39 protein-coding genes and 2 pseudogenes are annotated in these 54,969 nt (G+C 44.2%); 23 read left to right on the top strand and 18 right to left on the bottom strand.

Translation table 11 applies throughout. The annotated features are described in order from the left end of the window. The 6 genes and pseudogenes from C7Y66_RS09760 to C7Y66_RS09735 all read right to left on the bottom strand — a co-directional run. Window positions 1–492: pseudogene (locus C7Y66_RS09760) on the bottom strand (trans-splicing intein-formed DNA polymerase III subunit alpha C-terminal partner DnaE-C); the annotation flags it as partial. Beyond that, window positions 485–1,264 (bottom strand): LAGLIDADG family homing endonuclease, encoded by a 780-nt coding sequence (locus tag C7Y66_RS09755; RefSeq protein ID WP_106545423.1) that lies wholly within the window; start codon window positions 1,262–1,264, stop codon window positions 485–487. The gene C7Y66_RS09755 and the pseudogene C7Y66_RS09760, both read right to left, overlap by 8 nt. A 1-nt stretch (window position 1,265) precedes the next feature. Then, on the bottom strand, window positions 1,266–3,905 hold the full coding sequence (locus tag C7Y66_RS09750; protein ID WP_106545422.1) for a DNA polymerase III subunit alpha: 2,640 nt from the start codon (window positions 3,903–3,905) through the stop codon (window positions 1,266–1,268). Between the two features lie 100 nt (window positions 3,906–4,005). Next, window positions 4,006–4,668: a Uma2 family endonuclease gene (locus C7Y66_RS09745; RefSeq protein WP_106545421.1), complete on the bottom strand. Its 663-nt coding sequence runs from the start codon at window positions 4,666–4,668 to the stop codon at window positions 4,006–4,008. A 16-nt stretch (window positions 4,669–4,684) separates the two neighbouring features. Then, window positions 4,685–5,608, bottom strand: a complete 924-nt coding sequence (locus tag C7Y66_RS09740; protein WP_106545420.1) for an alpha/beta hydrolase — start codon at window positions 5,606–5,608, stop codon at window positions 4,685–4,687. A gap of 12 nt (window positions 5,609–5,620) precedes the next feature. Continuing rightward, window positions 5,621–7,678 (bottom strand): serine/threonine-protein kinase, encoded by a 2,058-nt coding sequence (locus tag C7Y66_RS09735; protein WP_106545419.1) that lies wholly within the window; start codon window positions 7,676–7,678, stop codon window positions 5,621–5,623. A 330-nt stretch (window positions 7,679–8,008) separates the two neighbouring features. Here C7Y66_RS09735 and C7Y66_RS09730 point away from each other — a divergent pair, with 330 nt between their 5' ends. Next, a complete protein-coding gene (locus tag C7Y66_RS09730) occupies window positions 8,009–8,218 on the top strand; it encodes a hypothetical protein (protein ID WP_106545418.1) in 210 nt (69 codons plus the stop codon). 108 nt (window positions 8,219–8,326) lie between these two features. On the opposite strand, the gene C7Y66_RS31730 is transcribed toward C7Y66_RS09730, so the two are convergent. Together C7Y66_RS31730 and C7Y66_RS09720 are read right to left on the bottom strand one after the other, a co-directional pair. Continuing rightward, window positions 8,327–8,509 (bottom strand): hypothetical protein, encoded by a 183-nt coding sequence (locus C7Y66_RS31730; RefSeq protein WP_041462642.1) that lies wholly within the window; start codon window positions 8,507–8,509, stop codon window positions 8,327–8,329. A gap of 147 nt (window positions 8,510–8,656) precedes the next feature. Further along, complete coding sequence (locus C7Y66_RS09720; RefSeq protein WP_106545417.1) at window positions 8,657–10,477, bottom strand: alpha/beta hydrolase; 1,821 nt, start codon at window positions 10,475–10,477, stop codon at window positions 8,657–8,659. 370 nt (window positions 10,478–10,847) lie between these two features. Here C7Y66_RS09720 and C7Y66_RS09710 point away from each other — a divergent pair, with 370 nt between their 5' ends. Continuing rightward, window positions 10,848–12,179: a hypothetical protein gene (locus C7Y66_RS09710; protein ID WP_106545416.1), complete on the top strand. Its 1,332-nt coding sequence runs from the start codon at window positions 10,848–10,850 to the stop codon at window positions 12,177–12,179. A 111-nt stretch (window positions 12,180–12,290) separates the two neighbouring features. On the opposite strand, the gene C7Y66_RS09705 is transcribed toward C7Y66_RS09710, so the two are convergent. Beyond that, window positions 12,291–14,423 (bottom strand): NAD(P)/FAD-dependent oxidoreductase, encoded by a 2,133-nt coding sequence (locus C7Y66_RS09705; protein ID WP_106545415.1) that lies wholly within the window; start codon window positions 14,421–14,423, stop codon window positions 12,291–12,293. A gap of 164 nt (window positions 14,424–14,587) precedes the next feature. Here C7Y66_RS09705 and C7Y66_RS09700 point away from each other — a divergent pair, with 164 nt between their 5' ends. Further along, entirely contained in the window at window positions 14,588–14,821 is a 234-nt protein-coding gene (locus tag C7Y66_RS09700; protein WP_015157184.1) for a hypothetical protein, read from the top strand. 11 nt (window positions 14,822–14,832) lie between these two features. On the opposite strand, the gene C7Y66_RS09695 is transcribed toward C7Y66_RS09700, so the two are convergent. Continuing rightward, complete coding sequence (locus C7Y66_RS09695) at window positions 14,833–16,566, bottom strand: iron uptake porin (RefSeq protein ID WP_106545414.1); 1,734 nt, start codon at window positions 16,564–16,566, stop codon at window positions 14,833–14,835. A 388-nt stretch (window positions 16,567–16,954) separates the two neighbouring features. Here C7Y66_RS09695 and C7Y66_RS09690 point away from each other — a divergent pair, with 388 nt between their 5' ends. The 3 genes from C7Y66_RS09690 (at window position 16,955) to C7Y66_RS09680 (ending at window position 21,385) form a co-directional block, all read left to right on the top strand. Beyond that, window positions 16,955–18,460 (top strand): SLC13 family permease, encoded by a 1,506-nt coding sequence (locus C7Y66_RS09690; protein ID WP_106545413.1) that lies wholly within the window; start codon window positions 16,955–16,957, stop codon window positions 18,458–18,460. A 170-nt stretch (window positions 18,461–18,630) separates the two neighbouring features. Continuing rightward, window positions 18,631–20,109 (top strand): ATP-binding protein, encoded by a 1,479-nt coding sequence (locus C7Y66_RS09685; RefSeq protein WP_106545412.1) that lies wholly within the window; start codon window positions 18,631–18,633, stop codon window positions 20,107–20,109. A 112-nt stretch (window positions 20,110–20,221) separates the two neighbouring features. Then, a complete protein-coding gene (locus tag C7Y66_RS09680; RefSeq protein WP_106545411.1) occupies window positions 20,222–21,385 on the top strand; it encodes a glycerate kinase in 1,164 nt (387 codons plus the stop codon). A gap of 71 nt (window positions 21,386–21,456) precedes the next feature. Here C7Y66_RS09680 and C7Y66_RS09675 read toward each other — a convergent pair. Both C7Y66_RS09675 and C7Y66_RS09670 read right to left on the bottom strand, forming a co-directional pair. After that, a pseudogene (locus C7Y66_RS09675) lies at window positions 21,457–21,666 on the bottom strand (hypothetical protein); the annotation flags it as partial. A gap of 433 nt (window positions 21,667–22,099) precedes the next feature. Next, complete coding sequence (locus C7Y66_RS09670; protein WP_106545410.1) at window positions 22,100–22,357, bottom strand: hypothetical protein; 258 nt, start codon at window positions 22,355–22,357, stop codon at window positions 22,100–22,102. Between the two features lie 229 nt (window positions 22,358–22,586). Between C7Y66_RS09670 and C7Y66_RS09665 the strand changes: the two genes are divergently transcribed. Further along, window positions 22,587–23,195, top strand: a complete 609-nt coding sequence (locus C7Y66_RS09665; RefSeq protein WP_106545409.1) for a DUF3318 domain-containing protein — start codon at window positions 22,587–22,589, stop codon at window positions 23,193–23,195. A gap of 354 nt (window positions 23,196–23,549) precedes the next feature. Next, complete coding sequence (gene cofH, locus C7Y66_RS09660) at window positions 23,550–24,686, top strand: 7,8-didemethyl-8-hydroxy-5-deazariboflavin synthase subunit CofH (protein ID WP_106545408.1); 1,137 nt, start codon at window positions 23,550–23,552, stop codon at window positions 24,684–24,686. Between the two features lie 40 nt (window positions 24,687–24,726). Here cofH and ppk2 read toward each other — a convergent pair whose 3' ends face one another. Continuing rightward, complete coding sequence (gene ppk2 / locus C7Y66_RS09655; RefSeq protein WP_106545407.1) at window positions 24,727–25,578, bottom strand: polyphosphate kinase 2; 852 nt, start codon at window positions 25,576–25,578, stop codon at window positions 24,727–24,729. Between the two features lie 121 nt (window positions 25,579–25,699). Between ppk2 and C7Y66_RS09650 the strand changes: the two genes are divergently transcribed. The 5 genes from C7Y66_RS09650 (at window position 25,700) to C7Y66_RS09630 (ending at window position 31,051) form a co-directional block, all read left to right on the top strand. Further along, a complete protein-coding gene (locus C7Y66_RS09650; protein WP_106545406.1) occupies window positions 25,700–26,206 on the top strand; it encodes a hypothetical protein in 507 nt (168 codons plus the stop codon). 142 nt (window positions 26,207–26,348) lie between these two features. Further along, the gene (locus tag C7Y66_RS09645; RefSeq protein ID WP_015153989.1) at window positions 26,349–26,648 is read left to right on the top strand and encodes a DUF6464 family protein; all 300 of its coding nucleotides are present in this window, start codon (window positions 26,349–26,351) and stop codon (window positions 26,646–26,648) included. Window positions 26,649–26,702: 54 nt separating this feature from the next. After that, window positions 26,703–28,520: a hypothetical protein gene (locus C7Y66_RS09640; RefSeq protein ID WP_015153988.1), complete on the top strand. Its 1,818-nt coding sequence runs from the start codon at window positions 26,703–26,705 to the stop codon at window positions 28,518–28,520. Between the two features lie 193 nt (window positions 28,521–28,713). Then, window positions 28,714–29,820 carry a HEAT repeat domain-containing protein gene (locus C7Y66_RS09635; RefSeq protein WP_106545404.1) on the top strand — a complete coding sequence of 369 codons (1,107 nt, stop codon included), beginning with the start codon at window positions 28,714–28,716 and terminating at the stop codon, window positions 29,818–29,820. Window positions 29,821–30,190: 370 nt separating this feature from the next. After that, entirely contained in the window at window positions 30,191–31,051 is an 861-nt protein-coding gene (locus C7Y66_RS09630) for a class I SAM-dependent methyltransferase (RefSeq protein ID WP_015153986.1), read from the top strand. A 50-nt stretch (window positions 31,052–31,101) separates the two neighbouring features. Here the strand turns inward: C7Y66_RS09630 and aroA are convergent, their stop codons facing one another. From aroA to C7Y66_RS09615, 3 genes are all read right to left on the bottom strand, one after another. Then, complete coding sequence (gene aroA / locus C7Y66_RS09625; RefSeq protein WP_106545403.1) at window positions 31,102–32,448, bottom strand: 3-phosphoshikimate 1-carboxyvinyltransferase; 1,347 nt, start codon at window positions 32,446–32,448, stop codon at window positions 31,102–31,104. A gap of 227 nt (window positions 32,449–32,675) precedes the next feature. Beyond that, window positions 32,676–36,935 (bottom strand): non-ribosomal peptide synthetase, encoded by a 4,260-nt coding sequence (locus C7Y66_RS09620; RefSeq protein WP_106545402.1) that lies wholly within the window; start codon window positions 36,933–36,935, stop codon window positions 32,676–32,678. Between the two features lie 101 nt (window positions 36,936–37,036). Next, the gene (locus C7Y66_RS09615) at window positions 37,037–41,692 is read right to left on the bottom strand and encodes a MupA/Atu3671 family FMN-dependent luciferase-like monooxygenase (protein WP_106545401.1); all 4,656 of its coding nucleotides are present in this window, start codon (window positions 41,690–41,692) and stop codon (window positions 37,037–37,039) included. 718 nt (window positions 41,693–42,410) lie between these two features. Here C7Y66_RS09615 and C7Y66_RS09610 point away from each other — a divergent pair. Beyond that, window positions 42,411–43,487 (top strand): DUF362 domain-containing protein, encoded by a 1,077-nt coding sequence (locus C7Y66_RS09610; protein WP_106545400.1) that lies wholly within the window; start codon window positions 42,411–42,413, stop codon window positions 43,485–43,487. Between the two features lie 69 nt (window positions 43,488–43,556). Then, window positions 43,557–46,322 carry a condensation domain-containing protein gene (locus C7Y66_RS09605; RefSeq protein ID WP_106545399.1) on the top strand — a complete coding sequence of 922 codons (2,766 nt, stop codon included), beginning with the start codon at window positions 43,557–43,559 and terminating at the stop codon, window positions 46,320–46,322. A 2-nt stretch (window positions 46,323–46,324) separates the two neighbouring features. Here the strand turns inward: C7Y66_RS09605 and C7Y66_RS32375 are convergent, their stop codons facing one another. Further along, complete coding sequence (locus C7Y66_RS32375; RefSeq protein WP_158631849.1) at window positions 46,325–46,477, bottom strand: hypothetical protein; 153 nt, start codon at window positions 46,475–46,477, stop codon at window positions 46,325–46,327. A 129-nt stretch (window positions 46,478–46,606) separates the two neighbouring features. Between C7Y66_RS32375 and cbiM the strand changes: the two genes are divergently transcribed. The 8 genes from cbiM to C7Y66_RS09560 all read left to right on the top strand — a co-directional run bounded on the left by cbiM (window position 46,607) and on the right by C7Y66_RS09560 (window position 53,525). Next, entirely contained in the window at window positions 46,607–47,359 is a 753-nt protein-coding gene (gene cbiM, locus C7Y66_RS09595) for a cobalt transporter CbiM (protein ID WP_106166413.1), read from the top strand. Window positions 47,360–47,446: 87 nt separating this feature from the next. Continuing rightward, complete coding sequence (locus C7Y66_RS09590) at window positions 47,447–47,797, top strand: PDGLE domain-containing protein (protein WP_015153979.1); 351 nt, start codon at window positions 47,447–47,449, stop codon at window positions 47,795–47,797. A gap of 119 nt (window positions 47,798–47,916) precedes the next feature. After that, complete coding sequence (cbiQ, locus tag C7Y66_RS09585) at window positions 47,917–48,699, top strand: cobalt ECF transporter T component CbiQ (protein WP_106545398.1); 783 nt, start codon at window positions 47,917–47,919, stop codon at window positions 48,697–48,699. Between the two features lie 93 nt (window positions 48,700–48,792). Beyond that, complete coding sequence (locus C7Y66_RS09580; RefSeq protein WP_106545397.1) at window positions 48,793–49,569, top strand: energy-coupling factor ABC transporter ATP-binding protein; 777 nt, start codon at window positions 48,793–48,795, stop codon at window positions 49,567–49,569. A 161-nt stretch (window positions 49,570–49,730) separates the two neighbouring features. Continuing rightward, window positions 49,731–50,735, top strand: a complete 1,005-nt coding sequence (locus C7Y66_RS09575) for a multicopper oxidase domain-containing protein (RefSeq protein WP_106545396.1) — start codon at window positions 49,731–49,733, stop codon at window positions 50,733–50,735. A gap of 71 nt (window positions 50,736–50,806) precedes the next feature. Further along, entirely contained in the window at window positions 50,807–51,913 is a 1,107-nt protein-coding gene (locus C7Y66_RS09570) for a helix-hairpin-helix domain-containing protein (RefSeq protein ID WP_106545395.1), read from the top strand. Window positions 51,914–52,019: 106 nt separating this feature from the next. Next, window positions 52,020–52,466 carry a bacterioferritin gene (locus C7Y66_RS09565; RefSeq protein WP_015153974.1) on the top strand — a complete coding sequence of 149 codons (447 nt, stop codon included), beginning with the start codon at window positions 52,020–52,022 and terminating at the stop codon, window positions 52,464–52,466. 108 nt (window positions 52,467–52,574) lie between these two features. Further along, window positions 52,575–53,525 carry an FTR1 family protein gene (locus C7Y66_RS09560; RefSeq protein ID WP_106545394.1) on the top strand — a complete coding sequence of 317 codons (951 nt, stop codon included), beginning with the start codon at window positions 52,575–52,577 and terminating at the stop codon, window positions 53,523–53,525. Between the two features lie 43 nt (window positions 53,526–53,568). On the opposite strand, the gene C7Y66_RS09555 is transcribed toward C7Y66_RS09560, so the two are convergent. Further along, on the bottom strand, window positions 53,569–54,801 hold the full coding sequence (locus C7Y66_RS09555) for a glycosyltransferase (protein ID WP_233222605.1): 1,233 nt from the start codon (window positions 54,799–54,801) through the stop codon (window positions 53,569–53,571). Window positions 54,802–54,969 lie beyond the last annotated feature (168 nt).

Below are 54,969 nucleotides of genomic sequence, written 5' to 3'. Positions count from 1 at the left end.
ATAAATGAGTGGTTCAATTGTTCGACGGGTGACAGCACGTAAATCAACGCGATCGCAAAAATCAGCTAGAGATTTAAATTCTCCGTCCGAACGCGCTTTTAAAATCGAGGCGATCGCTTCTCCGCCTAACCCTTTAACTGCTGAGAGTCCAAATAAAATATTATTTTCTATTGGTGTAAAATCTACACCAGAGCGATTGATATCTGGTGGTTCGATTTGAATATTCATGTTCAAACAGGTAGCAATATATTTTTGTACCTGTTCTGTTTTGTCGCTATTAGCTGTTAATAGCGCCGCCATGTATTCTACAGGAAAATTCGCCTTGAGATATGCAGTTTGATAAGTGACGTAGCCGTAAGCTGTGGAATGGGATTTATTGAAGCAATTTGAAGCAACTAATCCATTTTTTAAAACAAATTTATGATCTCGTTCAACCCCAATATCATATACTGGCTGAATTCCTAACGATTTACGACTAATTATCTTAACCACGTCTATAACTCCCAAGAATTTGCTCAATTTTCTGCTTTTTACGGCTTAGTCCTAATAATGGATTTTGATATACGAAGTTATAAAATGCTTGAATATTCTGACGACTGTAAATTCTCCAATCATAAGCTTTTCCTGAGACATGTTCTTCTACAACACCCATATCTAAAAGTCTAGCCAGCTCACTTGTGAACTCGAAAGAACCTACAATACAAACAAGTCCGCCACTTCTTCCCTCGTTTACATAAGCACAGCCATCTCCATCAAAATATCCCAATACATAAGAAGCTAAATATTCTGATTCAGGAAAATAGTAAGCACCAGAAAACATTCTCCCAGTTACCACACTATAGTTGCACAAAGCAGTAGCTATTTTTCGTGAAGAAAAGTTGATTCGATAGTGAGGAGCGTAGCCTTGAGGTTTAATAATTCTAATATTTCCAGAGTATAATAGTTCTCGACTAAGTAGCTCTGTCAGTTCGCGATCGATTGACTCAAAAGCAATATAGTTAGTTTTGGTAACACAACCATCTGCTGCTATCAAGCCTAACAAGTATGCTTTAACTTGAGTATCAATTACATCGAAGTACCCTTCATTCAAAGTGTAGCGATTTCGACGCTTAGTATTAATATCCGCTTCTTTAAGAACTCTAGCAACGGCTCTTTCACTTACACCAAGATAATTAGGAATGTTTCTGCACTCTATTCCTGCAACAAAAGCATCTATTATTTGTTGTTTATGTTGTAAATTTAATTGCCGATAGCTCACTAACATTTTACAGATTTTGGATTGACTTAACTTGTTTTAGATCTAACTCTTGTTCAAAAATCTCATCAATTGGTAACATTTTTCCCTCAAATGTCATAAACTTATGATCTTTGGTTGCCCTAATAATTGAACCATCTTCTAAACAATATTCAAATACTTCTTGTTGTCCTCGATTATGCCATTGAGCAATTGGTTGAGTATAGATAAAACCATTATTATCGACACTGTAAACTGTACATTCGATACGTTCTTCTACAATTTTACCTATAGGTATTGCTCCATATTCAACAGTTAAAATTTCAGTATCGTAGCTGAGACAATACTCCGCGAACTTCATCATCTTCTCAAATAACTCTTCAGCTATTTGCTTTTTCACTCCATTTCTTGCTGCACCATCAACAAAAATTTCTCTTTGTTTCTGCATCTCTGAGGTTTTCTTTTTCCCCATTGCGCGTCTTAACAAATCTGCTTGTCCGAGGGAATATCCGGCTAAATCTTGAGCAATTTTCATAATTTGCTCTTGATACACCATAATTCCATAGGTTTCTTGCAAGATTGGTTCTAATATGGGATGCTCGTTTTCAATTGCTTCTTTACCGTGTTTGCGATTAATAAATTTTGGAATTAACCCAGCATCTAATGGTCCTGGTCGATATAAAGCTAGCACAGAAGAAATATCTTCGATACAAGAAGGTTTTAAATCTCGAACAATCTGACGCATTCCCGAAGATTCTAGCTGAAATACTCCTTCTAACGCGCCTGCTTCTAGCAGCTTATAAGCTTTTTCTACATCTTCAGGAATTTTATCAGTTTCACCTTTAGCTAAAATTTTCTGTACTTTTCTTTCATTTGCCGTAACTTCATACGGATCGACTTTTATTTGGCGATATTGTTCGATCAGTTGAATAGACTTTTGAATTAAAGTCAAATTCTTTAATCCTAAAAAGTCCATTTTCAACAATCCCATTGCTTCGATGTCTTCCATAAAATATTGGGTAATGACATCGCCTTCTTTATTCCTTTGTAACGGGACGATTTCATCTAACGGATCGGATGAAATCACAACTCCGGCTGCATGAACGCCATAAGTTTTGTTCGTTCCTTCAATTCGCATCGCCATATCAATCCAGCGGCGAACGTGGGGTTCGTTGTCGTATCTATCCTTAAACTCTTGTTCAGGTGTTTCGTCAGAAATCATCACCGCCAGTTTAGTTGGCTTACCCCGCACCACAGGGATTAATTTCGCCATTTTGTCTGATTCGGCGTAGGGAATATCTAAGACTCGCGCCACATCTTTTAAAACAGCCTTGGATGTGAGGCGGTTAAATGTAATAATTTGCGCGACTCGATCTTCACCATATCTCCGCGTCACATATTCAATCACTTCATCGCGTTTTTCGATGCAGAAATCGGTATCAATATCAGGCATTGACTTTCGTTCTGGATTCAAAAATCGCTCGAATAACAAGCCATGATGTACCGGATCGATGTTAGTAATTTGTAGGCAATAAGCAACCAAAGAACCAGCAGCGGAACCGCGTCCTGGTCCTACAGGGATGTCGTTATCTCTAGCGTATTTAATGTAATCCCAAACGACTAAAAAGTAAGTTGAAAATCCCATTTTTTGAAGCATTTTCAACTCATATTCCAGTCTTTCCTTATAGACTGGTTCGATTTGATTGCGAGATTTACGATTGAGGCGTTCTAATAATCCTTCCCAAGCAACTTCTTCTACATAAGTATCGGCTGTATGTCCGGCAGGAACGGGATAGTTAGGCAGTCGCGGTTCGCCTAAAATGTGGTATGGTTCGACTTTTTCGGCAACTTCTAAAGTTGTGGCGATCGCCTCTTGGATAATATCGTCTGGTAAATGATCGCGAAATAACTGCGCCATCTCCTCAGCAGATTTCAAATACTCCGTCCCGCTGTAGCGCATCCGATTATCTTCAGAAATTAGCTTACCAGTTTGAATGCATAATAATGCATCGTGAGCATCTACATCAAAACAGGAAATATAATGGGAATCGTTTGTGGCGACAAATTTAATATCTAATTCTTTAGCTATCTTAATAATTTCTACATTTACAGTTCTATCTTCAGGAGAACCGTGATCTTGAATTTCTAAATAATAATCCTCACCAAAAACATCTTTATACCACTTAGCAATTTCTCGCGCCACATCCGGTTTACCTTGTAAAATTGCTTGAGGAATTTCTCCACCTAAACAAGCACTAGTAACAATTAAGCCTTCGTGGTACTGTTGTAACAGCTCCTTATTGACACAAGGACGAGCAAATATCCCTTTACCTTGAAATCCTTTCAGGTGAGAAATCGACGTAAGTTTAACTAAATTCTTGTAGCCTTTAGTATTTTTTGCTAAGACAACTTGATGGTATTTTCTAACTCGGCGGCGTTCTTTATTTCCAATATCGCCGTTGATGACATACATTTCATTGCCAATAATTGGCTTAATATTTTTACTACGACAAACTTTAATTAATTCGATCGCCCCATACATGACACCGTGATCGGTAAGCGCGATCGCAGGCATACCCAATTCTATCGCCCGATCTACCAGTTGCGGCAGCTGGCTTGCACCGTCGAGTAGGCTGTAATCGCTATGGATGTGTAGACCGACGAAAGACATAGAAGCATCCCACAGTGGCTATGACAGAAGTATAGGATACCAATTTTAGGCACGTTAGGGTACGTCTATTGCATTCTCCGAGGCAGAATTTAACACATTGTTAATTGTTTGGAAGAGTTCTCGTAAATTCTATAACCCATCTCCGAAAAGCCTTAATTGCCACATTTCTTCCCTCTACTCTACTCTGAGTTACATACTGAGGGATCGCTGTTAAAATTGGCAAATTAGGAAAAATTTGACTTTGTTCTGTAGTAATATACTGCCGATCTTGTAATAAGTAAATTTTGAGCGATCGCCCATCATAAATCCACAATTCGGGAACACCTAAAGCTGCATAACTATTCTTTTTAATCTCCGAATCGCTGGTAAGATCGATTTCAATTGCTAAATCTGGTGGAGGATCGAAATTCAGATCGATCCTCTCCTTGCCGCGAATTGCTGCTTCATTTTGAATGTAAAAACAAGCATCTGGTTCTACACCAGCATTCATAACTTGCCGTTTAAAAGTAGTTGAACCCAAAGAGGCAAACTCAATATCAAGTTCTTCCAGTGTAACTTTTACTAAATCTCCAATATTTTCTTTACCACTTTCATGACCTGCCAACGGAACCATAATTTCTAATATTCCTTGATAATATGCAATTCGAGAAGCACGGCGATCGCCCAACTCTACTAATATCTGCTCAAAATCATCCCAACTAATATTTTTCAAAACCAACCTTTGCCCTGGCTGCACGTCAATTTGGCTCAATTGAAGTTGCATTGTTTAAAACCTCTTTCTAGATACTGTTAAACAACGAAAAATCTCTTAATAACCCTTTGCGCCTTTGCGCGACATTTTCATTCTCTACTTGCTTAACAAACTGCTGCACCACCTGAAAATACTTACTCCCTGCACCCTCAGCAGTATTATTATGCCCCGCCTCTGGAACCAAAAAGATCTGCTTTGGCTGCGGTGCAGCTGTATATAATTGCTGACTCATGCTAGCAGGAACTTGCCAATCAGCAGTACCATGAATAAATAATACTGGCATAGCTAAAGAACCCACCTTATCAATAGAATCAAACCGCTGATGTAATAGTAGCTCGATTGGAAAAATACGATAAATTTGCTGATGATTTACCATATCCGCCACTGAAGTAAAAGAACTTTCGACGATTAATCCAGCCGCCTTTGGTTGCTTAACCGCCAGATCGATCGCCACTGCACCACCTAAAGAATGTCCGTAAATAAAAATCTGATTGGCTGGAATCTTTTTCTCCTTAACTAAATAATTCCAAGCTACTTGTGCATCTTGATAAACTTGCGATTCAGAAGGGAAATTACCCTGACTCAAACCATAACCGCGATAATCAGGGAGTAGTACCGAAAAACCCATACGATGAAATCGGCTTGCATGAGCAACATTTGCCCCGATATTAATTCCATTACCGTGCAAATATAGCAATACTCTGTTACTTGGTGTCGATGCAGGTATCCACCAACTATGTATTTTTTCTACCTTACTAGATGCCGTTTTTACAGGCAACCACACTTCTTGATACTGTAGATTAAAAGCTGCTGGAGTAGTATCAATAGTAGCGCGAGGAAAGAAGATAAATCGCGCTTGTTGAAAGTAGAGAAACAAACAAGCAATGATATACAGGCTACCAGCGATCGCAGTTACAGATAGTAGCGATCGCCATAGAAATTTTATCGACATGGATGCAGACTGCTATTCGCTAATTATTAGTTTAAGCTGATAATCGCTCTTACCAGACGCAGTAGATACAATAACAAACTCGTAAAAACCGGATTCTGGTAAATCTCCATCCCAAGTACGATCGCGGGAATCTTCCATCAGCTTAATTTTACCTGTAGGAGAATATACGGAAATTAATACTTGCGGATCGGCTTCCAATTCCAGTTGCATCACTTGTTCTTCTGTTAATTCGGCAACAAAAGTTTTGCCTTCGCCAGACTTCAACCTACCACTAACTTGTCTTTCACTCGTTCCCGAATCAAACTCAATTTTTTCATAAGCGTTTCCCTTCAGGATAGCTTGCAACTTCTCCTGGGCGATCGCATACCAAACCTGATTAATTGGTTTGTTCATAAAATTTTGTCCCCGCTGTTGGGGAAACATTTGTAAAAAGGCAGCATCAGCTAAATCGTATAAAACTCTATTACTTAGGTTTAGTTGATACAATTGCTGTTGCCAACGCGATCGATCTTTTTGCGAGTAACTACCCAAACGCTTGCGAGTTTCTAAGGGCAAAAATTGCAACCAATCTAAACAGTCCGCCGCCAAATTATCCCAATCAGCCCTAATTTTTGCATCCTCTGGATTCGCCGTGAGACGACGACCTTTATACTGAGGATATCTCTCCCAAAAAACTTGGTCTACTAAAGCAATGTAATATCTGTTATTTATCCCCATTCGCTGACGGCGATCGCGCAATTGATTTTTTCGACGTTGTTCGGCAGCAGAAAACTGAGGTTTAGCGGCTACTTTTGGCGACTGAGGTACTTTCTTTTCAGTTAGATTTGATTGAAATTGCAACCAACCACTCACTGCTAACCAACCCATATATGCAGATATAATTCCTATTGGTAATGCAAACCAAATTTTTTTAGTTTTGAAAAAAGTAACGCTAGGAATTTTAATAACTGGCTTCGGAATATTAATTGCTGGTTTGGGAAAATTGTTAACCAACTGAGAAAAATTAATAACTGGCTTCGGAATGTTAATAACTGGTTGGGGAATATTAATAACTGGCTTGACAGCAACGGCAACTGGCGACTTATTAACTGCTACTGTCATGGGAGTAGGTAAGGGTGTTGCAGCGGTGCTATGCTGCTGTAAGAGGTGTAAAACGTGTTGTGCGGAATGATAGCGATCGCTAGGGCGAGGAGATAGCATTTTATCTAACATTGTCCCTACCATTGGCGTAAGACTGACTTCTCGCCGCCAGTGCCATGTAAGATGGCGATCGTCGATTAATTCTTGTGGTTCTTTACCTGTAAGTAAAACTAATACCGTAGCAGCCAAGGCATACAAATCGCTGTGAGGATAAACTACCCCCTGCTGCATTTGTTCGGGTGGTGCGTAGCCGACTTTTCCTAGTAGCGTAGCGGTATGCATTCCCCTACCAGACTTAGCTGATGAAACAGTCGCAACAACTTGTTTGACACCACCAAAATCAATTAGCATTGGCAGGCGATCGCTAGCGCGTAAAATTAAATTTTCTGGGGAAATATCCCGATGAATGACTCCTACACTGTGGATGTAATCTAATACAGGAAGAATTTGCTGCAAGAGGTGAACGATCTCTGTCTCGCTAAAAAATTTTCCTTGCTGCATTCTCTCATCTAACAAGCTGCGGTAGGTTTCCCCTTCTACGTAATCTTGGACGAGAAATAAATGTTCTTTACTGTCAATTTTGACGCGAAATAATTCGCGAAAGCGGGGAATTTGCGGATGCTGCAATTTGTAAAGCACTCCCGCTTCCCGTTCAAACAATTCTGCTGCTTTGCGTAAAAGAGTATTACTCTGTGCTTGCGGCGCAAATTCTTTCAAAACGCAGAGTTCGCGAAAGCGGTTAGTATCCTCCGCTAGATAGGTGCGCCCAAAACCACCTTGTGCCAGTAGACGCACGATCGAGTAGCGATCGCCTAACATCTGTCCTGAATACAAGCCATTTCCCGACGCTAGAGACAGCTTCTCGCCGCAATGCATACAAAAACGACTTTCAGGCAAGTTTTCGTGACCTTGAGTGCAGTATACGGGCATATGACAGCGAAGGAGTTATGAGAAGCGAGGGAATTCGGAATTCGGAATTCGGAATTCGGAATTACGCACCATCCCAGCTTTTACAGGGCATTATGAGTATATCTACAAATTTAAATAACTCACGATCTCTCCCTTAAACTCATCTCCAGTGACACTTTTTTCAGTTATCAGTAGCTGGTGGCTGGTGGCTGGTGACTAGAAATGCTCTCTTGTCTCCCTTGTCTCCGCCTCCCTCCTCTTTATCAAGAATTCTTAAGCTGATGAACGTGGGTGCAGTTATAGCCTGAGAATATTGAGAAATAAATCTTGGTGCAAGAGGGATAAGCCATAATGTCGATCGCTCGAACTTCCACATCTACACCAAAAGTAAGAGATACTAAGCTGAAAGAGCAGGAACTCATTCAGCAGATTCGGGCAGAATTAGTATCTACGATTAGAATTACGCCAGATGAAGCATTGGCAGACTGGCAGAGAACCTCTATCGGACAGGGATATTTTAGCGGTACGTTAGAAAGCGAAATCTATCGTTCTTTTTTGTAATTATCTGTTTTGCAACTACCTGTTTTGCAACTACGATGGTTTAGTGGCGATCGCAACTCACATTTGACCGCATCGATTGGTGAACCTACCGAACCGTAGCTCGCTGAACTACGAATTACTGTCGCTTGTCTTACCACGGATTAAAATACTCACAAGCGTCCAGCCTGTCCACAAAACAGCTGAGACTAGCAGGAAAATCATCAGTAAGGCTAAGCCAGAAAACGGCGCTACGATGAAGCTGAGTAGCAAACCCAACAGTAAAATCATCAATAAAGTCTTGTCCATTACCATTTAACTCCTCGTCTCGATCTCATTCACCAAGTTAGCAAGCGCGAGCGCAAATTGACCTCTAACTAGAGTTATTTGTCATTGGTCATTGGTCATTGGTTATTATTCTCTCCTCAGCTCTCTTTTCTCCCTCAGCTCCCGATCGCTCCCTCAGCTCTCTTTTCTCCCCCGCCTGTAAGCTTGAGGACAAAAATTCTGTTGGGCTGTGACCACCGCACAGATAGAATTAGCTAGCTGAGTTAGTGGTAAGGATGAAACGAGACTTACATCTAGCGGTGCTTGGCTGATGGTTTGAATATAGGAGGAGCTGAGATAGGGACGATACTGGGGGTTTCGATCGAGATAAGTTTCCATGAATGCCACGCTCAAAATGCTAACGTAGCGACGTGCGATCGCTGGATTGGGACCGATAACTTGTGCGGGTAGGGGAATCGGATCGGCATCTTCCGCTGCTGATTCGCCAATCGTAGAAAAATGGCTGGCGCGATCGATGGAGAGCAAGTATTTTCGCTCTGTTGTTAACCAAGCAAAAGGAATAATCTGTTCTGGTAAGGCAGGAGCAATTGTATCTGCACTGCTGCTGACGATCGCTACGGGAATTTGAATCTTCCTCAATCCTAATTCCCCAAAAATACTACTAGTAAATGGGTTAATGGCGATCGCGGCTTTAATTCTCCAGTCTTTCAAATTATCTTGAGTCAATGGTAAAGCCAAAGCACGACACTGAAGCAGTAGCGATAGATTCCAGATATCTTTAGGGTTGTTACAATCTTGACGCAATTGACTAAAATTCAAGCTTGCACCTGCTAAGGCTAAGGCAGTATAACCGCCAAAAGATTGACCAATAATCGCTGCTCGTTGTACATTCAACTGCCAACTGGGATTAACTGCATTCAGTCGCTCTAATTCATCCAATAAGTATTTCACATCTAAAGGACGGTTGACAAATTCGCTTGGCTCTGCTATCTCTGCTGCTTGACCGGAAAACAGCGAGCGCAATTGTTCTGCATTGCTACCAGGATGTTCGGGAACTGCAACAGCAAAACCATAACTTGCTAGTTGCTCGGCTAGATAAATAAAACTCGTGCGATCGCTCCCTAAACCGTGGGATATGACTACGACTGGGAAATTTTGGTAGTTGGTAATTGGTAATTGGTAATTGGTAATTGCTTCCTTGTCTCCCTGTCCCCCTTGTCTCCCTTGTCCTACCTGCTCCCTGCTCCCTGTTCCCTGCTCCCTACTCCCTGCTTCCTGCTCCCTGGGTAAATAAAGATCGGCAACAAAAGCCCGATCGCGGCGGCGATCGCTTAATTTTAAGGTTTGCTTGCTCCAACTAAAACGTCCGGGCGATCGCAAATCTGGTAACTGAGAAAAATTTATTCCTTGGACTTGAGCAGCTGCGACTGTCGAATTTTCGGAAATTAAGGCGATCGCTCTGCGGGATTGGCTAATCAAAGTTTCTAGGGCTTCAGCCAGCTGAAGCATCCGCCCCATATTAACTCGTACGTTAGTCGGAAATTTGTGTAGTATGTTCAGGAGTGTTAAGCCTTTTGGATCTGCTGCTGCTAAAATGAGTGCCGAGCGCAGGGCATAAAATCCCGATTGCCGAGATTCAGTTTGGACAACCTCGCCTAGTCTTTTTAACAGGGTTGTTCCAGTTGGCGTATAAAGAAACTGGGATACTGCAACCGGACTTAGATCGATCCGTTTGAGTAAAACTCGTTGTAATTGTAACAATCGTTGGGGACTGACATATGCTGCATAGGTAGCTAACTCGTCGTCAACTATGCCTTTTTTAGCGTAGCTTTCCAAGGAGTTCACAGAAATAGACCGTTCGATCGCTCCATAGGAAATATAAATTTTTTTTGCCGCGATCGCAGAGTTGGCAATTCCAGGTATGGGTAAAAACCACAGTCCTAAACTACTTACCACAACTCCTAACCAAGTCCGAGCCGGAAAATTAAATGACATAGAGCAAATAATTAATTAGTGATGCACGTTCGCGCATTCGCAAGCCAGAAGCATCTAGCCACCAGTCACCAGCCACTAGCAACTCACTACTCACTTTCCACTGACAACTGACTTTCTTCAATTGAGGTGGTGGAGGTAAGATAGCTACAGGATAGAAACGAGAGTAACAACTCGCGCCTAATTATTTTATATTTCTGCATACAGAATTTGGGAAAAGTTACCAGTATAAATACTGAAAAATTCATTTATGGTAGAAGATCTATTTTTTTTAAGAAAGTCTGAATCTTTAAAAAAATCTTTTAAAAGTGGATGAATAATAGAAAGTCTGATATCGGGGCAGCTAAGAATTTTTACAGCGGGGTACAAGACCATGAGTGAAGCAGAAAAAGTCAATAGTGCGCCATTTGCTGAGTGGTTTAATTTTGCTAATAGTGGGCTTGCCGATGGTGAGGCATCCCCAGCAAACCAAGACGAAACCAATTTATCTGAGTCAGCGGACGATGCTGCTGTTGCCCGCGATGTTTCTGTGGAACCAGAACCCGCAGTAGGTTCTTGGTCGTCCGTTGCTCGCTGGATGGACTCGGCAGAGAATGGTGGAGCATCTTTAACTCCTGAAGAAGTCGCGACATTATTGAGTTTCATCCAAGAGATGCGCGGCTCCAACACCAAACTAGTAGAACGGGTAATTCAGTTAGAGAGAGCGCTAGAAAACAGCCAAAATGAATTGCATTACATCAGAGGGCGATCGCGCGAGGCAGATTTGAAGCTTGCCCAAAAAATTCAAGCTCAGGAGCAAGCGCGATCGCAAGTAGAATCTTTATCTGCCAAGCTAGAGACGGCAGAACAAGCCATCCAGCAGCAGAAAATTGTGGTTGAGACCCTTACCGATGACTTAAACGCCAGCCAAGAACGGATCGCTCAAATGGAAAGAGAATGCTCTCTCGTGCAGTCTAGATATAACGAGCAATCCTATCAGCTCATGCAAGTCGAGACATCCTGCCGCGATCTCCGCTCTCGCTTACTGCGCCAGCAACGCTACACCATGCAGTTAAAAGTAGCGCTAGAAAAGTGCGCGGAATCACCCGCTGCCACAACCGATCGACCCCCAGAAAATCATGCTAGTAGTTTGAGAACGCAATCGTTATTCCCCAACCCGCAACCGATTACTCCGTGGTCGATTCAAACCCCGAATTTTATCGATCGCGACCGACAAGAATCCTCAGATTCACCATTGAATGAGTGGACGGCGGAAAACTTTTTGAGCGATCGCCAAGCGCCTTACAGTTTCAATTCCACCCCCAGTACTGGATCTTTCGATTTGCAAAGTGGGAATAGCTCCGCAGAGCAAAGTTTTTTCTTTTCAGAAACTAACCAAGAAGTAGACCTAGACGATTTCTTGAGTTTGTTACAAGAAGAAGCCTCAGCAGAGGCGATCGAGACTGACGAGACAACGTCGCTCGACCTCGATCGGCTCGCGCCCCAACCACAGATATCAGAATCGCACCCAACCAATGAATCGCAGACGGAGGAACCAGCAGGCGAAGCAGAAGCTTCACCAGCCGATGCTTCCCCAACCAGCCAGAATCAGGTTAACCTCAACTGGCCCTCACCAGTTGTTTATCCCTGGCATCCACCCAAAGGTAGAAAATCACTAGCATCAATTGAATTACCAAAATTTCCACGCAGAAACCAGAATCAGTGAGCGGTTGTCAGTTGTCAGTTATCAGTTGTCAGTGACTAGTGGAACCAGTGACAAGAATTGAATCTGGTTCCACTAGTCACTAGCCACAAGCCACTCACCCACAACCAACAACTAACTACTAACCACATCTTGAGAACCAATTGCAGGCGTGCGGGGATGAGGGGCGATCGCCAGTTGGGGTCTTCCCATACCAGTTGTTAGGGCGTAGCTTTGTGTCAGCAGCCTCAACCACAATCTGGGATAGCGGCGTTCTAACCACGGCTGGATCTGGCGCAAGAAACTCGGCAACCAGCCGCTAAAACAAAGACTCAACAAGGCATTCCAGCTAAAGTTGAAGTAACTCAGCAGCCATCGCAGCAAATCTTTGGCTCCGGCTAATTCCCAAATCCAGAGCAGCAAGATGGGATTTTTGGTGGCAGCTTTTAGTGCCAAACGGTTGAAAGTAAACCAATCAAAGCGGTCTTTGATAAAGCGATCGGCAACTTCTAAAGGTTCGTCAGTCAACAGTCCGAAGAAATTATTCAGCATCGAGTTGACCCGTTCTGGTGGTAAAAATTTACCCGTGGGAACCATCATGCCTTTAGAAAACATCCAAGTCACGGCAACATTGCTTTGATAGGCGCGAATTTGATTCAAATCGTTAGCACTGAGCAAATCGTGCTTTAATGCCGTATCTAATAAAGCTGTAAGACGGCTGAGATTGCGAACGAGGGAGCCAAAACCAGTAAAGACGAGGGGAGATTGCAGCGAAGCCGCATCGCCGATCGCGACTAAGCGATCGAAAGCAACCGTGCGATCGCGACTCCCAACGCTAAAATGTCCCGGAATATAACCAAATGTAGGTTTTTTCCATACGAGTTTATCTAGGTCGCAACGGCGATACTCTGGCAAAATCGTGAAAAAGTCCTCGTACATTTCCAGCAACGAACCGGGATTTTCTGGATTGACTTGATGGTAGTGGAACAAATAAACTGTGATTTCTTCGCCCGCACCAGGAAATAATTCCCAAATTAACTGTCTTCCCCGCGAAATGTCGCCGTGGCTATTGAGTACATCGCCATATTGAGCATCCCATACCCCAGGCTCAAAGCCGCCATTAATTACCGCTCCTACCGTCGGACAGACGCTATCAAAAGCACGACCGCCATTGAGTTGCCAAGCAATCGGAGAAGCTGTCCCCATTGCATCTACCAAAACTCGTCCGCTGGCTTGTTTTTGAGTTTGGCTGGGTAAATGCCGAGCTTGTAACGTAACTTGCGATCGCTCGATATCAGCGCGGAGAAACTCGGTTTCGTCCCAAATTTCACCCCCCGCAGCTTTTAACTTTTCTCCACACAGCCGCAGTAACCTTTCTGCATCTAAGGCTATATTCAGCACCGTTGGAGTATGGAGGATCGGTGCTTTTAAGTGGGGTGGATTGTTCCCATCGAAAAACTTATTAAATCCGTCTTTATATTCTCGTGCAATAACACTTTCGCATTCTGCGGGAGTTAGCAAGCCCAGATCGATTAAACTTTGTAATTCCGTGCGAGAAATATTCCACTCCCGATTCATCCGTCCAAATGGCAAACGCTCCAACAACAACACGCGATAACCTAACTGCGCCATCACCGCTGCATGAATCACTCCTAATGCGCCACCGATGTAAATGAGATCGTAGGATGGCTGTAGAGACGTTACATGTAACGTCTCTACATTTACATGTAACGCCTCTACATTTTTTCCAGAAAACACAACTTGACGCGGCTGCTGCGGATTCTGCACTCCTTCGCGCCACCTTTGCTCCCACCAGTAAACTCGCTTGAGATCGTATTCGCCATTAGGCATTTGCTGAAAATACTTGACGGTGAGGGGGTAGTGGGGAGCAAGCGCCTCAAAAATAGATTGTTGGGATAAATCTATTGCTGGTGGTGCGGGATAGTTATGCGGAAACTTAATTCTAATCTGCTTTACAAGACTTTGCAGAATTTGCCGTTCTCCTGGTAGGGGAGAATCTGCCCAACGGAAGACCTTGAGATATGTAGTACGCTGTACAGACCAAACAAAAGCGGAGATCTCCCCTAGCTTTTTTGCCGTTGGATCTGAAATATTTGTCTTTATCGCTGTATCTATAGGTATTTGCAAGCGAAAACCTTCAGGCGCGATCGCTTTTTGCCCGATTCCTGGTTCAAATTCCGCTTGCAACCAGTGCCGAACGACAGATGTGTCTGGTGTGGGGATTTCAATATACAAGAGTTCTTTCATCTTGGCGCTTTTGTCTACGGGTAAACTACCAATTTGGACAGAGGTGACAAAGGTTTAGACTAGGCTAAGCTTGCCAAAAATAAGCTTGCTTAGAACAAGTTTAAGAAAATTTACAATTGTGTTTGGATTTATTAAAACAGTTTTTTATCTTGTAAACTCCCGCCATGCATTATCCCATCCCAACCAGCCCCGAAGAAATTATTAATCTCAGACAAAAACCAATTAGCGATGAATTGGTAGCCACTGCGATCGCGGGCGTGATTCAGTTCGTCCGTTCTCAAGGACAATCTTTAGAACAGCTAACTGCCCAACTGCTTGCAGATGATAGCTTATTAGACGATCGCCAGCGCCGCAGGCTGAGCGAGATTGTCACCCAGGCGTGGGAAAAATTTGCCTAATTGTGTAGCACTCAAAACTCAAAGGCAGTGCGAATTGTTCCAATCACGATGTCTTCGTTCTCAGTATTATGATTTGGAGCTGTCAGCCAAATCAAACCAGGGGTGATAGAGATATTATCTGTAGCTTGGTATCTGTAGAAGCCTTCAACGTGAATTGAAGTATTGGGGTCGCTCGATTGCCCTGCCGCTCTCAAACCGCTACTCGTACCAGTTAATTTTGGTTGCATCCCGATTATAATTCCGCCGAGATTGCCTTCTTTGCCCAAATCGGGAAATCCGAGGGTGAGGGCGTAATTCCAAATCGATCCATCTCCCAAGTCGATCGCGCGAGCAGCAGTATAGCCCACCCAGCCACCGATCGCAAAATTCTCGCTAATTCTGTAACTGACTTCAATGCCGTAGGAGTTACTGACTACAGGCTGTTCGAGATCTGGCGTACCGATTTGAGTTAAATTAGCGGCTGTGCTACCCGTACCTGTATCTACACCTTGACCGGCAGCTCCATAAGCATGAATATAAGTTAAGCCTACAGCAAGGCGATCGCTGGGCGTTAATGTTAACTGAGCGATCGCGCCGTAATCGCCGTTAAATAGTCCCGCACCAGCTGCCGGATCGTTAGCATCTCCAGCCAGATAAGCGAAATCAAAACTCATTGCCTCAGATAACTGTAACCTCGCTCCAATTCCCGTGTTGCTATTGGGGACGCGATAAATAGGATTGCGTCGTCCAAAGCGAGAAATTGCCCCCGTATCGCTATCTTCAAACAAAGGGTTGATTACATCCGTAAAATCATCGCTGTCTGAATCGTTGAATTGGAACAACAGCGTTATTTTTTCACCCACTGGTAGTTCATATTCTAGGTTCCCCAGTTCCACGCTTCCTTCGGTGTTCGAGTCAAAACCTAAACGCCCTTCATCTGTTGGCAAGTCAAATTGCTCGAAGTTGCCAAAATCAAGCCTGGTGGTCAGTAAGTCCTTTCCAGTAAAACTGGTTTCAAAAGCGAGTCTGCTTCGACTTTGCAGCACTGTATTGTTGTCGTCGCCCGCTCCGCCAAAAGCATCGCTGAGGGCAAAAATCACCGTTCCTTCTAGTTTGGTGGTGGTAGAGAATTGATTAGATTCTAACTGAGCTGTCTGTACCTCTACGCGATCGACTCGCCCGCGTAGAGTCACCAGTTCGGTAGCAAAATCAGTTTGCAGTTTTTGTAGGATGGCTAAGTCTGTTTGAGTTATAGGATTGCCAGTGGCGATCTGTTCGTTGATTCTTTCTAATGCTGCATTCAACCCTGCCGCAAATTCATACCGGGTCATTGCCCGATCGCCTCTAAACGTGCTGTCTGGATAGCCAGCAATGACTCCGTAGCGCTCCACTAAAGATTGCAAGGCTTGAAAAGCCCAATCGCTGGGCTGGACATCAGATAACTGCGAAACAGACGTGACTTGGCTCATCTGAAGATCCCCCCAACCCGCCCGATCGAGGGGGGCGAAGGGGGGATCTTTACGATCGCGACGCTCGGCGATCGAAAACCGTTTTTTATCTTGGTTAATGTTATCTATGATACTAGTAGTTTGAGGTATGTCCTTTGATAGTTGAAAGTTGTTTTTTATACTTTGGCGCTCGTTGCTGTTCGGGTCAATATGTGTATGTTGCAGAATTTGTTCTGCTATGACTGTAGGAGAAAGCAATAATTCGATCGCTAGAGGAGCGACGATCGAAATTAACTTTTTCATTAAAGTTTGGTTCATGCTTACTATTTTTATTTATTTTTTGAAATTAAAGCAACTATATTTGAAATTTCATAAAATTGAGTTTTCAAAGGATTTCTGAAGCATGTTTGGATAATTTTGCTCGAATAACCTCTCTTTTAATTTTTACAAGTGCAAAAATACGAAATTTCAAAAAGTGCAAAATTACGTTTGCAGAAATACTAGAAATCGATCTATGAAAAAAGCTAAATTGAGGTAAAAACTTCTGCCTTCCATCCCAGGGTAGATACTTAGACAAGAAATTAAATTTACTTTAAGAAGATGTTAGTCTCTGATTAAGCACGGGCGATCGCTTGTGTCAATCGAGTGAAACAATCACTCAGTACAGGTCGTCATACCGCACGTTAGTTGGTGACTAGGAGGAAAGATGAATAAAGCTGCTGCCACTCAAAAGGCAGGTAGCAAGGAGCGACTAGGCACGACTAGCATTTGGTCGCGCATTGAGAGCAAGCGCCCTCTACCTAAAACTCACCCACGTCAGCGACGGTTTCGTTGGGTGGTTGATGCCGTGCTACCTTTGGCGCTGACTCTCATAGCAGGAATCGCCATTCTTCTACCAAGTTCGCTGCCAACAGAGGCGCGATTATCTCTGTTTGCCTTTGCCTTAGCGGTAATCTTGTGGTCAACCACATCCCTGAACGCAGCCTATGTTGCCCTAGCAACGGTGGTGTTGCTTATATTATCTGGTGGTAGCGAACAAGAAGCGTTATTTGAGGCACTGGAATCAGATGTAATTTGGCTGATGATCGGTGCTTTCATTTTGGGTGGAGCCGTACAGCAAACGGGCTTAGCGGCAAGATTAACGCAGTTGGTCGTCAGTCGCGCCCGGAATGTCAGCAGTGTATTTTGGCTGTTGACAACTATATTAATTCCCTTGTCTTTCGTTATTCCTTCCACTTCTGGGAGAGCAGCTGTAGTCATTCCCGTATTTCGCAGCATTGCCAACGCCGCAGGCGATCGCCGCATCACCCGTGCAATGGCGCTACTGATGCCGACAATTATTTTAGTTGCCACGATTTCTACTCTTATCGGTGCTGGTTCCCATCTGATCGCGATCGACTTGTTAGACGAAATTGCTGATGTCAAGCTCTCTTACGCACAGTGGGCGCTTTATGGCGTGCCGTTTGGAGTTGTCGCTAGTTATATCTCTTGCTGGGTAATTTTGCGCTTATTTTTAGACAAAAATCGCCGCCAGCGCCAACTTCAGATTCCTTATCAGCAAAAAAAACCCTTTTCTACAGCAGAACGAACAACACTGCTTGTCGTGTTGATCATGGTAGGGCTATGGCTGACGGAAAGTTGGCATGGGTTAGAAATTGCCACCGTCACGGTGATTGGGGCTTTGGTACTAACTGCGCCTAGAATTGGAGTCATTAGCTGGAAAGATGGACTGAAAGCAGTTTCTTGGAACTTAATTGTATTTGTAGGCGCAGCTTTAGTTTTAGGTGAGGCATTGATTGAGTCTGATGCAGCTCAATGGATTATTAACCAGCTATTTGCCGCAAGTGGTATTGCTGGCACAGAATCGCGCCTCTTGATCTTGCTCGTATTATCTCTAATTGCCCTGACTTCCCACATCTACATGACTTCGCATACAGCCAGAGCTGTAGCTCTAGTCCCAGCGCTGTTATATCTGGGCAACAGCTTGCAACTCAATCCCGTAGCGGTATTATTCCTCAGCAACGTCGGCATGGACTATTGTTTGACTTTTCCCGTCAGTTCCAAAGCGCTGTTGATGTTTCAAGAATTAGAAGGCGAAACCTATAAACCAGCAGACTTATTGCGTCTGAGTTCCGTACTCTTGCTAGTTCATTTGGCACTGATCGTGGTGTTCTATTACGGTTACTGGCAATGGATTGGCTTAAGGCTATGACGGTTATCAGTGACCAGTGACTCCTGACCAGTGACCAGTGAAGAAAGGGTGTAGGGTGTAGTGAATTAGTTACGACTTGCGACTTGTGACTTGCGACTTGATAGCTGCTCCCTCAACTCCCTCCGCTTCCTCGGTTCCCTCAGCTCTCTTCCCCCCTGCTCCCTTAAATTATGAATTTAAGAAAGAAACTATTAACAACATTTAGCGGGTTGGCGTTGCTGGCGCTGGCAACGGCGGGTGTGACTGTGTGGGCGATCGCGCAGTGGCAAAATAGCGAACGCAGGTTGCAAGGACATTATCAACGTAGTTTATTGCTGGAGAGCGTCAGAACGGCAACTTTTCGGGCTTTTAAAGAATTGCCAGATGCGATTATTAGCGACGATCCAGATGCACGACAAGAATTTGAAGCTTTTCTCAAACCAGCAGAAGCCGATTTTAAGCGCTGGGCAGAATTAGCCGATACTGAAGCAGAACGAAAACAAGTTCAACAAGTTCGCAATGCATACATTGCGCTGATCCAGGATGCCCGCGAAGCTTTTACTTTAGTAGCACAAGGTCAACGCGATCGCGCCTTTGCAATTTTAGAAAAACAACTAGAAGACATAGACTTTATTAGATTTGAGCAAGTCACTCAACAAGCCGTTGCTTCCGATCGCCAAAATCGCCAAATCATCAGCCAGCAAACACAAAATACGCGGCAAACTGCGCAATTAGTTCTAGCGATCGCGGCTTTTGGCACAATCTCACTGATGTTGCTTCTTGCAGCTTATTTAGCTTCAGATTTATTTGCACCATTAGAAGAGGTAGAGGAGGCATTAGACGACGCAGCTAAGGGAGACTTCAAACGCCGCCTCGGTGAAGAACGTCAAGACGAGCTAGGAGCAGTCAGCCGAGCTTTCAATCGAATGATGGAGGCAATGGCAGAACGACAGCAGGTTGCAGGTTTGGCTGCCGTTCCTAATGGTGTTGTTAAAGATGGCGCAGAAGATTCTGCTTGGCAACATTTGCCTTCACGAGTCACTTTGCATCGATTATTGTCACAATTGCGATCGCGAGTGACTCAGTTGCAGCACCACAATGGATTTAAGGGCAACGAAGAATTTGACGGGCAACAACAGGCGGCGATCGGACAGCTCGACTTGCTATTACAAGCCGTGTCGCGAATTACTGATTTTGGCTTTCCCTTAGATTTGAATCTTGCCCGTACCGATATCAGAGCGCTGCTTTACGATCTGCTGCTGCGGTTTCAATCCGAACTCGTCGAACGCGCCGTGAGCGTCGATCTCGATATTGCTCCAGAAGTCAGTTATGCAGTTGTCGATCGCCCGAAGTTACGCGAGGTTTTGAGCGAACTCGTACGGAATGCCTTAGCAGCATTGCCAGAACAAGGTGGACGTATTGGTTTGCGGACGCGCATCGATCCTGATGCTACGAATCTTTTAATTGAAGTCGCTGACAACGGCAAGGGAATTCAACAACCCGCAATCGAACGGGTTTTTTCTCCCACAGTCACTACCAACGGTCAGCGTGCAGGCGTGGGACTTACCTTAAGCAAAGCAGTCATCGAACAGCATGGGGGTCAACTCACCATTGATAGCGAACCTGGTCAGGGGACATACGTACAGATTTCATTGCCACTACGCGAATAAGAATTCGGAATTCGGAATTCGGAATTCGGAATTCGGAATTTGGAAGTCAAAAGTCAAAACATATCCTATTCTCTACTCACTACTCATTACTTACTAATTGCAGGAGATAATTATGAGCTTACGTATTTTGATCGCGCCTTCGGGATTTAAAGAAAGCTTGGAAGCTGATGAGGTAGCAGATTGTATTGAAACGGGAATTTTGCGCGTTTTACCCGATGCTACTATCCACAAAGCTCCCTTAGTAGATGGTGGAGAAGGGTTCACCAAAGCCCTCGTAACAGTTACGGGCGGGACTTTACACCATCTGACGGTCGTCGGTCCTGTCGGACAGCCTGTAGCTTCTTATTTTGGGTTTCTGGGTAATACGCAGACAAAAACTGCTGTCTTAGAGATGGCAGCGGCAGCGGGACTGAGATTAGTGCCGCATCACGAACGTAACCCTCTAGTGACAACAACCTACGGCGTGGGAGAACTGATTAAAGCAGCGCTAGATGCGGGTGCAGAACGGATACTGGTTGGTTGTGGCGATTCCGGTACGAATGATGGTGGTGCGGGGATGGCGCAAGCTCTGGGAGTACGCCTGTTAGATGCAGATGAGAAGGAAATCGATCGCGGTGGTGGCGAACTGATAAAACTAGAACGCATCGATCTTAAAGATCGCGATCGCCGTTTAGAATCGGTACAAATTGATGTGGCGTGTAACTGGCACAATCTGTTGTGTGGCGAAAAAGGTGTAGCGCGAGTATTTGGACCTCAAAAAGGTGCTTCACCAGAAACTGTGGAGCAGCTAGCCGCAGCACTCGATAATTATGCTGCTATTATCGAACGCGACATGGGTATAGACGTGCGAGAAATGCCCGGAAGTGGCGCTTCTGGTGGCTTGGGTACGGGCTTGTATGCTTTATTAGGGGCAAAATTGCATCCTCGCTATGACATTGTGATGCAATATCTCCACCTCGATCGCTTATTAGAAGATGCCGATCTGGTGATTACAGCGGAGGGAAGTATTGACTTTCAAACTCCACGCGGCAAAATTCCGGCAGAAGTGGCACAAAGAGCTAAGAAATATCAGCTACCAGTTATTGCCCTTGCCGGAACTATCGGGCGTGATGCTGAGGTGAATTTCAATTGCGGTATCGACTCCTTTGAAAGCATTCTCAATGCACCCTGTAGTTTAAAAGATGCGATCGCCAATGCTCCAGAACTTGTTACTAAGGCTGCCGAACGGGTTGTCCGCTCTGTTTTAGTAGGACAGAAATTAGCAACTGGAAGTTAGAAAATAGCGGGGGGAACTGAGGAAGCTGAGGAAGGGTTAGGATTCCTAACTTCCTGTTTCTCCCGATGCCCCGACTTTGGTTTCAGGAACAACCAAGCGATGAAGAAAAAGGCGGCTGTAAACAGCTGGAGCGTATCTACGCTCGATAGGGAGCCATCAGAGAAAGAAGCAATGCTTCGGTCAATGATGCCAAATAACCAAAAAGATATTCCTAAGAACCAAATCCCGTTTCTGAGATAACTCAAAAAGATAGATGCTTCCGATGGCGAGCGATCGCTCATAACTTTATTCCTATAAATTCAACGAGTCATTGGTTGGGCAGCAATGTACGGACTTTTCGGCTGAATTCTCTGCTTGGCTTTGCCTTCAGATTAAGAAATATCTCTTTTAACTGCCATTGTTCTAAAGAAGTATTTCATCAGCTTGACAAGTGTGCCGTTATTTGTAGTGTATTCTATCTCACTAAGACAGATTTGCCCGTTGCCAACAGGAATATTTGCTTGAATTTATGGTTTTTGGTGATGATTTCTTGACCAGCTATCAGTGACTAGTGACTAGTGGCTGGTGACTAGAAAAGATTTCAGCCAAAGCGTCATCGTTTCCACCAGCCACTTCTCAATAACCGTCTTCACGGAGTAGTGTAGCGGAGGGCGTTTACCGTCAACCACCAATTACCAACTACCAATTACGAATTACCAATTACCAACCATCAACTTAACGATCGCAGTCTTCTTTCGGTGTTAAATCTGAAGGGGGGCGATCGTTACTCCATGCCCACCAGACACAACTGCATTGACACTGATAAAACTCTTGCCACTTGCGACGGTTGTTTTCGGTAAATACGGGCGATCGTCGATTTAGCCAGACTCTTTCTGCTTCGCGGCTACCAGAACGACAACGGGGACAACAAAATTCATTGGCATGAGTTGCCTGTTTAGTCCATTGAGGCGGAATCGGTGCAAATGCATCCATTGAAGAGATAATTTTTTAAGTCTATTAGTTTATTATCAGCGATCGGCAAACAAGGTGTAGGGTATAGGGTGTGAGGTGTAGTGAGCTTTTAACTTGTGTACGAGCGGGTTTAGTAAACAGATGGACAGCCTTGGCTGGAAATTTTACCTTAAATCCCACCCATCCCAATACATGACTTTTGACTTTTAACTTTTGACTTTTAACTTTTGACTTTCCCCATCCCCTATTCATGGAACCAACTACTGAAATCCGCCGCCTTCTGGACTTGATGCCTGCTTCCGGTCGGATGTTGACTAAGATTGTCGGTAAGCGGGAGCAAACTAAAGTTATCGATTATGCTTTTCCTATGCCGTGGCAGCAGGAACGTCGCATTTCCATTAATTTCGATCTCTGGCGGCGGCTACCCCAACCACAGCGAGATTTGTTGCTGTTGCGGACTGTTAGCTGGTTGACGGCAGTAAAGTGGTTTAAACCGGATGTCTATCAGGGAGTTGTCTTAGCGGGGCTTTTGGGGACGGTAGTAGAGATCGTGCAGGGGGATGTGGTGGGTACTGTGGCAGCTGGAGCATTAACTGCGATCGCCGGGACTCGGATTTGGCGCAATAACCGCAGTTCTCAAATTGAGGTAGAAGCAGATGAGGCAGCAGTGCGCGTTGCTGGGAGGCGGGGTTATGCTGAGGCAGAGGCGGCTCAACATCTGTTGTCGGCAATTGAAGCGGTGGCACAGATGGAAGGACGACCGACTTTAGATTTTATGGAACTACTCCGCCGTCAAAATTTGCAAGCGATCGCCGGACTTTCTTCTGTTGGTATTCCAGAAACTCTCAGAGAAAAATAATCAATAGATTACTTATTTAATAAGCACAATAATTAGCTCTAAAAAGGGGTTGTCCCGTGCTATTTTTACTGCTACAATTTAGCGTATACGCTTTACAATGGAAATATTCAAAAAACTAAAAAATGCAAAAATAGTTCCATTATAATATAGACTTTATCAGAACTAGATTGCCAAGTCAATATCCCTTTGTCTTTTTATTCATTACAATTCGTTCCTCACAAATTTTATTAGCACCTTTTTGTGCATAAGTTAGAAATTAAGCTTTAGCTAAGCACAAAACTCATGTATTAAACTCGTGTCAAAAGGTGTCGAAATTATGTTTTTAAAAACCTGAATAGCAGAACGCAAATAGTAATGATAACTCAAACAATTGAACCTATTCTCGATCGCGCCTTATCTGGAAACGATATATCTCCAGCCGAAGGAGTAGAGTTATTACAACAAACTGCACCGGAAGCAATTGCTTTCATTCGTGATACTGCCGATAAACTCCGCGATCGGCAAGCGGGCGATACTGTTACTTATGTCATTAACCGTAATATCAACTTTACCAATATTTGCGAACAACACTGTAGTTTCTGCGCCTTTCGTCGCGATGCGGGCGAAGCAGGTTCCTACTGGTTGGAATGGGGACAAATCTTAGAAAAAGCTACCGATGCCGTACAAAGAGGGGCAACAGAAATTTGTATGCAAGGGGGACTTCACCCTACAGCAAAAATAGATGGCAAATCGCTGCCATACTATTTGCAATTAGTCAAAACTATTAAAGCAGAATTTCCCCAATTACATTTACATGCCTTTTCTCCCCAAGAAGTGCAATTTATTGCTAGGGAAGACGGTTTGAGCTACGCCACCGTTATCGCTGCTTTGCGGGATGCTGGTGTTGGTTCAATGCCAGGAACAGCAGCAGAAGTATTGGATGATGATGTTAGGCGAATTCTTTGTCCAGAAAAGATTAATACAGCAACATGGTTAGAAATTGTGAGTACGGCGCATAAACTTGGCTTGCCGACAACAAGTACCATGTTATCTGGACATATTGAAACACCCCAACAGCAAATTCGTCACCTAGAACACTTGCGATCGCTGCAACAAATTGCGATCGAGCGGCAATATCCTACAAAAATTACAGAGTTTATTTTACTGCCTTTCGTCGGACAAGAAGCACCTAAGCCGTTAAGAAAGCGGGTGGGAAGAGATCAACCAGACTTAGCAGATGCTTTGCTACTCACAGCAGTGGCGCGAATTTATCTAGGAAAATGGATTCCCAACCATCAACCGAGTTGGGTCAAACTCGGACTTGCAGGCGCAATAACAGCATTAGAATGGGGTTGCAACGACATCGGCGGCACGCTGATGGAAGAACACATTACCACAATGGCAGGCGCAGTTGGCGGTACTTGCATGGAAGTAGACACACTACAAACAGCGATCGCTTCCCTCAATCGTCCCTACCGTCAAAGAGATACCTTGTATGGCAATCTCATTTGAATTATGAAATATTCTTGACAGATTATTTACTACAAATTGTTTAATAAACCTGCGGAACGAAAAACTGTTCGTTGAGGGGTGGACGATGATAGCCAGTTCCAGGCTTTCTAGGTGGTAGATCGAATGCATCTGGAGTCATATCTTGGTAGGGAATTTTGCTTAAAATGTGTTGAATTAAGTTAAGTCGCGCCCGTTTTTTATCATCGGCTTCCACGGTAAACCAAGGAGCCTCTGGAATATTAGTATGAGCTAGCATGAGATCCTTAGCCTCAGAATACTCCTCCCAGCGATCGCGGGCTTCAATGTCCATCGGGCTGAGTTTCCAACGCTTAGCCGGATCTTTAACCCGCGCTTGAAAGCGGCGTTCCTGTTCGTCATCGCTGACAGAAAACCAATATTTCAATAAAATAATTCCCGATCGCACCAGCATTCGCTCGAATTCAGGGCAAGATTGCATAAACTCTTGATATTGAGCCTCAGTACAAAAATCCATCACCCGCTCTACCCCCGCACGATTGTACCAACTGCGATCGAACAGCACAATTTCCCCCGCCGCAGGTAGATGGGCAACATAACGCTGAAAGTACCACTGCGTCTTTTCCACATCTGAAGGCGTACCCAAAGCCACCACACGACAACCACGCGGATTGAGGTATTCCGTCACGCAACCAATTGCGCCTCCCTTTCCGGCTGCATCACGTCCTTCAAAAATCAGCGCTACTTTTAAACCTTGATGTTTAACCCAGTACTGCAATTTCACCAACTCTGTTTGCAGTCGTGCCAATTCTTTTTCGTATAACTTACCGTTCAGCTTTTTCTTCGATTTGTTCTCTTTGGTGCTTTCAGCAGACTTGACTGCTGCATGAGTCCCATTTCGATCTATAGCTGACATGGGTTTTTCTCCTAAACGAATTTTTTTTAAAAAAGTTAACCTGTTCTTTCCTTGTCAATATAGTTCGCTTGTACTAACATGCAGTTAAAATTTGAGCGGCGATCTCCAATCGAGAAATAGTATGACAAAACTCAAATCAAACTTAGTCCAATTTCCCATCCAGCAGCATCTAGGGCGTTCTAGAGTCGTAACATTACCAGTATCTCCCGAACGCCATCAATCGTGTGTAACGGCGATCGCAATCCCAAAGCGAGAACATCAGGCAATACCACCCTTGCAGCCTCAAATCCCATCAGAATTGTCTCACAGCAATCGCCGCGAATGGCAGCACTTGGCAGCACAAGCAGACAAAATTAATCAATTAGCCGCAGAACTAGAAGCAGCAATCTTTGGATTAAAAGCGATCGCCAACCAAATAAACCACACTCAACAGCTATCTGGCAATGCTTGCGAGTATCGCTCAGTCGTTGTCCCCCAAGTCAAGCGCCGCAAGGCAACTGAATTCATTTTGACAACCAAAGTCATCGATTTATTTCAAGCTGAAAGAGAAGCACAACAGCTAGCGCGAACATTGAGACAAAAGACAAAAACCAAGCAAAAATTCCCTCTACTGAATTGGCTGTTATAGATTAGGGAGTAAGAGGGTTGTTGGTTGTTGGCTAACGGTGTATTGGCTAGTGGCTGAACTCCTTTGTAGTCACTAGCCACCAGTCACTAGTCACCAATAACTGACAACTGATAACTGATAACTGACAAGAGGTAAAGCACAGGTGGGAGTAGCACTCTGGATTCTTGCTTTAGGACTAATGCCATCATTGCTATCGCTGTGGCTACTGCGCCGAAGAGAGGCGCAAATACAAGCGAGATTTAGGCAAGCGATCGACTTTACCTCCATCAGGACACAGAGAAGCGAAGCTACACCACTTCATAGCGATCGCTACTATTTGGAAGGAGTAGGATATCTAGTTGGTGACATCAGCTGTCGCTACAATGCTCGTTCCGGGTATATTAGGTGTGCGGTCAATCCTGAAGGACCCTGTGAGGGTTGTCGCTACTATGAACCGCGATAGCTGCTTGATTAATTTATTGGTGTAATTTATTTGGTGTAAGGGGTGTGAGGGTTGGTGAATTTTACCCAGAGAAGTTGGCTTCAATGGCTAACACTTTTCGGCTGGATTGCGATCGGCACGATTATTAGATTTATTAATTTGGATGCGAAGCCACCTTGGTCGGATGAATTTGCCACCTTAGTATTTAGTTTAGGTAATAGTTTTCGCACTGTCCCTTTAGATCGAGCGATCGCCCTAGACACCCTACTACAACCACTACAGCCTCGTCCATCTGCCAGTTTTGGTGATGTTTTTCACAATTTAATGACAGAGAGTACCCATCCTCCTGTCTATTTCCTCCTCAATCACCTATGGTTACAGCTATTTCCCCCAGATGAGGGACTAGTCTCATTATGGGCAGCAAGAGCCTTCAGTGCCATTCTGGGAGTGGCTGCAATTCCTGCTATTTTTGGTCTGTGCTGGCTAGCTTTTCGTTCCCGCCTGGTAGGACAAATCGCCGCCGCAATGATGGCAGTCTCACCCTATGGCATCTACCAAGCCCAAGAACCGCGCCACTATACCTTAGCAATTTTAGTTATTATTGCGTCTCTAGCTTGCTTAGTTGTTGCTACACGCTGTCTAGAGAACCGAAAACCAATCCCAATTTGGTTAGTTTTCACTTGGGTGGGAACTAACACTTTAGGAATCGCCGTTCATTACTTTTTCACCCTCACCCTCTGTGCCGAGGCAATAGTTTTGCTTGCTGTGGTGTGGAAACAATTCAAAATTCACAATTCACAATTCCCCGAATCCACTGTACGGGCGGGTTTCGGTCGAAGATTTATTGACATAAGCGTGAATATGCTTGCTAAACTCGCCCCTACCACCTCCCGACTCATTGCCGTTGCAGCTGGAACCACAGCAGGGGGTTTAATCTGGTTGCCTTTCTTGCAAAGTATTCCAGATAACCAAATGACAGATTGGATTTATCGTGGTAATCCTTTCGGCAGTATTTTAGAAAGCACGGCGAGGTTTTTAGCATGGATGATTTCAATGCTGTGGCTGCTACCCGTTGAGGGCGTGAGTCAACCAATTGCCCTGGTTTGCGGTGTAATTATCGTCGCTTTTCTATTTTGGACGTTGCCCATACTCATTAGCGGTTGGAAAATTCAGTTATGGCGATCGCGATCTCGCAGTGGAACTCAAGTTGTAGGTGGATTTGTTTTGGTAGCGATCGCGCTATTTTCGATTGTTACCTACGCCTTGGGTGCAGATTTGAGTATTGCCTCGCGCTATCACTTTGTTTACTTTCCAGCCTTGATTGCGATCGTCAGCGCGGCATTAGCAATTTGTTGGGATAGCAATCGATTAGTTCAACATACAGAGTTAAACTGGACTCCTCGTCAGCAGTTACGACTCAAGTTTCTGCAAACAAGAGGTAAAGTTGCAGTCGTGCTAATTTGGCTACTCGGTTTGCTCGGTGCTTTAACTGTCGTTTTTAACTTTGGTTATCAAAAGATTGAAAGACCCGATCGCCTCGTACCAATTATGCAACAAGGATCGCAAAATCCAATTTTAATCGCTACAGCTCACTATACTCGCGCACAGGTGAGAGAACTCATGACACTGGGTTGGCAGTTTAAACATCTGTATGGTTCTCAAGTAAATTCTCCTTTGTTTCTTTTAGCTCAGCACGACCGTAGCTCGAATCGCTCAGTAGAAACTCTTTACAAAACAATTGCTGAACTACCAAAACCCCTAGATTTATGGGTTGTCAACTTTACTAGCGCCAGACACGACTTAGAGGAAGGAAATAATCAAATTTGTGTCCCAGATTCACAACGCCGAGCTAAAGTCAATGGCTACCGAGCCAAACTTTTCCACTGTCAATAAGGGACAATTCCCAAATTCTATCAACCATATTCGCAAAATTGTCTGAATTACCGGTAACAAATTAATTTCTGAAAAAACGACAAACGGTTACAACTGAGGTTGTGGTAAAGATGGAAGTAGTCAAAAATGGCTAGATAAAATCTTGATGGCAGTGAGGTAAATATTGCGCCATTACTCTGCTGGAGAATAAATTGTGCTAGAAGGCTTAGAAGTAATTAATTGGCACGAACTCGAACACGCTTACGGTATGGCTGATGATGTACCCGAGCTGCTCAGAAGTTTAGCCTCCGCTGATGCCCCGTCTCGTCAAGATGCTTTGTCTAAATTGTACAGTAATATTTATCATCAAGGTACTGTTTTTGAAGCTACAGTATACGCAATACCATTTTTACTAGAACTGAGTCAAACTGAAGCAGTACAAGATAGAGATAAAATTTTAATTTATTTGGCACACCTAGCACGTAGTCATTCTTATTTAGAAGAACATCAAAATTTATTGTTTTATAACGATGAATTAGATAAGCCTGAGTTTCAAGTGCAAATACAACACGAAACGATCTGGATAAGACGTGTTAATCGTGCTGTTCGTAGTGGGATAAATGTTTATCTGAGTTTGTTAAAACACAATGATTCAAAAATTAGAATTGCTGCACCTTACATCCTCGCTTATTGCCAACGGCAAGCGTCGGAATTTATTCCTTATCTAAAGCACTGTTTAGCGCAAGAACGAAGCTCTCAAGTCAGAGCCAGTTTAATATTAAGCCTGGGTTTTTTGGAGCCGCCGCAATTAGCAAACATAGAACTATTTATGCAATTTCTGAGTTCTGAGGAAAGCGATCTCGTGCGCTTAGCGGCTGCAATGACACTTGTAAGGCTAGCAAAAGATAAAACTCCACTGAAAGCCATAGCAATACCGATCGAAATTATCGAACATCCGATATCTGTGAAAGAAGCGTATGCTCGATTACCTTGGGCTAATAGCGATGTTATTAGCGATGCTTGCGCTTGCTTATGCTATCTAGGAGCAACAGGAAATGTTGTCATTCCAGCCTTAATAAATGCTCTGAAAACTGTAGATGGTTATAGTGCTTTAAGTGTAGTACGAACGCTACTATATCTAGCTTTTAACGGACACAAATTAGCAGACACGATCGAATACAAGAATACATCTGTACAAAAATCTGTCATAGAAGCGATCGCCTCGTACGATCGCGTTTGGCAGTTCAATAGTAATATGGCGCATCTTCTCAGATCGTTTGGTTTACCACAAGAGCGAAATCAGTTGCAAGCATTTCTATAAAATAAGTAAATTAAATATTATTCAATCTACGCTCGCATACAAATTTATCGCTCTTAAACTATTTATTGATAGACAATTTGTGGATTCAGGTATTGTTTTTTATACATAGTTTTTTGCTCGAAGCATTATTAAGTGCTAAAGCCAAAAATTACTAAATAGTTATTTGTCAAATAATAGAAAAAGGCTCTATAACTTGAAAATCAACGGTTTCAGTTACACATCAAAATTGAATAAAGAAAATTTTGCTTTTAGCAATTGTTTTTGACACAAATTAATGTTAATATGCACGGCTATGGATAGCGAATGTTAAAAAATATGTGTAGAAATAGAAGCTTTCCAGTAGTATTAGTCACGCCCAACAATAGACAAAATGCTCAAAAAACTCCCAACCTCACTTAGATTTTGGCTCCGATCTCTAGAACACAAATTTGCTGGATTTTTCACAACGCTGTACAAATATAAGCCATATAAAAAGGGAGTATCTTCTTACGTCATCCCCAAATCATCTCTTACAGATCGGCAAGCCGATAACGTAGAATTAGCAGTACCTCCACAAGAATTTTGGTTAGGATATGGCAAGACAAGGGAAGAATACTTGTCGTCTGGAGCAGAAGACACGCAGAAGATGTTGGAATTAGCCAAATCTTCAGGACTTACACTAACCGCAGGCGATCGCGTTTTAGATTTTGGTTGCGGTGCATGTAGAATGACTCGTCATTTGCAAAAATACGCGCAGTCATGCGAGATCTGGGGAGTAGACATTGATGCTGACATGATTTATTGGTGCAAAGAACACTTAGAGCCACTCTTCAATTTTGCAGTCACAACGACAATTCCTCACTTACCATTTGAAGATCGATATTTCGATTTGATTTATGCTGGTTCGCTATTTACCCACGTTGACGATTTGACTGAAGCTTGGTTGTTAGAACTTCGGCGAATTCTTTCTCCAAAAGGAAGACTTTACTTGACAATTCACGACAATCAAACTATCAAACTACTGCATACTGATTTCCAGAACATTTTCCTGTCTAAAAAACTCCGAGCTTCAGATTTGTACAATCAAACTAAAAATGATATGGCTGTTCTGACAATCGGTCGCGATACGGGTTCGCAAGTTTTTTACGACATCGATTATTTCTGTAAAAAACTGAGCAAGCTCTACAAAATACATTCGGTAACGACAGAAGCTTACAATTATCAAACAGCAGTCTTAGTTGGTAGGAAATAAACCAAAATAGTCAGGTGGGCGTTGCCCACCTACAGCAAAAGTAGTTCGTGCTACTGGCAAACTTGTTGCAGAGTTGGGATGAAATCTGGATAAGAAATTGCTGCGGCTTCGGCTCGACTTATAGTTGTCGTACCGCTGGCATTCAAAGCCGCGATCGCCAAACTCATAGCAATGCGATGATCGGTGTAACTATCTACCTCCGTACCCCTTAAAGCCGTCCCACCAGTAATTTCTAAACCATCGGGTAATTCCGTGACTTTCGCACCCATACGATTTAACTCGGTTGCCATAGCTGCAAGGCGATCGCTTTCTTTAACCCTTAATTCTGCTGCATCCCGAATTATCGTCGTACCGCTAGCAAACACTGCTGCTACTGCTAAAATCGGAATTTCGTCAATTAGACGCGGAATTAAGTCACCTGCGATCGTACACGCTTTTAAACCGCCAGAACGCACCCGCAGATCGGCGACTGGTTCCCCAGCAACAACTCGCTGATTTTCCAGTTGAATATCTGCCCCCATCATTTCCAAAGCTGCTAAAATCCCAGTGCGCGTAGGGTTAACGCCAACATTTTCAATGACCAATTCTGAATCTGGGACGATCGCCCCAGCCACCAACCAAAAAGCAGCCGAACTAATATCACCAGGAACGACTACCTGCTGTCCTTGCAGTTGCGCTGGTCCGGTTACCGTGACACTATGGGTTTGGGGATCGACGCTCAATTGCGCCCCAAAAGCTTGCAACATCCGTTCGCTGTGGTCGCGGGATAAAGCTGGTTCTGTTACCGTTGTTTTTCCCTCAGTCATCAACCCAGCTAGCAGAATACACGATTTCACCTGTGCCGAAGCGATGGGAGATTGATAGTGGATCGGTTTGAGGTTTTGCCCTTGAATTGCCAAAGGTGCGAGAGAATTACCCTTACGTCCCCAAATTTGCGCTTCCATTTGTTGCAAAGGTTTGACGACGCGAGACATGGGACGCGATCGCAACGAACTATCTCCCGTCACTGTAAAAAATCTTTCTGGATGAGAAGCTAAAATTCCCAACATCAACCGGATCGTCGTCCCAGAATTTCCTGCATCCAATACGTCTGCTGGTTCCTGCAACTGACCCAAACCAATCCCTTTCACCCGCACCAAATCTGTATTGAGTTCTGAAATTTCCGCCCCCATTGCCCGAAAACAGCTAGCCGTACTCCTGGGGTCTTCCCCCAACAGCAGCCCTTGAATTTGGGTTTCTCCCGTCGCCAGCGCCCCCAACATCAACGCCCGATGGGAAATTGATTTATCGCCAGGAATCCGAATGCGACCGCGCAAGCAAAACCCTGTCTGGGGTCTAGTGACAATCAGATTTTGCTGGCGATCGATAGTTTCAACTGCGAACGGAGAAGCCAACATGGGGATAAATTAACAGATTGAGTGCGCTTGTTAGTTTATCTTGTTTGCCGACTCTGCGATCGCCTAGTCGCAATTTATAGAAAGAAAAGTCATTCCCCACTCGATACATCTCGTTTAACGACGAAAAGATCTTGGAGATCCCCCAACCCCTTGAAAAAGGGGCTTTGTTCCCCCCTTTTTAAGGGGAGTTAGGGGGGATCTAGTCTTAACCGAAAAGTCTCAATCCCTTATTCCCTGCTCCCTTCTAGCTGTTGATAAGCCTCCAGCAATCCCTTAACGTCACTGGGAGAAAGAGACTCGATTCGTTCCAACAATTCAACTGCCATTTTCTCCGGTGTTTGTCCCGAAGTATTGCTCAGATCGGGTCGGCTAGAGCGGCTAGAGTCAATATAACCTCCTAGCGTGGAGTGAATCAGGATATGGGTGTCCTTGAGCTTAAACCAGGGACGAATCCGTTCAAAAGCAATACTACCAACTTGACACATCCCAATTCCGTAACTTGGAGCCGAAACCTCTAGCTGATGTGCCATAATTCCCGATTCCAAGGTAACGAAGTGAATTCCTCGCTCGCCATAGCCAGGTCCAATCGCATCTAAATCGGCAATGAAGAAGATGGAGAAGGCACATTCATCAAACATTGGTGTATTAATGAATGGAATATGGACTCCTCTGTCAATATCGACATTAGATGTCAAAACAACGAGTTGATGTTCCTCTGGATGATAGTAGTAAACACCAGCTGGCACATTTTCAATGCGTCCGGGTTTGACATGCAAGTAAACTTGAGTTGGATTCAAACCGCCAGGGGAGGCATAGAGAAACTTAGATTGACCGTCTAGGATAATTTGAGATAAACAGCTTAAAAATAGGCTGAAATTCTCAAATGGAATTGATTTTAACAAGAACTTACGATAACTGCTGCGATCGCGATATTTTTTCTGTAACTCCTCATCAACAACAGGTCTTTCTAATTGAATTGCAGGTGTCTCTTTCAGATCTCGCCGGACTCCTGGGCGCGATTTCTTAAATTTCTCCCGCTCCACAGGATCGAGAATAATCCTGTAGGAAGACAGCAGCTTATTTCCTAACAGACTGTCATCTGTATTGCTAGAAACCGATTTACTTTCTTGCCGCTCGTAATAATCAACTAATGCTTGAATTGACTGCAAGCGGAACAATTCATCAATCCGGGGACGATTCTTAAATTCCTTTTCTAGTTGGTTGCCAATTCTCACCATATCGAGCGAATTCGCCCCTACACTCAATAAATTCGCGTCCAAATCGACATTTTCTAACTGCAATACTTTACACACAATTCGACTGACTTTTGCCTGAATCCCTGAAGACTGCTTTTGAGTTGTACTTTTAGCAGGGGTAGCATCTGCTGCAAAAGGTGCGGGTAGCGCTTTGCGATCGACTTTGCCATTACGAGTCAAAGGAAACTGTTCTAGCATTACGAAAGCAGCAGGAACCATATGTTCTGGTAACTTACCGCGTAAAAACAAGCGCAGTTCGTCAGTATTTAGCTCTGACTCTTTCGCCAGAATGACGTATGCTACCAAAAGCTTTTTGCCTTTCTGGTCGTAAGTCGTCGCGATCGCCGAATTAACACCTGCGTGTTGTTGTAAAGTTGACTCGATTTCCCCTAGCTCGATCCGCTGACCGTTGATTTTAACTTGAAAATCGACCCGTCCCATGAACTCGATCGTCCCATCGGGGCGGAAGCGTCCCATATCTCCAGTTCGATAAATTCGTTCGCCAGTACGGGGATGCAAAATAAATTTGGCGTTGGTTTTCTCTGGATCGTGCCAGTAACCTTTGGCAACTCCCACGCCAGCAACGCACATCTCCCCCGACACCCAAGCGGGACATTCCACCAAAGCATCGTTGAGAATGTAGTAGCGAGTATTGGAAATTGGTCGTCCGTAGGGAATGCTTTTCCAGTTCGGGTCAAACTCCTCAATCGGATACCAAATATTCCACAGCGTTGTTTCTGTAGGACCGCCGACGCTGACTACTTTCGCTCCTTCTACCAGCGCCTCAAGACGTTTGGGAATCGTTAACGGAATCCAATCTCCACCTAGAAATGCCAGCCGCAATGTCGATGGAATGACATCCGCGCGTGAAGCGAAGCTTGCGCCACGCGCATCGCCTGCATACTCTAAGAACATATCCATCATTGCCGGAACCGAGTTCCAGAGCGTAATCTGATGCTTCATGCACAGATCCGACCAATGGGACGGGTCGCGTCGTCCGCTGGCATCGGGGATAATTAAGGTTCCTCCCGCACCCAACACGCCAAATATGTCAAAAATTGACATATCGTGATGTAAAGCTGTCAATCCTAAAATGCGATCGCCAGAATTAATCTCAAATTGCTTTTGAGTGCTGACAACCGCATTCACTAACCCACGATGGCGAATCATCACTCCTTTTGGCAAGCCAGTAGAACCCGACGTATAAAGTACAAACGCTAAATCGTCTGGTGTTTGAATCGGTTCTAAGGGGCGATCGTCAATATTTTCCAAGTTTTCGCGATCGACGCAGAGGCGCTGCACGCGATCGCTCCATTCCAGGCGATCGTCTAACCAAGATTGAGTCAGGACGATTTCAGCTTTACCATTCTCCAGCAGGTAGTCAAGCCGTTCTTTCCCGACTGTGGCATCAATCGGAAGGTAAGCAGCACCAGCGTGTAATATGCCCAGAGCAGCTACCACTTGCTCCCAACCCTTTTCCATCACAATTGCGATCGGTTGGTTTGGTTGCGCTCCTAAATTCCGCAAATGCCGCCCCCAACGGTTTACCAAGGAATACAATTCTTGGTAAGTTAGAGTTTTCTGAGTAGTAACGACCGCCGCTTGGTCTAGACGCTGAGGCACTTGAGCCGCAATCAGATCGTGAAGCAAGATTTCCGGCATTGGCTGCTCGTCCCCGGCAGCTACCAACTGCTGACCTGTTGCCACCATCACCCGCCGCATGACTTCCGACCAACTCTGCTGCCAGAGATTTTCATCAGTACCTAGCAGATGGAGCAATTGGATAAAAGCATCTAAGAGATTTTGGGATAGTCCTTCAGGAAAAAGTTCTTCCACGGTATCCCAGTGGCAATAAAGCGCACCATTATGCTCAAAAACGTGGTTGTCTAACCACACTTGAGAAGTTTGGTTAATTGCAAATACCACCTCACCCAGAGCCTCTGCTTGCACTGTAGCATAGGTACTTTGTCCGGTTTCATCTGCTGGAATTGCAGTAAATACAACTGGCATCAGCGAACCAGAGAGTCGATTTTGAGCAACGGCAAGTTCCCGCAGGACTTCGACCCCGTTAAAGAAACGATGGTCTATGTCGCTCCAAAGTTGCGCCTGTAGGCGTTGCGATCGCTCGGCAAAGGAAGCATCTCCCGTATTGTCAACTTCCAGCACGGTAAATGAGGCAGATTCTCCAATCAAGCGATTCACCTGCGAGTGGAGGGGCAGGCGATTGAAACTTGGCACATTGATACAGAAATGTCGTTCTTTATTCCATAACGTCAGAACTTCGGCATAGGCTGCTGCCAAAATTCCTGGTGCGGTGATGCCTAATTGAGTCGCCCGCGCCTTAACTCGCTGCCAAATAGAAGCTTCTACTACCCCTTCTCGACGCACAAACCTACCACTTGTGAGAGCAGACGGCTGTTTGGCAAGGGGCAGATCTGGTCCCAAAGGTAAAGAGTCAATTCGTTTGCGCCAGTAATCTTGCGATCGCCGATACTCGTCGGAATTCGACAGCGATCGCTCTGCCCAGACATAATCGCGGAAGCTAATTTCTAAAGACTCTAGTTGAGTTTCAGGATTGTGGTAAAGCGCCGCCCATTCTTTATAAGTAATTGCAATACTCCAGCCATCAAAGATCAAAGCATCCAAACTAACGTGAATCCGAGTCCGTCCATCGTCTAGTAAAGTTGCTTGAATATCAAATAAGGGATACTTATGACTGGGAAGAATTTGATGCGACATCCGATCGCGCACGTCTTTTAGCTGAGCGTTGACTGTTTCCGCATCCCGTCCCCGCAAATCGAGCATCCGAAACTGATAGGAAGGCACATTTTCCAAGACCTGTTGAGTTCCATCCGGCAGAACGATCGCCCGCATCATGTCATGACGATCTATTAGTCGTTGCCAAGCTTGAGTCAAGCGTTCCAGATCGAAGTTGCCTTCCAATTCTACATAGCTGTGGCTGGCAACCTGTCCCATTTCTACTTCACCACTGCGCCCAACCCAATAAGCTTGTTGCAATCCAGTCAATGGAAAGGGCTGAAATCGTTCGTCAGGGGCAGCAGTAATCGTTGGTAGGTTAAATACTGCTCGCTGCGGTTGCCGCTCTTGTTTGACACCTACCTTTTTCTCGCGAATTAACTGAGCTAGCAAAGCTTTTCGTTCGGGTGAAAGAGATTGGAGTTTGTCAACGTGCGCTTGGGAAATTAACTTTTGGCTTATCATTTCAGTCATTGGCTTGATTTGCACCAACAGAATAGATTTGGAAAAATTTATGCAGGGGTTTTAAGTGGCTAGTTGGCGATCGCTCTTTGAGAGGGCGATCGCCAGCATTGTTATTTCAGCAGCGCCATCACTTCTTCATCAGACAATTGCGCCAAATACGCGATCGTGTCTTCCATGTCATCTAGATTGACTTGCATAGCTTGAGCTTGTTCGATCTGTCGAGCCATGCCACCGACAGTCGGAAATTGAAATAAATTAATTAGCGGTAAGTCAACGCTAAACGTCGAGCGGATCGTCCCCATCAATGACACGGCGATCAAGGAGTTTCCTCCCAAACTGAAGAAGTTATCTCCTGTACCAATTTCAGACACCTGAAGTAAGTTTTGCCAAATCGCCATTAGGGTTTGCTCGACCTGGTTTTGAGGTGCTGTCTGCTCGATCGCCCTATCTAATTGCACCGTCGTCGGCGCAGGCAGTGCCTTGCGATCGACCTTATTGTTTGGCGTGAGGGGAAAAGCCTCTAGCACGACAAAGTTGGAGGGAACCATGTATTCGGGCAATCGAGCGAGTAAGTATTCTCGCAACTGTGAGTTAGCAGGCTGTTGTCCTGGCTGTGGTAACACGTAGGCAACCAGGCGCTTGTCACCCGGTACATCTTCGCGAACCACGATCGCTGCTTCTCGAACTGCCTCGTGACGACTTAAAATTGTCTCAATTTCGCCTAATTCGATGCGATAGCCCCGCACTTTCACTTGAAAGTCGATACGACCGAGGAATTCTACATTGCCATCTCTGCGGTAGCGTACCAAATCTCCTGTGCGGTAGAGACGGTCTGCCGGATTTTGGCTCAAAGGATTGGGAATAAACCGCTCTTGAGTTAACTCCGGTCGATTCAGATAACCGCGAGTCACACCTTCGCCCCCAATCAGCAGTTCGCCTGCAACTCCTATTGGAACGGGTTGTCCGTTCCGATCTAAAATATACAGCTCAGTATTGGCAATTGGACGACCGACGGGAACGATTCCATTTACTTGCGTCAGCGTATGAGTTGCCGACCAAATGGCAGTTTCTGTAGGACCGTACATATTGTGAACTTGTCCTGCGACAATCTGCTGGAGTTGGAGCGCCAAGGCTTCGGTCAAAGCTTCGCCGCCAACCATCATCTGACGCAACTGTTTCATAGCGGCGCGGGTAGCGGTATCGGCAATCAACAAACCTGCCATTGATGGAGTGCATTGCAGGTGTGTCACTTGATGACGCTCGATCAGTCCTGCCACAGAATTATTCTGTGTTGCCACTTCAGTCATAGGCAGATTGGACTGTTCCTTCACGCGATCGAGTAGTGGCAGTTGGGACAAGACTAGATCGGTGTCGATGCCGTAGTCAATCAAACAAGCAATTTCATCCACATCAATGCCTTTGATGCGATCGACTATCTGCAAACAAGTTTCTACAGTCCCGAACAAGCCACTGGTTTCAAAGTAGCGTTCAAAGGAAAAATCCAGCACCTCATCCATATCTCGCTCGGATAAGTGGGATATAGCAAATTGTCCTTTGTCGTTCGTGGTTTTCTGCTTGAAAGTGGGAAAAGCCCATGCAGCTTGCTTGATTAAATCGAGAGAAGTGGCGAGATATTGCCGCATCGGTTGACGCACAATTTCGCGGACGGCATCATCGCTCTGACCTACAAAGGTATGGAGCATCAAGGTTACAGTCCCCTGACCGGAATGTCCGTTTTCTGCCCATGCTTGTCGGTAAAGGGCAATTTTTTCTGCTAATTCTTCTAGGCTCTGCCCCAATAAGTGAGTCAGAAGGTGAAAACCTTTAGCACCTGCCATGCGAAATGTTTCTGGATTGCCTGCGGCAGTAATCCAGACTGGAAGTTCGGGTTGAATCGGGCGTGGCAGCGTTTGAACGGCTATGGCTTCACCTTTTCCATTCGGATAAGTTACAGATTCCCCACGCCAGAGCGATCGCACCTCCTCAATCTGCTGGAACATAATGTCCTTACGATTCTCAAAGGTTTCCGGGCGCAGGACAAAATCATTTGGTTGCCAGCCAGTGGCGAAGGAAATCCCCACCCGACCGCCTGACAAATTATCCACAATAGACCAATCTTCGGCAATTCGTACCGAGCTATGCAGTGGAGAAACACAGCTACCCGCCCGAATCTGAATCTGTTTCGTCGTTGCCGCGATCGCTGCACTGGTAACGGCAGGGTTGGGAAATAGCCCCCCGAAGGCATGGAAGTGCCGTTCTGGAGTCCAGACTGCTTTAAATCCGTTCGTATCGCCAAACTTAGCGCCTTCAGTCAATAGACGGTATTTAGCGGCAGTATCCCCACCATTTTCGTAGCTAGAGAAATAAAACAGACTGAAATCGATCGCCTTGTTTGTATTTTGGAGCGATGACGGCTTGGCAGCGGTACGCTCTTTCTTGGCATTGTAAATGACGACCTTAAACCCCCGTGCCAACGTCCAAAATAGCTCTAACACGGAAATATCAAAGGACAAACTCGTGACCGCTAACCAGACTCCAGGAGGGTTATGCTCGATAACTCCATCCATCCCCGTAAAGAAATTGACTGCGTTACGGTGTTCTACCATCACACCCTTGGGCTTACCAGTAGAACCAGATGTATAGATAACGTAGCTCAGGTTTTCCGGCTTGACTCCACTATTAGGATTGGCGATCGCCTGTTGCTCGATCTCGTCCCACATCGTATCGATGGGGATAACACTGACACCAGGCTCGACAACCAAATTGCTGATTAACTCTTGCTGGGTGACAATAACCGTAGCTTGAGAGTCTTGCAACATGAAGCCGAGCCGATCCCGTGGAAATTCTGGATCGAGAGGAACGTAAGCACCGCCTGCCTTGTGAATTCCCAGCAACGCTACCATCATTAAGAGCGATCGCTCTACGTGCAACCCTACTAAAACGTCGGGACCTACGCCTTGTTGTTGTAAATAACGAGCTAGTTGATTGGCTTTGGCATTCAACTCTCCGTAGGTTAACTGTTGCTCCTCAAAAGCAACGGCGATCGCGTCGGGATGGAGGGTGACTTGCTGCTCGAACAACTGATGGATGCAGCAATCTCTAGAGTATGGTTTTACTGTTTGGTTCCACTCCACCACAATTTGGTGTAGTTCTGTAGCGGAGAGTAACGGGAGTTGGTGCAGTAATTGTTCGGGATGTTCGACACAGGCATCGATTAGACTCCGAAGTTGCTGGGCGATCGCCGCACTATTTACTTCATCGATCGCTCCAGCGTGAATCAATTCCGGCAAGCTGCCATCTTCATAGGCAACCAGGGCAATTGTTGCTCCTAAATCAGCCCATTCCAGTCGATTGGGGTTCTCCACAAGAACAATTGTTACTTGGAGGGCATCTTGGGAAAGCTGCTGTAATTCTGAATGGCGGGCAAAGATATCTAAGGTGTAACTACCTAGACGAGACGCACGATCTAATTCTGCTTCAAAGCGTTTCTGAAAATCGGTAAATGGTTCCTCAGCAACAGACTGAACGCGAATCGGCACTTGTTGAGCAAAAATTTCTGGGGCAATACTGCGCTGTGCTGCGGTTTGCAGCCCCAAGTCAAACTCTGACTCTGTTGCCAATCGCGTGCAATAAGCTGCGAACATGGTTAGTAGCGATCGCGGTTCTACCCGTTTGGCTGGCAGCAAAATCGGGTATCGGCGCAAACGATCGGACGACGTATTCAGCGCTCCAACCTGTAAATAGGGATGTTGAAACGGAGTCATTTGTGCCAGTTGCTTGACCCACGACCGTTCGTGACGAGCGATCGCCGCATTACGCTGACCGATCGCATCTCTCAGTTCGGCATTGAGTTCGGGCAAAATAACGCCAACACGCACGCCGTAAGATTGCTGCAAGTTTTCTAACGTGAGGGGTTTTCCCTCAAGCGATGTCAGACGGCTCAGCCGTACTGCACCATCCCTAGTGGCAATGCAAATTCCATCTGTATCGAGTTCTAACACCTGCCCCACACTTGCGTGGGAGGTTACTACTGCATCAGCAGCTCCCACAGCAACGACTCCATCTGGTAAACAGAGTTTGGGTAAGCCTAGTGGATTGCGGATTGGACCAAAATCTAATGCCCGCACTAAATTACAAAGCTCTTTACTGCTCGTGTCAAACGCCAAAACGCAAGCTGCTGCTGGGCGATCGCTAGAACCAAAATAACTCTGTTGCGATCGATCCTGTGGCAATGGCTTTAACCGATCGGTTGCCAGTTCCTCTATGAATTCGTCAAAGGTTGCGATCGCGGCATCCAAGCAGCGAGCATTGAGATCGAATGCTGTATCAGTGGGTTCAATAGGTACTATTTGCTGTTTGAGAATGCGTCCAGCGTCAATGTCAGAGATAACTTCATGCCAGGTGATACCGTGTTGCCGTTCTCCATGAAGCAACGCCCAAGATGTTGCATATAACCCCGCATACTTTGGTAAAAGTGAATCGTGAAAGTTGATTGTTGCCTTTCGTGCCTGGGTAATGACGTTTGGTGGTACGATCCACCAGACGTTGTTAATACTAAAAAGGTAGTCGTACTCAGTACTAAGTAGCCGATCTTCAAAGGTAGGTAGAGAAGGAGCATGAGGAATGCCAAGTTCCTCTGCAAACTTAACTAGCGAGTTATCTGCTGAATAAACTCCAAGGACTTTATGTTCTGTTTTTAATAAAATTTCTAAGCACTTTACTGCAAGGACACCATTACCTACAACAAAACAAGAGAAACTAGACATAATTATTTCCTAATATACGCGATCGACTGAATCATCTAAGTTACTGTACTCACTGAGTTATTACTCATACGAGCCGCCAAGCCATATACCCTGTTGCCTGAAGATTGCCAACAACACTTGGTAAGCAATTCCACAGTTTTTAAAAACTGCTATTTTGTTTAGAATACGATTGAATATAGTTTTAGTATTCATCCACACTTTACACTTTGGAAGCGCAAAACAACTCAGTGAAAATTCCAATCGAACATTCACTTAGTAGGAATCATCAAAAACGAACGGCAATAACCAGTGTTAATAACATCAGTATTTCTACAGAGAGCTTTATCAATTACTACCAATTTCAGGAATGGTTTAATATGACTTGACTCTCTATCAATTAATAAGCCAGAATCTTTAAAGTATAATCCACAATCAATAAATAACTTATAAAATCTAATATTTTATGAAGCTAAAACAACAGATTGAATAATTTGCGTTAAATTTTAATAAAGTGGCTTTTTCTTTATACCATTTTTGACCAGTCGCTGAGTATTATTTGCTTGCAATATACTGGATATTCCATAAGTATTTGTAGTTTCAACTACAATCAATTTAGCCTTTCTCCCTGAAATATATCTACTATTATTTGAAGCATTAGTAAAGTTAGCCTGCCACTGGCGATCGAGCTTTAAGCGATCGCTACCTTACGTTACAAATTTGGTTTTTAGTCAAGAAAATTATGTCCTATAAATTTCCTAACCTCAAGCACAAGAGGCGCAGTATTCTGCAACTGACTGGACTAGCAGTGGGAGCAGCAATATTTCCTCCTACTTTTCATGCTGTCAAAACTTCGTTAAAAGCTACTAAAGCCAAGTATGCAGATGCGAAGAAAGTTGCACCGTTATCACGATCAAATGAAATTGGTAAAGTCGTACTCGTATATAGCGAAGATCGAGTCAACGGAACACGCCGCGCTCTCGATCTGTTGCAACCAGATGGTATAAAAGGAAAGCGCATTTTCCTCAAACCCAACTACAACACTGCCGATCCTGCTCCAGCTGCAACAGATACCAAAATGCTAGAAGCTCTAATACAAGAATTACAAAATGCTGGAGCAGGACAAATTAGTATCGGCGATCGCTCTGGTATGGCGCAGACGCGGCAAGCGATGGAAGCTAAGGGAGTGTTTAAATTAGCAGATCGGTATGGACTCAATGCAATTGTCTTAGATGAGTTGGGTATTAAAGACTGGCAGTATTTTTCTCCCGAAGGAACTCACTGGCAACAAGGTTTTGCCTTTGCTCGTCCGATTTTAGACGCAGAAGCGGTTATTAATATGTGTTGTCTGAAAACACATGGCGGCGCTCGTTATACTCTTTCGCTCAAAAATACCGTAGGTATGGTAGCAAAGTACGTTCCTGGCGATCGCTTCAACTATATGAACGATTTGCATACATCAAAGTATATGCAGTTGATGATTGCAGAAATTAACTCTGTTTACCAACCCAGTCTTGTCTTAATGGATGGAGTCGAAGCCTTTGTCAAAGGTGGACCTGAAGCTGGCGATAAAGTCGCTGCAAATGTGATTTTAGCTGGCACAGATCGGGTTGCAGTTGATGTCGTTGCTTTAGGAATATTGCGATCGCTCGGCACAACACCAGAAGTAGCTCAAGGCTCAATTTGGAATTTAGAACAAATTCGTAGAGCTATAGAATTAGGCTTAGGAGCTGCTAATTCAGAGCAGATTGAATTAATTACAGCCGACGCAGCTAGTCAAAAAATCGCTGATGGAATTCGTCCATATATTATGACTTAAAAATATTCAAATCTCAGCGTCGAGCAGGCAACGCTCACTCCACGACAACAGTTTAAATTAGGTAAAACAATGGCAACATTCATTACAGAGCGTAATATTTTTCAAAGTTTAGTCGAATTATCAACAGAACAACGTCAGTTATTGGAACTACTACTAAAAAAACAAGGTGAAGATTTGGCTCAGTTTGCCATCCCAAAACGAATGGGATCGGAGCTAATTCCACTGTCCTATTCTCAAGAAAGAATTTGGACTATTGCCCAGTTGTCTCCAGATACATTTGTTGATAACGTACCTGTAGCTTTTCATATTTCTGGAAATCTTAACTTACAAGTTTTTGAAAAAAGCGTACATCTTCTGATCGAGCGCAATGAGATTTTACGAACTACGTGTACGGTACGCGATCGCCAACCAGTTCAAACAGTGATGACTACCTTCAAACCTTGGGTGGAGATAATCGATCTCAGTCATTTTTCTCAAGAAGAAAGGTTAGAACGTGCTACAAGTCAGGCGGAAGCAATCGCACGACAACCATTTGACTTATCACAAGATGTACTTTTTCGAGCTATAGTATTTTGCCTTGGAGAACAAGAGTTTTTGGTATTGTTGGTGACGCACCAGTTTGCTACTGATGGATTGTCCTTCAGATTCTTACTACAAGAGTTAGCGACTTTATACAAAGCAATTTTAGTTGGCGATCGCTCTTCTCTTCTAGAACCAAATATCCAATATCCTGACTTCGCAGTTTGGCAACGACAATGGTTTTCTGATGCAATATTTGAACCGCAAACTACTTACTGGAAACAGCAACTCAGCGGCGCACCTGCACAATTAAAATTGCCCATTTATCAAAGTCGCCAATTTGCAACACTTGATGCAGGATGCGAAAAATTTGAGTTTTCTACACCTTTATCCGATAAGTTAAGAGCGTTATGTCGTCAGCAAGGCGTTACATCTTTCATGGCGTTTGTGGCTTTATTTCAGCTCATTTTACATCGCTGTACGTTAGAAAACGACATTAGCATCGGCACGCTTATGTCAAATCGCAACCGTAGAGAAGTCGAGAAACTAGTGGGAAATTTTTCTAACAATCTACTTCTACGAACGAATTTTTCCAGCGATTTGAGCTTTAGTGAAGTTTTAACAAAAGTTCGAGAAACAACGCTTGATGCCTATAGCTATCAAGATTTACCCTTCCAGCGCTTATCTGCATCTCTAGCAAGTATTCCTCAATTTCAAATCTTGCTGCTGCTAAGAGATAGTACTACGGCTCAAAATCTCGATCTACCCGATCTTCAGGTGCGAGATTTCCCAGTGGAACTAGGTTTGACTCGAATGGAGCTGAGCTTAGATATCACAGATAGCGGCAAGGATTCTATTTTTGGAAAGCTAGAGTACAAATCAGCATTATTTGAAACATCTACCATCAAACAACTTATTCAAAATCTGCAAGCGCTGTTAGAAAGCGTAACTGAAAACCAAGAGCTGAAAATTGCCGATATCGTACTTCCTGAAACAATCGATCGTACTCAATTTCATGAGAATTTCAAAAACGAATTAGCTACAACACAGAATTCCAACAGACAATTTGTAGCTCCTACCACAGAGATAGAAAAGAAACTGATCGCAGTATGGTCAGAAATTCTTAATCATCCGCAAATTGGCATTTACGACAATTTTTTTGAGTTAGGCGGTCATTCTCTCTTAGCCGTGAAACTGTTTGCTGAAATGGAAAAGCAATTTGGGAAAAACTTACCGCTATCCGTTCTATTTCAAGCACCAACTATTTGCCAATTAGCTGATGTTGTTCAACGTGCTGAAGAAACTGTTTCTTGGTCTCCTCTAGTTACTATTCAAGCTGGCGACTTTAAGAAACTACCGCTTTTTTGCGTACATGGTGCTGGTTTCAATGTGTTGATTTATCGTGATGTCGCACGAAATCTAGGAGCCGACCAACCTGTATATGGACTGCAAGCGAGGGGTTTAGATGGAAATCGACCCGTACACTTGAGTTTTGAGAGTATTGCTGCTGACTACATTCGTGAAATTCAAACCGTTCAACCTGAAGGACCCTATATGCTAGGAGGATTGTCCAATGGTGGCAATATTGCACTTGAAATGGCGCAACAGCTGCGCCAACAGGGACAAGAAGTAATTTTGCTAGCTTTGTTTGACACTTATGGTCCAGATGCAATTACATTACTTCCTCCTTTACCGCGATTCCTATCTTCTGTTGATTATCTTCGGCAGCATATGCTGCCTGCTTACTTGCTTAAAACGCGATCGCAACCTAAGATTTTATTGAGCGAGCTTCAGACAGTTTTAGGGGCAGTTGGAAAAGTTCTGCTTCAATCTAAAGCTAGAGCAGAGACATTAGATCGAGAGAAGAAGCTTGCCTTTTTCTCAGAAGTCCATATGCAGAAATCAGATCCGATTTTTTCAGATCCAGGACATTTTTCAGCCCCTAGCTTTTTGGAACAGAAGTTAGCTCAAATCAGTAAGTATATTCTACAGCGTTCTTCCTGGGCATTCCTTACGCCATCAACTCAGCTTGAGGAAATGGATGATGTTATATCAACAAATCTGAGAAGTTTAGAGGAGATTTATAGCAAAGTCCAAAAGACTTACAATGCTCAGCCATATGCAGGAAAAATTACTGTCTTTAAAGCTGGAGAAACTCCCCCAGGACATCGAGTAGATGCCAGGTTAGGTTGGAGTAGCATTGCCAGAGATGGAGTTGAAGTTTTTAATATTCCAGGGAATCATACTTCTATCATGGCATCTAAACTTTTGGCAGAGAAGTTGAAAATTTGCATTGAGAAAGCTGTGGGCAACTGAGTTTAAATCGTTGTTTGTTGCCGATAACCAGAACAAAAATTATTGAGAATTGACTGAAGCGATCGCGTTCGTAGGTAATGCGATCGCTTCTCTATCTTTAGGTGTAGAAATAGAGAATGCACACAATTAGCATTTAGCTGCTTAAATTTAGACATTTTTTCCATCTTATAAAAATAATCTAAAGCTTGATTTGTATGCCCCCCTATAGGATTGAAATTTTTATACAAAATCGTTTTGATTAAAAGGCTGATTAAGATTATGTCTGCTGAATAAAGCATAAAGCTATGCCAATCGTTCCATTGATGCAAGCTCTTTCTTCTGGTTGGTTGTATCATTCAATACAGCCATATCTAGCGCTGCATATCCCAGATGGCTTTTTAAACCTACCCGTAATTGCTGTGACCTGGATACTGGCGATCGCCCTGATCGCTATATCTCTAAATCGCGTGCAAGCAGACTACCAGGAAAAGGCAGTGCCTCTAATGGGCGTTTGCGCTGCATTTATTTTCGCCGCACAGATGATCAACTTTCCCATTCCAGGAGGTACATCCGGTCATTTGCTGGGAGGTACTCTAGCAGGAGCGCTTTTAGGTCCTTGGGCGGGAACGCTAGTGATGACAGTCGTATTCATCGTCCAAGCGGTGGTGTTTCAAGATGGAGGCTTGACAGTACTAGGAGCCAACATCTTCAATATGGGTCTGATCGGTACGTTTGCCGGTTACTACCTTTACAAAGCAATTCGCTTTGCCATTGGTAGAAATAAATTATCAGGGATGGCTGTAGGAGCAGCAATCGCGGCTTGGGCAAGTGTCATGATTGCCGCGATTATTTGCGCGATTCAACTTGCTATCTCTGGAACCGTTCCCTTAGCAGTCGCAATCGGAGCTATGGCAACATGGCACGTCCTCATTGGGATTGGTGAAGCCGCAATTACAGTTGTAGCACTTGTCTTCATCTGGCGAACTCGCCCCGATATGTTTTACGATCCACCCCGTCGGGCTGTATCGCCAAGAAACAGAATAGGAGTTGGGGGTTAGAGAATTCAGAATTCGGAATTCGGAATTCGGAATTAATTTGGTTGCCGTCAAACAGCTTCACCACAGAATTTTAGCGAGACTATATTTATGAGTAATAATTTGACGCGATCGCGTAACCGTGCTTTTGCGATCGCTGGATTGGGAATTGCCCTCATCGTTGCCGTTTTCCTCTCTCCCTTTGCCAGTCAAGATCCCGACGGCTTAGACAGAGTTTCCCAAGACCTTAAATTTGAAGACAAAGCCGCAGAGGATGCCCCAGCTAGCAAGTTACCTTTTTACTCCATTTTCGATGAATATGCCCTGCGAGGAGTTCCTGAAGGAATAGCAACCCCCATAGCTGGTTTAGTCGGTACGCTAGCTACTTTCGGCTTAGCCTGGGGAATCGGGAAAATAGTTGTCCGTGGTGAGTCTAGCTCCTCCGAGGAAGGCGATCGGTAAGCAGTTGTCAGTTATCAGTGACTAGTGGCTGGTGGAACCAGTGGCTGGTGGCTAGAAAAGAGTCCAGCTACTCACAAATGACCAATGACCAATGACCAATGACTAATAACCAATGACCAATGACGCTATTACATATTGGGGCATTTCAGCTAGATATTGATAGCCACAAAAATACTGTTTGGCACGCCCTTGCACCACGCACTCGCATTTTGTGTGTTTTACTGATGGTTTTTGCCATTGTCTTGACTCCCAACGGACACTGGTGGACGTGGGGAATTTACGGCATAGCCGTTATTAGCTTATTATTTCTCACTCGCATTACTTTACCCGTACTGCTCAAACGCATAGCCGTGGAATTGTCCTTTGTAAGTGTAGTTGTACTCGGGACTTTGTTTCGGGATGGAGGCGAAGTTATTTGGACATGGGGATTTTTACGAATCACCACTACAGGATTAACTGTATTGGGTAGCGTCACGCTGAAGGCGTTGCTATCGCTCATGATGTTAAATTTACTGACTTTAACGACATCAGTGCCAGCTTTGTTAAATGGTTTATTAGAATTACGTATTCCACCTTTACTCGTCGCAACTATTGCTTCTATGTATCGCTATTTAGGTGTATTGATAGGTGAATTCAACGCGATGCGACGAGCAGCAGCCTGTCGTAACTTAATGACTAATAGATACTGGCAGCGATTAGTTATTGGAAATACGATTGGTTCTCTATTCATTCGTACTTACGATCGCGGCGAACGAATTCATCATGCTATGTTATCGCGCGGTTATCGAGGAGCATTTCCAGTTGAAAAAATCCCCTCAGCAGGAAGACGCGACATTGTAGCTTTAGCGCTAACTTTAATTGTGATGCTAGCAGGACAAAGTGTTTATTTATTTAGACAGTGACTGGCGATCGGTTATCAGTTATCAGTGACTTACGAATTACGAATTACGACTTGGTAACTGCGTTGCGACTCTCTCTTCTCGGCTCTAGTTAAAATGCATCACAACCCGATCCTTGTAGAAAATCTCAGTTATGCCTACCCTGATGGTACGCAGGCACTCAGGAAAGTGAATTTGGCAATCGCATCTGGCGAGCGAGTTGCCTTAATTGGGGCGAATGGTTCGGGAAAATCGACATTACAGTTACACTTGAACGGAATTATTCTGCCTCAAGAAGGGAGGGTGATGGTAGGAGAGTGGGTTGTGCAGCCTGAAAATTTACAATTAATTCGGAATTTTGTCGGGCTAGTATTTCAAAATCCTGACGATCAAATATTTATGCCCACAGTTTGGGAAGATATAGCTTTTGGTCCGATGAATTTGGGTTTGCGGGGAGAAGAATTGCATAAACGAGTTTTGCAAGCGATGGCACATGTAAACATCGATCCAGAATGGTACGGGCATCGCAGTACGGAGAATCTCTCAGGAGGAGAGAAAAAAAGAATTGCGATCGCGGGTGTTTTGGCTATGCAACCCCAGATTTTAGTGCTAGACGAACCCTCAGCTCAACTCGATCCTCGTTCTCGCCGCCGATCGATCGAATTGCTCAAATCTCTGCCGATTACTCAACTCGTTGCCACCCACGACTTAGACTTAGCTTTAGATTTGTGCGATCGCACCGTGGTTTTGAGTCAGGGTCAAGTGGTTTACGACGGTACAACCGAACGAGTCATGGGTGATGCCAAATTCTTACTAGAACACGCCCTCGAACCACCACTTAGCTACAGTCGTCCCTACTGTAATTTGGAAGATGCTCCCTTTCTTTACCGATAACTGACTTTCCTTACTCTACAAAAAGTCAGTATACATCTATCTCAAGTATCAAAAATTTTCACTAATTTATTGACAGTAATTTTCTCTAAAACTATACTAGAGGATCTGAAAATTATTTGCGAATATTTGTCAAAAGATTCCGCCGCTACGCTGGCGATATCATGCCGAATAAATTTTTTCTGAGCAAACTAAAAACTTGGAACCGCCGCCAATTGTTGAAATGGGGGTTAGCAGGTGCAGGAACTGCCGGTGCTGCTGCTGTAGGGCTACACTTGGCATCTCAAAGTCATTCCGCCGCGCGCGTGCCACCCATACCACCTAGCGATCCATCAGACGATCGCGGTTTGCAACCCATGACCGTTCTCAGAGATTTCGACTACGGCACGCTGAAAAGAGAAAACGGCAGAAATATTCGCGAATTTCGGATTACAGCTCAAAACACGACGATTCAACTCAATCGCGCTGTTGTTTTTAACACCTGGAATTTTAACAATCGCATCCCAGGACCAACTTTACGCGCCAAACAAGGCGATTTCATCCGCGTTGTCTTTCTCAATCAAGGCGGGCATTCTCATTCAATGCACTTTCACGGCATTCATCCTACAGAAGAAGATGGCGTGCGTCCGATTCGGCATGGTGCGGCAACAGTTTACGAATTTGAGGCAAAGCCATATGGCATTCACCTCTACCACTGTCACGCCGAGCCTGTGACCCGTCACATCGGTAAGGGATTGTACGGTATGTTTATCATCGATCCGCCTCAAGGACGATCGCCAGCGGATGAAATGGTTTTAGTTATGGGTGGCTTTGATGTGGATGAAGATAAGCACAACGAGCTGTATGCCTTTAATGGGTTGCCGGATTACTACCACATGCACCCAATACCTGTTTACCAAAATCAGCTCATTCGGCTTTATTTGCTGAACATGATCGAATTAGATCCGGCGGTGACATTTCACATTCACGCTAACTTCTTCAAGGTTTATCCCACGGGCATGACTCTCAACCCCAGCCACGAATCAGATGTCATCACGATGGGGACAGCCGAACGGCACATTTTAGAATTTGCTTACCCCTATACGGGCAAGTATATGTTTCACCCCCATCAAGACGCGATCGCCGAAGCAGGATGCATGGGCTATTTTGACGTAATTAGCCAAGCATAACTACTAAATTTTGTCAAACCAGTTGACAATAATTTTCACCGAAACTCACTTTTCAATAAGGAAGGCTGAAAATGCTGCGGAAATTACCAAACGGGCGGAGAGTGGCACAAGAAAAAGATTCTTGGTTTCTAGGCTTCGATCGCAAAATTAGGGCGATCGCGCGGTTCTTATTGGTTAGTATCAGCGCCGCAATGTTGGCGATCGTTGTTAGTTGCACTCAACAAACACCAGATACCAGTAATAACCCCTCTCCAGCCCCTGCAACGAATACAAGCGCCTCTGCACCCAACCATCAACAACACGGTGGAAAAGAGCAAATTAACATCAACACTGCCATCCTTTCAGAATTAGATAAATTTGAAGCCATGTTGGGCGTACCTGCCTTGTCTAATAAAATTCAAGCCAGTCGCCCCTACGCTAATCCCGAAGAACTCGTCTCTAAAAACGTCGTTACCCAAGAGCAATTCGACAAAATTAAGGACATGGTGACAGTAGAAGATGTGGTGCTGACTGGGGAAGCTAAAGATGTAGACTACATGTCCAAACTCGGCTTGATGAAAGGACACTTAATCGTAGCAAAAGAATTACTCGACAAACAGCTACCGAAGCAAGCAGAACCCCACATCGGACACCCAGTAGAAGAAATCTACGTGGATGTGGAAGATCAGCTCAACGAACGCAATGTTAAAGAATTTAAGACAACTTTGATTGGCTTGCAAGATTTGATTAAAGCTCAGCCCAAGTCCGATAAAGTGCAAGCCGACTTCTCAGCTTCTATGCAAGCGGTAGACGGCGCGATCGCGGCATTACCAGAAAACGAGCGTTCCTCTGCCGCATTTAACCTTCAAGTCATCAACGAATTACTCGATGCTGCTAACTCCGAATATGGAGCGGCGATCGCCAATGGTAAAATTTCAGCTGCAATTGAGTACCAAGACTCCCGTGGTTTTGTCATCTATGCCAACAACCTATATCAAAAGATAGCCGACCAAATGGCAAAGGAAAACCCCGAAGCACACAAGACAATAGAAACGAGTTTCAAAGACCTTGCCAAAGCTTGGCCCTCTGCCGTTCCCCCAGCTAAACCTGTCAATACTCCCGAGGAAGTATCTCAGTTAGTCAAAGCGATCGAGCAAAACTCGCAGCAAGTTATTAGCAAATCTAATCCCTCCGCCTAAACCCAGATTTGTTACAGTTATAGATCGTCTGTCGTCAGTAGGTAATAACGAAATGCTACAACCTACTGACCAATGACCAATGACCAATAACAAATGATAAATAACAATGCGCGAACTCGACCAAAAAAAGACAATCGAACTGCTAAACTCCATCATGGAGTTTGAACTGGCGGGGGTGGTACGCTATACCCACTACTCTCTCATGGTGACTGGTCCCAACCGGATTCCAATTGTCGAGTTTTTCAAACTGCAAGCTACCGAGTCGCTCACACATGCCCAACAAGTAGGAGAAATTTTAACTGGTTTAGAAGGACATCCCAGCCTGAGAATTGCTCCGATGGAGGAAACCCACCAGCATACGGTACGGGATATTTTGGAAGAAAGTCTTTCTCACGAACGGAAAGCGCTAGATTTATATAAAAAGCTGCTCGACACTGTAGAAGATGCCAGCGTTTATCTAGAGGAATTTGCCCGTACCATGATTGGAACGGAAGAACTGCACAACATCGAAATTAAAAAGATGCTACGCGACTTTAGTGGTAGTACTGTGTAGTGTTGATGGTCAATCGTTGATGGTTTGTAGTTGCAAACAATTAACTATTGACTGTTAACAATCAGTGATTTTGTGAAATTATCTGGATAAAATTACTTAGAAAATCCAATGAATTTTAGTGCCGCTCTACCTACTTTTGTCATTACTCTGCGGGAGGGAGTAGAAGCAGCCCTCGTCGTGGGGATAGTTTTGGCTTTGCTCAAGAAAGCCAAACAGAGCAAACTCAACTCCTGGGTTTATGCTGGTGTTGGAGTTGGAATCGCTGCGAGTGCGTTGGTGGGTTTGTTATTCAGTGCCATCATTCAAGCTGTAGGTTCAATAAATCCTGAATATACTCCAGTGGTAGAGCCACTGATGGAAGAAGTCTTCAGCGTTATCGCGATCGCTATGCTTAGTTGGATGCTGATTTGGATGACTCGTCAGGCGCGGTTTTTGAAGGCGGAAGTGGAAGGGACGGTGACGGCGGCGCTCAAACAAAACAATGGTGCGGGTTGGGGCGTTTTTAGCTTAATTTTCATTGCCGTACTGCGAGAAGGGTTTGAAACCGTCTTATTTATTGCTGCCAATTTTCAACAAGGTTTTTTTCCGGCGATTGGGGCAATTGGTGGTTTAGTGAGTGCGATCGCAATCGGATTTTTGTTATTTAAGTGGGGCGTAAAAATTAACATTCGCCTATTTTTTCAAATCATGGGCGTTCTATTATTGCTAATCGTGGCGGGGTTAGTTGTTTCTGCACTGGCACATTTTGATACTGCTATTGCTACTCTTGCCAAATTGAATCGACAGTCAGAAAGTCTGTGTTTTTATTACGAACGCTTCACCCGCAATCCCTCGTGTATTTTGGGACCAAGAGTATGGAATACCTCGAAAATTTTACCAGACGAGCAATTCCCTGGCGTAATTTTAAAAGCTTTATTTGGCTATCGAGACGACCTATTTTTAGTCCAGGCAATATCTTATGTAGCGTTTTTAGTGACTGTAGGTGGGATTTATTTTCGCAGTTTAGGCATGGGTGGAAGTAAGCCAAAATCAGAGCCTGCTACAACTCATCAATCTTAACTAGTAGGGTGCGTTAAACAACGCACCCTACAATTATGAAATGTTACACGTACTGAAAAATTACCTTGGCATATTCCTCGGCAGTATTTTGCTCGGCAAACTGTTTCATGCTATTGCGATCGCCTAAACTAGTAGCGTCAGTCAAAAATCGAGTTAATCCTTGAGCAATTTCACTTGGTATCGCGGAGTCTACACCTAACCCTAGCCGATAGCGTTTAACCATTTCTCCCATTAAACCGTAGTTGGAACTGAGAACTGGTTTTTGGACTGCGGCAGCTAGTAGTAAAATGCCACTCATACCAATATGACGTTGATATGGGGCTAATACGACATCAGCAAGTTGAAAATATGCTTGTACGGTATCTTCAGAAATATATTCAAACCGTGTCAGAATTTGTACGGGGTGTGACTGCTGAACTCGCTCAATTTGTGACTGGATGGCTGCTTGCTCTGGCGGATATGCATTGCCGACAATTAAAAGACAGATCTGTGCGCTAAGATTTGATGGCAACTGCGATATCGCTTCCAGCGTTTGATACACTCCTTTACGTTCGGCTTCAAACGAACCAAACAGAAGAAATATTTGCCGATTAGCATTAATACTTAATTTTGTTTTGAGAAGGTCTGGCTGTATGATTTCAGAAACATGGCGATCGACTTGGACTGGATCTGGTAAATGTACGGCTGCTACATGAGAATTCAATCGATCCAAATGTTTGATGACGAAGGGATCGAGACAGAAGAGAGTCTTCAATTGTGGATGCTTTAGCATCCGTGCTATGACAGTTTTTTCCCAATGTTGTTGCAGAAAACTTTTTCTATAAGGTACGTAGCTACTAAAGTCGCTATAGTGAAAAGTTGGCTTGAAATATATTCCAGATAATTTGCAAGGTGACTTGAATCCTAGAGCTAGTGGAATTTGACAAGTATCTAAATACATAATCAGACACTCGCTAGCGTTTAAAGATTTAGCATATCGACAAAGTATTTGCCATTCTTGAAAGTTGCGCCAAGCACGCTTTAACTTGGAATTTCGAGATTTGAGCGCAGCGTCTTCTGCGGCGGAGATCGCTACTATTTGAATATTATTTTGATTATATTCGGCAACGAGACCGACAACTTCAGCGTGTTTTTCAAGAAACATTGGTGATACAACTACATCGAGTCTATCTGCTAACTGGCGATCGCCCCAATATTGTATGAGATATTTAATGTATGCTGCATGATGACCAAAAATAGAAAGGTCGAATAGCATCAAATTGCGTTTTTTTATCATAGTTTTTTATATTTTTCATGTTTCATGACTATTTCAGTTTGCCCATTTTCAGCTTCTAGGCAAACTTTATATTTAATTCAATCTAATAAATTGCTCTATCTCTATAGCAAATATTTCACTAATATGGCATTAGTGAAACTACTGAGCGATATATAGCAATTCCAATTC

Source organism: Chroococcidiopsis sp. CCALA 051 (genome assembly GCF_003015105.1).
GTDB classification, from domain to species: domain Bacteria; phylum Cyanobacteriota; class Cyanobacteriia; order Cyanobacteriales; family Chroococcidiopsidaceae; genus Chroococcidiopsis; species Chroococcidiopsis thermalis.
Note: the sequence above shows the minus strand (reverse complement) of the source record. Positions and strands in the feature narration are given on the sequence as shown.

Coding starts and splice junctions, on each gene's coding strand:
- C7Y66_RS09755 (WP_106545423.1), bottom strand. CDS start 1,264: ATGTTAGTGAGCTATCGGCAATTAAATTTACAACATAAACAACAAATA.
- C7Y66_RS09750 (WP_106545422.1), bottom strand. CDS start 3,905: ATGTCTTTCGTCGGTCTACACATCCATAGCGATTACAGCCTACTCGAC.
- C7Y66_RS09745 (WP_106545421.1), bottom strand. CDS start 4,668: ATGCAACTTCAATTGAGCCAAATTGACGTGCAGCCAGGGCAAAGGTTG.
- C7Y66_RS09740 (WP_106545420.1), bottom strand. CDS start 5,608: ATGTCGATAAAATTTCTATGGCGATCGCTACTATCTGTAACTGCGATC.
- C7Y66_RS09735 (WP_106545419.1), bottom strand. CDS start 7,678: ATGCCCGTATACTGCACTCAAGGTCACGAAAACTTGCCTGAAAGTCGT.
- C7Y66_RS09730 (WP_106545418.1), top strand. CDS start 8,009: ATGTCGATCGCTCGAACTTCCACATCTACACCAAAAGTAAGAGATACT.
- C7Y66_RS31730 (WP_041462642.1), bottom strand. CDS start 8,509: ATGGTAATGGACAAGACTTTATTGATGATTTTACTGTTGGGTTTGCTA.
- C7Y66_RS09720 (WP_106545417.1), bottom strand. CDS start 10,477: ATGTCATTTAATTTTCCGGCTCGGACTTGGTTAGGAGTTGTGGTAAGT.
- C7Y66_RS09710 (WP_106545416.1), top strand. CDS start 10,848: ATGAGTGAAGCAGAAAAAGTCAATAGTGCGCCATTTGCTGAGTGGTTT.
- C7Y66_RS09705 (WP_106545415.1), bottom strand. CDS start 14,423: ATGAAAGAACTCTTGTATATTGAAATCCCCACACCAGACACATCTGTC.
- C7Y66_RS09700 (WP_015157184.1), top strand. CDS start 14,588: ATGCATTATCCCATCCCAACCAGCCCCGAAGAAATTATTAATCTCAGA.
- C7Y66_RS09695 (WP_106545414.1), bottom strand. CDS start 16,566: ATGAACCAAACTTTAATGAAAAAGTTAATTTCGATCGTCGCTCCTCTA.
- C7Y66_RS09690 (WP_106545413.1), top strand. CDS start 16,955: ATGAATAAAGCTGCTGCCACTCAAAAGGCAGGTAGCAAGGAGCGACTA.
- C7Y66_RS09685 (WP_106545412.1), top strand. CDS start 18,631: ATGAATTTAAGAAAGAAACTATTAACAACATTTAGCGGGTTGGCGTTG.
- C7Y66_RS09680 (WP_106545411.1), top strand. CDS start 20,222: ATGAGCTTACGTATTTTGATCGCGCCTTCGGGATTTAAAGAAAGCTTG.
- C7Y66_RS09670 (WP_106545410.1), bottom strand. CDS start 22,357: ATGGATGCATTTGCACCGATTCCGCCTCAATGGACTAAACAGGCAACT.
- C7Y66_RS09665 (WP_106545409.1), top strand. CDS start 22,587: ATGGAACCAACTACTGAAATCCGCCGCCTTCTGGACTTGATGCCTGCT.
- cofH (WP_106545408.1), top strand. CDS start 23,550: ATGATAACTCAAACAATTGAACCTATTCTCGATCGCGCCTTATCTGGA.
- ppk2 (WP_106545407.1), bottom strand. CDS start 25,578: ATGTCAGCTATAGATCGAAATGGGACTCATGCAGCAGTCAAGTCTGCT.
- C7Y66_RS09650 (WP_106545406.1), top strand. CDS start 25,700: ATGACAAAACTCAAATCAAACTTAGTCCAATTTCCCATCCAGCAGCAT.
- C7Y66_RS09630 (WP_015153986.1), top strand. CDS start 30,191: ATGCTCAAAAAACTCCCAACCTCACTTAGATTTTGGCTCCGATCTCTA.
- aroA (WP_106545403.1), bottom strand. CDS start 32,448: ATGTTGGCTTCTCCGTTCGCAGTTGAAACTATCGATCGCCAGCAAAAT.
- C7Y66_RS09620 (WP_106545402.1), bottom strand. CDS start 36,935: ATGACTGAAATGATAAGCCAAAAGTTAATTTCCCAAGCGCACGTTGAC.
- C7Y66_RS09615 (WP_106545401.1), bottom strand. CDS start 41,692: ATGTCTAGTTTCTCTTGTTTTGTTGTAGGTAATGGTGTCCTTGCAGTA.
- C7Y66_RS09610 (WP_106545400.1), top strand. CDS start 42,411: ATGTCCTATAAATTTCCTAACCTCAAGCACAAGAGGCGCAGTATTCTG.
- C7Y66_RS09605 (WP_106545399.1), top strand. CDS start 43,557: ATGGCAACATTCATTACAGAGCGTAATATTTTTCAAAGTTTAGTCGAA.
- C7Y66_RS32375 (WP_158631849.1), bottom strand. CDS start 46,477: ATGTCTAAATTTAAGCAGCTAAATGCTAATTGTGTGCATTCTCTATTT.
- cbiM (WP_106166413.1), top strand. CDS start 46,607: ATGCCAATCGTTCCATTGATGCAAGCTCTTTCTTCTGGTTGGTTGTAT.
- C7Y66_RS09590 (WP_015153979.1), top strand. CDS start 47,447: ATGAGTAATAATTTGACGCGATCGCGTAACCGTGCTTTTGCGATCGCT.
- cbiQ (WP_106545398.1), top strand. CDS start 47,917: ATGACGCTATTACATATTGGGGCATTTCAGCTAGATATTGATAGCCAC.
- C7Y66_RS09580 (WP_106545397.1), top strand. CDS start 48,793: ATGCATCACAACCCGATCCTTGTAGAAAATCTCAGTTATGCCTACCCT.
- C7Y66_RS09575 (WP_106545396.1), top strand. CDS start 49,731: ATGCCGAATAAATTTTTTCTGAGCAAACTAAAAACTTGGAACCGCCGC.
- C7Y66_RS09570 (WP_106545395.1), top strand. CDS start 50,807: ATGCTGCGGAAATTACCAAACGGGCGGAGAGTGGCACAAGAAAAAGAT.
- C7Y66_RS09565 (WP_015153974.1), top strand. CDS start 52,020: ATGCGCGAACTCGACCAAAAAAAGACAATCGAACTGCTAAACTCCATC.
- C7Y66_RS09560 (WP_106545394.1), top strand. CDS start 52,575: ATGAATTTTAGTGCCGCTCTACCTACTTTTGTCATTACTCTGCGGGAG.
- C7Y66_RS09555 (WP_233222605.1), bottom strand. CDS start 54,801: ATGATAAAAAAACGCAATTTGATGCTATTCGACCTTTCTATTTTTGGT.